Below are 54,378 nucleotides of genomic sequence, written 5' to 3' on the forward strand. Positions count from 1 at the left end.
TATATCCCCGCAAAGATGGCGAACACGGCCCCGAGGCTCATCACATAGTGGAAATGCGCCACAACATAATAGGTGTCATGATAGGCCCGGTCCACGCCGGCCTGTGCGAGCACGATGCCTGTCACGCCGCCCACGGTGAAGAGGAACAAGAACCCGAACGCCCAGAGCATCGGTGTTTTGAACTCGATTGAGCCTTGCCACATGGTCGCGATCCAACTGAACACCTTAACGCCTGTGGGCACCGCGATGACCATCGTCGCTAGCATGAAGTAGGACTGCTGCGTCAGGCTCATCCCCACCGTATACATATGGTGCGCCCAGACGACGAAACCCAGCGCGCCAATGGCGATCAAGGCCCAGACCATCGGCAGATAACCAAAGATCGGTTTACGTGCGAAGGTTGCGATGATGTGGCTGATGATCCCGAAGCCTGGCAGGATGATGATATACACCTCCGGGTGGCCGAAGAACCAAAGGATGTGCTGATAGAGCACCGGATCGCCGCCGCCGGAAGGATCGAAGAACGTCGTGCCGAAATTGCGGTCGGTTAGAAGCATGGTGATCGCACCGGCCAGAACCGGCAGAGCCAGAAGGATCAGCCATGCGGTGACAAAGATCGACCATGCAAAAAGCGGCACCTTGAAGATTGTCATGCCGGGTGCGCGCATGTTGAGGAAGGTGGTGATCATGTTGATCGCACCCAAGATCGAGCTTGCCCCCGAGACGTGCACCGCAAAGATTGCAAGATCCATCGAGATGCCCTGCTCGTTCGTCGAGAGTGGCGGATACATGACCCAGCCCACACCAGAGCCAAGCTGACCACTGCCGCCCGGCGCTAGAAGCGACGCCACACCAAGCGAGGTGCCCGCGACATAGAGCCAATAGCTGAGGTTGTTGAGACGCGGGAACGCCATGTCCGGCGCGCCGATCTGAAGGGGCATGAAGTAGTTACCGAAACCCCCGAAAAGGGCTGGAATCACCACGAAGAACATCATCAAAACGCCATGATACGTGATCAAGACGTTCCACAAATGGCCGTTTGGCGTACATTCTCCCACCGCGGCGGCGGTGAAGCGCGCACCTTCAAGGCACATATACTGAACGCCGGGCTCCATAAGCTCGAGGCGCATGTAAACGGTGAACGCCACCGAGATCAGACCGACGATGGCTGATGTGATCAGGTAGAGAATGCCGATGTCTTTGTGGTTCGTGGACATGAACCAGCGCGTGAAGAAGCTGCGCTCGTCTTGATGATCATGACCATGAATGGCTGCATCTGCCATTAGGTGCCTCCTAAATTTCTGTCTTATGGCCGTGCATAACTCCCATGGAGGGAGGAGGAACGCGGCTTTCCTTCCCTGTTCTAGTGCGCCAATGCATGCTGAGCAATGCCCCAAGGGCCGCAGCGCAGGAAAAAAATTGTCGCAGCATCTTGAAACGACACTGTCCATAACATGGCGTTAAGATGGGCGGTTTTTCCTGAGGAGCACGGTTATTCCGGGGCCCAAAGGGTGCGGTGGGCGCAAAAACCCTCTTGTGGCGCGGGCCTTGAGGCAGGGCATGGTCAGGGCCGGACCTGCGCAGGTGCGCCGAATCGCGCATCAAACGTCTGGCGCAGCGCCACATCAAGATCGTCCATCGTCACCGGCAGGCCCAGATCGACAAGGCTGGTCACGCCATGCTCGGTGATGCCGCAGGGAACGATGCCCGAAAAATGCTCCAGATCGGGCTCCACATTGATCGAAATGCCGTGAAAGCTCACCCATTTCCGCAGGCGGATGCCAATCGCGGCGATCTTGTCTTCCGCCTTGGCCCCTGAGGCGCGCGGCGGTTGGTCGTCGCGCTCGATCCAGACGCCCACACGCCCCGGCCTGATATGGCCGCGCAGGTTGAACGCAGCCAGCGTATCAATCACCCAGCCCTCAAGCTCTTCGACAAAGGCGCGCACATCGCGTCCGCGTTTACCCACATCAAGCATGGTATAGATCACCCGCTGCCCCGGCCCGTGATAGGTATATTGCCCACCACGCCGCGCCTCATGCACCTCGAACCGGTCTGGGTCTGTAAGGTCCTCGGGGCGCGCGGAGGTGCCAGCGGTGTAGAGCGGTGGATGCTCCAGAAGCCAGATCATCTCATCCGCCTCGCCCGCCGCAATGGCATCCACCCGCGCCTCCATAAGGCGCAGAGCGTCCTGATATCCGGTCAAACCGGGAGAGATGAGCCATTCTGTCATGGCTTGCTGATACACTGCGATGGGCCTCAGGAAAAGCGCGTGAAATTACGCCTTCACAAAGCTGCAAAGACCCGCTAAACGCAGCGCACCATCACGGAGCGGTCGTGGCGGAATGGTAGACGCGCAGCGTTGAGGTCGCTGTGGGGTAACACCCGTGAGAGTTCGAGTCTCTCCGACCGCACCAAATTTCTTTCGCTCAGCGAAATGTCACACCAACTCAGAGAATTTTGCTGAGCGGCAGTCGTTTTGAACGAACGATGAGAGCGGCTGATCGCGCGAGGTCGCTGAGTTTGGGTCCGCTGCATGACGGCTGACGTCTCAACCCAAACGCAAAACCTGAATGTTTTATCAACGTCTTCACAGCCTTGCTGAAGACCGCCCGATTGTTTAAAGGTCTCGCGGCCACGGTCCCGTAGCTCAACTGGATAGAGCACCTGACTTCTAAGCCGGAGGTCTGGGGCCGTAAGAAGATGGAACTACAACGGGTTAGGGAAAAAGCGGCAGCTTGCGAACCGTTTTCCGAACCGTTATTAAAGAGCCACGGTCCCGTAGCTCAACTGGATAGAGCACCTGACTTCTAATCAGGTTGTTGGGGGTTCGAGTCCTCCCGGGATCGCCATCACTTGTTGCAGACGGTTGCTTTTTCAGTGTAAGTCTCCACTATATTTGTAGTGGGGACAATGGCTTGGCTGTAGATTTGGCGATTGAAGCATTTGCGGTGCTGAGGGCGGAGTTTTTCGACGCTGAAGGCAAGCCCAAGACTTTTCACCTTAGGGACAAACGCAACACGCAAGACGACCCTTTTGACGAAATGGTCGCTGCCTTGCTCGCAGAAAAGACGCCCGATGAAGTGCGCTGCGACCAAGCGTCGGGGCCGCTTATCACCCCTGACATGGCTCTCTACCGGCCAGCACTATGCGACGGCCTGCCGTCGGATCAACTCCGTTCCGATACATCCCGGATCGTTGGGCTAGAGGTGAAGAAGCTTGAAAGGTCGGCAGGTGGGAGGATCGCGCGCGCATCCGGTCTTGATTACAATTCTACGCCGCCGTGTGGCACGGTGCGCGCCTATAACGCCAATGGCTCCGTGCTTGACCTCAGATGCTTCTACCTTTTCGTTTGCTTGGAATGGGGCAGCGAGCCTGGGACGTGCAGCCTATCGGCGCTGTGCCTTTGCGACGGCAATGCGCTCAACGCTGACTTCGACTACTACCTGTCTGTCGCGGGCCAGCGCAGCAAAGAGATCGGCGTGGGGAGCTATGGTGACGGCGCTAACAGGAACCGTCCGATGGTCATCTTTGCCAACCCACTGGGAACGCCGCAACTTGACCACGCGGTCACTCTGATTCACGGCAAGGCAGGTTTAGCCAGCGGCCACGACAAGGCTCAAGATGCTGGGAAGTTGCGGCGGAAAATGCCGGACGGCACGAGCAACGAGTTTTCGATCTATATGCAGCAGGCACCGGATGGTGGACCATTGCTCCTCAATGACCCCTTCCTAACACCCGCAAATCGCTCTGAAAAGACTACTGGGCGGGGCAAGTTCTTGATTGGAGTTCGTCCCTCAAGCTGACTAGCCTTTCTATGGCAGCGTCTATGAGGTCAGCCCCAAACAACTTGCTTGGCTCCTCAGCAAGCGAGCCCATTGATTCCTGCTTGATGAGTTGCCCCATCAAGATGATCATAATGTCGTTTCTGCTCAGCTTGCGCCCGGACACGGCAAGTCTGCTGACCTGCGCCGATGCCGCCTTTTCTGCATCTTGAGCGCATGGTGTAGCTGAAGGCCGGTCAGCGCCCCGCTTCCGACAGACAACTATGATGTCGAGGTCGATTGGCTCTTTTGCTTGATTCTTCGGTGTCGCGCCCGACATCTCCGCTTTGACCGGCTGGCTGGCTGTAATGACGAAACCGGCTGTTCGAAGTGCGTTCAGCACGCTGCTCCAACCCTCTGTGCGCGAATGATGGTAGGAGAACAGCATGATCCCGTCATCTTTCAGGACGCGGTGGCATTCACGGAAAACGTCGCCCAAGCGGCCCGAAAAGGCTTCCACGTCCTGATGCTGAACCTCCCGGGCAGACCGCGTTGTCTCGCTGCTATTGTCGCCCAGAAGATGCCTCTGCCAAACATGGAAGAAGTCCGCGAGCTGGCTGTAGTTGACGTTGTCGAAGAACGGCGGATCGGTCGCAACGATATCAACGCACCCGTTTTCCAAGTCTGTCTTAGAACTGTCTCCGCATGAGAGGTAGAGGCGCTTAGCCGCTCCAAAGTCAGAGAAATTGTCCGCGACTTCGTGGCCTATCGTTTCGGAAAGGCCAAATACCTTGTCAGATTTGCCACCTGACAGCCGCAGTTCAAATGGATCTTCACAGTATTGGATTGCCCTAAGGAGGCGTGAGCGAAAGAGTGTTGAAAATGCCCCGGAGCTCTTTGGCGTACCCCAAGGGTTCGCTTCAAGGGGTGTCCTCTCCGGTTTCAGGATGTGGTGGTAGAACATGTGTCGAACAGCACCAGTTCCTTCACCTTTGAATGAAGCGAACATGTTGTTAAACTCTAGGGTTCCGCTGAACAGGCACAGCATCGCGTCCCGAATTGCGGGCTCTGGTATCTCCGATACTGCCTTGCCCAAAAGGCCAAGGCAGAGGAGCTGGCGCGAATTGAACATCTGGTGCCAGTGCGAATAGCCATAGTTCATGGCTTGATTGGTGTTGTAACCGGGTGAAAGTGCGACTTGCGGGAACAAGTGCTGGCAAGCCTCAAGCTGCCGTTCTGCCTCGGAGTATAACTCTAAGTCCTCCTCGGATACCGGAAGGTAGCGCTTTGTGCCGTCGCTCTGTAGGACAAGCTTTGCATACATCCGCGAGCTTGGAGGTCCACCAACCTCTCTTGAGCGCCCCGCAATGCCGAAAGTAGTGTGGCATGACGGGCATGTAGCCTTCGTCCCCTTGGCTGGCGCAGCCTGTGGGTCGAACTCACTTTCGCACGCAGAACAAGTGACTGAACTGGCATTATACGCGACTTGGTTGATCTCTCCGCAGCGTGGGCAGAGGCACCTGCTCTCAGGGTGTTTCTTCGGGTATGCGTGACGCGAGAAAATGTAGTTTGAAAACAAGTCCACGTCGCTGCTGCAATTGGGGCAAGAAAGGCTCTTAACCCAGAAGAAGTAGAGAACAGTGGCCTGTTCCCCTTCGGGCGTCGCGGTTGTATAGTATTGCTGTATTTTTGAGCGGACCTTCGCCTCTAGGCCGTCGAACGCTTTTTGTACTGCTGCGCGTGGATGAAACTGCAGCGCATTCTTGACTGCAAAGTGCGCGACCGGATTGATATCTCGCCCTATCGCCTTCGAACCCAACTTTAAGGCTTCGCCTAGAGTTGTTCCGCTCCCCATGAATGGATCAAAAATGGTCGCGCCGGGGAAACGTACAGGAGAGTGGAACAGCTCCCTTACGTCCGCACCTTCTGGTGCTGAAGCGCCGATTAGGGCGGCTCGGAATACGGTTCCAAGGCGCTGCGCCCACCACTTGTGAACATGGTAGGGAGGGCGGTTGACCTCTTTGCGCCAGCTTTCACGCTCCGCAATGTCGCTGATGAACTCTATCGGGAAATCTTCGGACTCAATCGCCCGCTTTTCGTGGGAGGGCAGTTCCATTGTGCTCGGCGGGCTTGACAGGTCGAGTTCATCTTGAATTTTTTCCAACACTTCACCTCTCGTGACTTCGGCGTGCAGCTGGAACAATCCAGGAACATCCCCTATAACTAACTTAGGATTTTGGAAACGTCTATACTTATCCCCGGCAGCACGGGCAAGCACATCATGTTGATTTCGATTATCATCAAACAGGTTGCGGAGCCACCCCGAAAACGCCTCGCCGGATCAGTCCGGCGGGGCTCTTGTTCAGTGGGTTCCGCCATGTCGTTGCGCGCCACCCTGCAAGCTGCCGTTTTCGGGGTCAGTGCATCACGGGGCGCGGCAACCAGAGGTCACGGGAGAACAGACACCAGCCCAAGGCGGTCTGCACCGCGCGGTCGTGCTGCCGGATCAAGTGTGGCGTGGCGGTGGCGGGTTCGCGGATTGCATCTGTCCACACGTCGCGGCGGGTCCCCGGGTGGCGTCGGCAAAGAAGCCCAACGAGGCCCCCGAGCGAGGCACGGGGGACGCGGTACAGGCGCGCGAAGTCCACGACCATCGCGGGGGTGGGCCAGCCGTCTTTGCTCGCCTCCTCCGCGTGGGCCATTAGGGCGAGGTGCGCCAGTTGAAGCCGCCGGGGGAACAGCCGCCCGTAAGCCTCTGCCAGCCGGTCCGCGTCCATCTTCACGCGCCGCGACCCGGGCCGGTGTAGGTTGCGCCCAAGGCATCGCCCTGGAACACGCAAGGCACAAAGCCGCCCGCCGCCGTTGCCGCGACCTGCGTTGTGTCGAAGCCCGCGAACGGGGTGTTCAGGTTTGGCGTGAGGGCGTTGGCAGCGAGGACCGCCGCCGGGCCGTCCGCCGCGTCCACGAGTGCTGAGTGGATGGCGGAAGGGTTCTTGAGGTGGGCAGCGCCCTTGGGGCGGGTGACGAGGTACAGGGCCATATCAGGCCTCCTTCTTGTTGAGTGCGAGCTTCACGCGGTCCAGCGGGCGGACCCGCCCGGTTTCATACTCGCGGTTGCGGTTGATTGCGCGCTGGGTCGCCTGCTTCACGGCGGCGATGGCGGCTTGAACGCCGCGCGTCTCCTCGCCCACCAGCTTGTCGGCAAGGTCCTGCGCGCTGAACGGGCGGGACCGGGCGGGCATCCGGTCAAGGATTGCGACAATGGCCGCGCCCATGACCTTGTTGTCAGTGGCGACGGCAAGCAGCGCGGCGTTGCGCAGGTCCACGATGCCGGAGCCGTCAAGCTGTTGCTGGAAGTTGGAGCGCTCCTGCGTCCCGAGCCCGGCGCGGGCAAGGACGGTAACGGGCGAGGCCCAGAGCTGCGCCGTGGTGGCGAGGCTGTCCGCCGCCGCGTTCAACTCCTTGAGGTGAGCCCAGCGGGCATCCGAGGAGTTGGTGACAACCTCCCGGCGGGCAATGGCAGCGGCCTTGTCGGCGGCGGCCTGTTGATCCTTGGGCTGAAAGCCCGCGCGGGCGAGGCTCTCAGCGGCGTCTGCTGCGCGCTTGTTTACGCCGGACTCAAGTGTGTCGATCAACGTGCCGAACTTTTCAGCGCGCCGGGCCGCGACCTCAGCGAGGCTGACCACCTCAGCGGTGGACAGGATGGGCTTGTCGGGGATTTCAAGGGGGAGTGATGGGGCGGGGTCTGCCATGTCGGGCTCCTCATGCCGTGGGAGGCTCCATTGCCGTCCCTTCGCCCCAACTCTACCCTGAGTTGCGTGGCGGGCAGAGCGCGATTACTTGTTGTCCTAGAGCCACCAAGCGTACTGCGGATCACCGGCCAAGCCCGGCGCGGCGCGCCTCGCTTTGGCGTATGTCTCGGGCAGGTGTGCCTCCGGGTCCTCCGCCACCATCGCCACGGCATAGCCCACGACAACCGGTGGGGCGTCCGTCACGAGGGCGAGGACGGGCAGCGCCTCCCAAGCGACTGAGTGGGCAGGCTCCATCTTCGCGGCGTAGCCCATGCGGGAGAGGAGCCCGGCGGCATTCGCGTACACTGTTGCCCGCGCCTCAGTCACCGCGCCGCGTCTCCGGGTCCGTTACAACGTCCGGCTCGCCGGGGATGCGCTTCACGGCGTCAGGACGGATGGGGCTGTCATACGTCCCCGCCTCCCGCTGCGCCTCTAAGAACTCCTCCATGGTCATCTTGTTCGGCACCACGAGGACGCCCCCGGTATTGACGCTCAGGCTCAGGTTCGCCTCAAGCGCCTCGCCCTCGCGGTACTGGTGGCGGGCCTTCAACAAGAAGATGTTGGCGACGATGTTCCCCTCATCGGCGGCCTCGCGGAGGTTGCTCACCAGCGCGTCATGCTCACGGGCGAGCCCGGCGTGGTAGGCGTCGTCAACCTCGGACTGGCGGTCCCGGCACGAGCGGAAGGCGTCCTTGCTCATTCCGAGGGCTCGGGCAATCGTGGCGACGTGTACGCCGCGCCCGGCCAGCTCCTCCACAAGGCGGAGGCCCAGCTCAGTCACGCGCCAGTGCGAGCGGCCACCAGCCCCGGGTTCGGGCGGGACCAGCCGCGCGGGCAGGTCAGTCTCAGTGCGTTCAGTCATGGCTCAGTCGCCTCCTTGTCAAATTGTGTGCACACCGTCTGGCTCAGGCCCTTGCCGCAGCGCAGCTCGCGGGCGATGCGGTCCATGCCCATCCCCCGGCTGCGCAGGTTGCGGATTGCGGCAATCAGGGCGTCGGACGCCGGGGGCCTGCCCAGCCGCTTGCCCTGCGCGCGGGCGCGGGCGAGGCCCGCCTTGGTCCGCTCAACGATCATTGACCGCTCCATCTCAGCGACCATGCCCCGGACTTGGAACAGCAGCTTGCCGGAGGGCGTCGTGGTGTCCAGCGCCTCCTGATGCAGGTGCAGGTCGATGCGCAGCGCCTCAAGGTCATGCACGAGGTTGAGGAGGTCCCGGAGCGAGCGCCCGAGGCGTGAGGCGTCCCACGACATCAGCACATCGTACCGGCGGCGGGCCGCGTCCGCCCGCGCCCTGTCCAGCTCAGGCCGCGAGGCGATGGCACCGGATGCCGTCTCAACGTACTCCTGCACGACGGTCCAGCCCGCGCGCTCCGCCACCTCCCTGAGGCAGAGGAGCTGGTTTTCGCAGGTCTGCCCCCCGGTGCTGACGCGGGCATAGATCGCGGCGCGGCGGGCGGTCATGCCGACGCCTGCGCGCGCTGGACGTGCGCAAGTGGCGCGGACAGGCCCTTGGGCAGCACGAGGTGGTAGCAGTCGGCGTCCCCGCGCTGGGTCGTGCGGATGCCGTAGCCCTTCACCTTGTTCATGTCCCAGTTGAGGCCCGACTTGACCGTGATCGGCTTCCAAGGCGAGAGGGCGGACAACAGCTCTACCATCGTCGCGCCCTCGCTGCGGCTCAGCATGTCCACGAGGATCGCCTGCTTTGTCCCGGCACGGCACGGCTTGACCTCCGCCTTGGGCGCAAGGTTGACGCCACGGCCCCGGCGCGGCGGTTTCACGGGCAGGTTCTTGGGGGTCGGTCCCTTGCGGACAGTGGCGGACCGGATGGCGGCGTCAACGTCGGTCGGTTGGCGCTGCGACAGGGCCACGAGGTTCTCCCAGATGCGGCGCGCGGCGGTGGTGCGGTCGGGGAAGCGCTTCACGGGCGGGATGCCCAAAGCAGAGGCGGACGCGGCGAACAGGGCCGCTCCCTGCTTCATGGTCAGCTCGGACAGGTCCTCTGCGATCAGGACCAGCAGGTGGTCGTGTCGGTCAGCGGCGGCAGTCGCGGCCTCCTCAGTGCGGTGAATTGCGAAGGTTGCGGCAGTCGGGTCTATGGTTGTGAAGGTCGTCATTGTGGTGCTCCATTTCTGAGAACTTGGAGAGAGCCCAAGTGACGGAACGTATCGTGAACATATCCACCCCGTAAAGGGAAATTACTGGGGTGGCAGTAGGTTGGCGGACGCGGCCCAGTGGGAATGGGCTCCGGCGGAGGCGCTGCGCAGGACGTTTTCGGGGTAGCTGTCACGGGCGCTTGCAGAACTTGTTGCCGGAGCGTCCCGGGGGTGGCAGCAGCGCGCGCGGCGGGAATGGCTGATCCTGCCCACCAACCTTTTACGCCTCCGCACAGGACGTGTTTTGGTGTTTCCTGCACACATGCCCAAGGGATCGTTCCCCCGCCGTACCCGGCCCGTTCCTCAGAGGCGGGAACGCTGCGCCACCACCGTAGCTGGCTCCCCTCTGCCGTTCCTTACCGTTCCCCCCCTATAGGGTAGAGTAGAAAGGAGGCGGAGGGACGGCAGCGCCTTTGGGCGTCGGGCTCCTGCGGCACACCTCCGGGCGGGCGCGCGGAACGGGGAGGTTCGGGGGGAACGGCCAGCATTTCAGCCACAGGGGCAGAGGCTTAGCCGTTCCCCCGTTTTTCCACCGTTCCCCCACTGGGCCTAGAAAGACCGGCCCGGGGCCTCCACCATACCGTCCAGTTCACCCTCGGGATCGAAGCGCGGAACTAGATGAGGCACGTTGCCGTCTCCACGGACATAGCACCATTCCGGGTGTGGCAGGCCAAACCGCCGCTTGGACCTTTCAAAGCCCAGCCGCCGCATGGCGTCCCCGAGGCGCTCATTGTCGTCCTGATTTCGCTGCCCCGGCAGCTTGCCTGCGATGCGCCACGCGTCCTCCGCCTTCACCTTGCAGGGCCGCTCGTCACCCAGAACACTGTAGAGCCGCTCATAGAACGGTTCCTCCACGCGCCTGTCGTCCTGTTCAGCCTCGGCATCGGCCCACAAGTCGGGGTCCAGCCGGATAGCCGCACCGTCCGCCTCACGCGCCGCCGCCTCTGCCCAGAGCTGGTCGCGGTCGCGCCTAAGTGCATCAAGGTCAAAGCCCTCCACCGCCACCGGCCAGAACCGGCGGTTGCCGGTCGTGTCGCGCAGGTAGCGGCTGTCATTGGTTGTGCCGATGATGACGCACTGTCGCGGCACCTCGCGCTCGCGCCGGTCGTAGGCCATGCGCGCCTTGTCGTGAGTCCGGGACAAGAAGCCCTTGAGGTGGTCCGTCCCAGCCTTGCGGTTGCCCTTCAACTCGCCCGCCTCGGCAATCCACTTGCCGGAGAGGGCTTCAATCACGCGCTTGCTCTCCGCATTCAGGGGCAGGTCGTCGGTGAACCATTCCTCACGGCCCGCCAACACCTTCAAAGCGGTGCTCTTGTTCGTCCCCTGCGCAGATTCAAGCACCAGCATCTCGTCAAACTTCACGCCGGGCCTGCGGACCCGGCGGACGGCGGCGACAAGCACCAGCCCCCCGACCGCGCGGGTGAATGCGGTGTCAGCCGCCCCGCCGTAGGTGGCGAGCCAGCCGTCAATGCGCGGCACGCCGTCCCAGCGCAGCGCCGCAAGGTGCTCAAGGACCGGATGGCGCGCGTTGCGGCGGGCATGGTCGCCCAGAACGTCATAGAAGAAGTCCTTGGTGGGCCGGAAGCCGAACCGCTCGTCAATCTCAAGGCGGAGGCGGACGGCGGCGGGATCGTCCAGCGCCGGGCCGTAGCCGTCTAGCCCCTCGATCAACTCACGGTCTGCGAACTGGTCGTGCCAGAGCACCACGCCCAGACGCCTCAGCGCCACGCGAATGTTTTGCTGCGAGCTGGCAACAGGCTTGCCGTCCTTGTCGGTGACAAAGCTGTCTTCAACACTCTCCTGAGCCTCACGGACCTGCCGCCGGGCGTAGCCTTCCGCGCCCTTCTGATCGTGGATGTGTCCGCTGATTGCGAGGTCCCTGTCCAACAAGACGCCCAGCATGTCCTCCTCAGTGCAGCCGGAGCGAACCATTTCACAAACGGCCCAGAACACCACCTTTGAGCGGTCCCCCTGCCAGTTGCCTGCGGCGTCAAACGTGCCGTCCCAGCGGCCCGGGTTGTCGGCGTCGTGTCCCGCAATGAGGATGCGGCGGAGGAAGTCTTCAATGGGCAGTTTTTCAAGTTCCACCCCCTGCGTCGGTGGTGCAATGCCACCGCCCTTCTTGTGAGGGGAGGCCGCGCCAACGGGGCGAGCACTTGGGAAGCCCGCCAAGTCATAGCCGCGCGACCAGTCCGCCCAGAGGACACGCGCGAGGGCGGGGACGCGGCCCTTGGCGACCTTCTTCTTGCCCGGGACGTTGACCGTGCCCACCAGTCGCATGATCCGTTCGGCATTGTGGCAGTTGTCCGCCTGTAGGTCCGTCTCAACTTTGAAGTTGCGTCCCTCCACTGCCTCGAACAGCCGCGCAAGGTGCGCGTCCAAAGCCGCACGTTCGGCATCGCTCAATGCGCCTCGCTCCTTGGGCTCGTCATTCCGCCAAACCAGTCGCGCCATCTCAGCAGAACCACCCACCGAAACTTCCCGGTCTGACAGCCAGAACGCCTGCAAGCCGCCGCCACTGTCGATGATTACGCTCGGGGCCGGTTCATAGGACCGGAGCTGCGTCCACGCGCGCTCTCGCTCCCGTTCAATCGGTTCGCCCGCCCTCGGGTCAACGTCAACGTGTAGCGCCCGCACTGCCGACACCGCGCCCTTGTTGGGCTTGCTCGACACTGGCCCGTAAACCTCATTCACAGTGAAGTAGATGTTCTGGCGACCCTGCCGCTCGTCCATCCACGCCGCCATCTTGTCGCGGTCGTCAGCCGTGAATGTTGCCGTGGTAGTGCGACCGCCGTCTGGCGGGATGGAGGTCAGAACGCGCTGGCCCGAGCCGCACCACTGGTCAAGGAAGTCCAGCGCGGCGGGTGTGTCCGGCAACAAGTCTTTCTGGTCGGTTCCGGCGGCGTCTGCGGGTATAGTCTCAGGGATGATGTTGGAGTGATCGTTTCCATTATCCCTTGTGCCCCCGGTTTGCTGCCCAGCGCCGGGGGTGCGCCCCTTGTCCCCGCCACTCATTCCCCTGCCTCCATCCACGCGCGCACGTCATCGGCGCGGTAGCGGACGCTGTGTCCAACCTTGAGGAACGCGGGACCCTGCCGCTTGGCGCGGTACGCCTCAAGCGACTTGGTTGAGAAGCCCGTCATCTGCGCCACCTGTTCGGCGGTCAGGTACTCCGGGTTCATCGGGAGCCGCCCACGCGGCAATTCTCTCAGAAGGCGTTCTGCGACAGCCTCCGCAACGGCATCAATCGTCTGTTGGTCCATGGTTTTGTCACCAAGTCAGACCGCTAGCGGGCAGTCAGATTGGTGACAGGGCTGGGGTGCATACGATGCACCTACCGGGTTGCCCCGCGCCATTTGCTTTCTGGCGCTCCCCGCGCGCGGCACTTCCCGGCTGGCCGACGCGGTTCCCCATGCTGGCTTGCACCAGCATCCCCTGTTTCAGGGTAGTCATGTGACCCCTGATATACCCTCCGAGCCCCTCCTTGGGAAACCCTAATTCCCCCTTTTCAACCCTCAATCTCTTGTTGTTCGGGCTCCAACAGGGCGAGGATTGCCGCCGTCATGCGTTCCTGTTCCGCCAGTAGGGTGTCGAACAGTGCGCGCTCGTGGATGTAAACGCCATCTATTCCCGGGACGGTGTGGTCCAGAAGCAGGCGCGCGTTCACCCGGTCAATTCCGGTGCGCTGGGCAACGGTGCGGTAGGTGTGGCGGAGGATGTGGCCTGTCTCTGAGGGCAGGGCCTTCTCCTTCCAGACCTGAGTTGCGATAACTTCGCCCGTCTTGCTGGACCGGGAGGCGAACAGCCAAGGCGCGCCGGGGAACAGCAGCTCACTTGCCGCCAGAGCCCGGCGCACGACGTCAACCATATGCCCAGACAGAGGCAGGTCAAAGGAGCGGCCCGACTTCATCCGGGGGATGGAGATTGACTGCCTGTCCAGCCGCACCCATTCGCGGCGGATGCTCACGAGCGTTCCGGGGCGCAGCCCTGATAGCAGCCCGAGCTGGTGCATGTCGCGGCGAAGGGGGTTGGGCAGCGCCTTCACCCGCGCCCACCAGTCCGCGAGGTCCTCGGGCATGATGACCCTGTTGCTGGCCCGCTCCTTGTTGAACGTGACCGCCGCCACTGGGTTGCCCGGCAGGGCGTCGGGATCATCCACCACCTTGAGGGCGAAGTTGTAGGCTGCACGGAAGTCACGCAGGGCCTTGTTCGCAGTGGTCGCGCCGTGGTTCGCTGTGATCCGGCGGTGTTCCTCGCGGGCCGCGCTGCGGCGCACGTCGGTTATGGGAGTGGCGGCCCACTTGGGCAGGTATCGGTCAAGCCGTTCCATCATGTCGGTGATGGAGCGTTCAACGCAGCCACGGGCGCGCATGTCCGCCCCGTACTCCTCGAACATGCGCCGGACCGTCCAAGCGCCCGCGTCCCCCGAGGCGTCCGGTGCCGGGGCGTTCGGGTCAATGCCGCGCTTGATCTGGTCCAGCACCACCAGCGCCCGGCTCCGGGCGTCGTCCAGCGTCATCTCCTCAGTCCCCCCGAGGGTGTGGCGGACGGTCTTGACCAGCACCTTGCGCCCGCGCGGACCCTGCCAGAGGTCGCGCTGAACCTTGTAGGATTTGCCCGTCTTGTTCACGGCCACGAGGAGCCCCGTCACCCGCTCATCTCGCACCGTTGAGGGCTTCCCCGCATACGCCAGCGCCCTGATTCGTGCCTGTGTAAGTCTCTCTGGCATCCCATGCTCCTTTCCGAACCGTGTGGCAGCCCGCCTGCGAACCGTAAACGAACCGGGAGGGGATCGGGCGGGAGCGGGCAGCTTAGGGCGAAGGTAGCTCCAAATGCCTGAGAACGCTAGTGTTTAGGGTGGACTCGCGGGTGGGAAAGGGGTACAGTCCACCGACTTCTAATCAGGATGTTGGGGGTTCGAGTCCTCCCGGGATCGCCAGATCGCCTTTTGTTGAGCGGCAGGCGGCTTTGACCTTTACGTCATGTACTCGGACCAAACGACCCGCCGGATAAAAAGCGGCCTTTCAGCACCAGTAAGCAAGCGGCGGTTTTTTTGGGGGGGAACACAAAGCCAGTTGCCACGATGTGCTGCTGTCTTCAAAAACGCATCCTGAGCATTTTAGCACGACACCCTTTAGGCGCTTTCAGCCAGCTTCTCAGATTAGACCTCCATGCTGTCTTACCTTGCTTTTGCATTGCGCAACATTGCATCAAGCGCACCTTTCGAATTTAGCGCTCTCAGATCACTGTTTCCGCCGACATGAAAATCGCCAATGAAGATTTGTGGCACGGTATGCCGACCCTTGGCCCTGGCCATCATTTCTTTCGCACGCACGGGGTCGTTTGTGATGTCATGATTTGTGAATGAGACACCCTTTTTGGAGAGAAGAGCTTTGGTTGCCTTGCAGTGTGGGCAGTAGCCCTTGGTGTAGATTGTGACGTTGGGCTTCATGGTCATTTTCTCCGGTGGGTGGGGGAGCACCCTAACCTCAAAGGATCAGGGTGCTCTCATTTTCAGCTCTCTTTGGCAATTCGGCGCAGCGCGTCACCCGACAGGAAAATGGCCCCAGCCAACAAAACGATATCTTTCAGCAGAAATTGACCGGGCACAACGGATAGGGCGGGAAAGCCGCCAAGGCTGGGCTCTGTCACCGGAGCAGTCAACAAAAGACTGGATGTGACAAAGAACGTGAGCAGTGCACTCAATGCACCCAGCAGGCCAATCTTGGGGAATTTGAAGCCAAGCAGAAGAAAGACTGCGGTTACAATTTCTGTTGCGCCAATCAGGTTTGAGGCCCCTTGCAAGCTGAACACTTGATACAGCCAGCTTGTAAGAGGGCTGGACGCGACCAAGCCTTCAATCGCCCCGGCCTCATAGGCGGTGAACTTCATGGCCCCGATCCAGCCAAGGACGGTTGCGCTGGTCAAGCGAAGCGCATGTACGCCGACATTTGTGACTGTGTCGCCAAGAGCGGCAATCCGTTCTGCTGCATCTTGGGTCAGTGTGCTGTTTGTTGAAGTTGAGGACATATCGCGTTTCCTTTATTGACCAATCGGTCTTTTATTAAGTAAATGTATGTGGCTGTGTTGCCAGTGAGTGAGATTTAGACATTAAAGACCGAATGGTCAACAATCGTATTTTCACAGATGAGTGAGGAGTATTTCAAATGCAAAACCCCGGACGCCCACGGGAGTTTGACCCTGAAGAAGCGCTATCGAAGATCATGCAATTGTTCTGGGAAAATGGATATGAGGCTACAGGCCTGCGAGACATCATCGCGGTGACTGGTCTTGGAAAAGCGAGCCTTTACGCTGCTTTTGGCAATAAACAGTCGATGTATCTCCAAGGCTTGTCACATTACGAAGGGCTGATGGTTGACGCTGCCGTGTCGGCTCTGAACAGATCTGACCAACCTCCCATGGCGCGCATCGGGATGTTCCTGTCATCGCCCATCATCGCTGTGCGCGACCATAGGGACCAGCGTGGGTGTTTCTTGTGCAATGCCTCTGCTGACCGGGCTTCGATGGATGAGGGTACGAGCAAGATAGTTCAGCGTGGCTATGAAAAAATGCGCCGGGCAATCGAAAATGCGCTGGTTGAGGCGCAACCGGATATCAATCCGTCGCTTGCCGCGGCCCGTGCACAACTTGTTTTAACTGTCTATTCGGGTCTAAATGTCATGGCGCGATCAGGGATCGCGGCGGACGTGCTCTCGCTTGCCACGCAACAAGTCATTCTGGCTATCAAAGCCGATTGAAATGAATATACCGTAGCAGCGCAGTCGGAAAATTGTCCTGACTTCTAAGCCACAGTTTGGTGACCCAAAAACACTCATGCGTGGCACATGCGCAAACCACCTCGGTTTGCGCCGCCACAAACCCCGTGCAAAACCGATGCGTTTGTTGTCGGTCGTAGACGTGATCGTCGTGCGATTTGGTCAGGCATACCTGCTGTGCGGGTCAGAGTCGCTTGGCGCAAAAGAAGCGTAAATTCAGACACATGACCTGCACCGCGCCAAAGTTGAGTGATGTTCGGCAGGCCCTTCTTTGTTTCGGATAGGCCTGTGCCCGTCTTCGGGGGCGGGTCATTGGCTGAGCGCAAACATCAGGTCTCGGCATGCGCTTCCAAGATATTGAGGGGCACGATGTCCAGCGCACGTTTGTGGGTCGCGGTGAGGCGCACTTTGGGCGCGCAGCCCTCGTCATGGGCCTGCAGGAAGCGCGCGGCGCATAGACACCACTGATCACCGGGCTTGAGGCCCGCAAAGCCGAATTCCGGGCGCGGGGTCGACAGGTCGTTGCCGACATACTTGGAAAAGGCCAGAAATTCGGGTGTCATCAAGGCGCAAACCGTGTGGCTGCCGCGATCCTCCACGCAGGTGTTGCAATGGCCATCGCGGAAAAACCCGGTGACGGGATCGGTCTCGGAGCAGGGTGCCAGCGCCTGGCCCAGCACGTTTATTGCCTCGTCTTTGCGGATCATGGTCGGTCCTTTCCTTGCTTAAGTGAGATTAGCGCACTTGGCCTGCCGGGCAAATCACATGCGACAGCGTTTCGCGAAACGCTCTAGGCGTCACTTGAACCTATCGAGCAGTTTTTGCATGGCGCTGCGGGTATCCTCTTCGGGCGCGCGCTCTGCTGCCGGTGCGGGCGTCTTCGCGGCGCTCTTGGACGAGCGTGGCGGTGCGGTGCGTTGGGCCACGGCGTTCTGGAAGCGCCCGCCATCGCCCTCGGCCAGATAGGCGGCCCCGTCGCTGACACCGCGGATCACATCATCGAGCCAGCCTTCATCGGCCTTGGCGAAGTCATGCAGCACGTACCCCGGCACCGCCTCCTTACGGCCCGGGTGGCCCACGCCGAGGCGTACACGGGCATATTCCGGCCCGATATGCTGGTGGATGGAACGCAACCCATTGTGGCCCGCATGGCCGCCGCCTTGTTTAACGCGCACCTTGCCGGGGGCGAGGTCGATCTCGTCATGCAGGACGGTCACATCACCGGGGTCGGCCTTGTAAAAGCGCATCGCTTCGCCCACCGCCTGCCCCGAAAGGTTCATGAATGTATCGGGCTTGAGGAGCAGCACTTTCTCCTGCCCCAAACGGCCCTCTGAGACGCGGCCCTGAAACCGGGCCTTCCACGGGCCAAAGCCGTGATCCTCGGCGATCCTGTCCACGCACATGAAGCCGATATTGTGCCGGTTGCGGGCATATTTCGGCCCCGGATTTCCAAGTCCTGCAAAGATCAGCATCGGGCCCTCATTTCTGCGCTTTGTATCGCCTTGGCCCCTTTTGCCCGCAAAGCCGCGCGGATTCCAGCCCGGTCTGCGGGAGAGGCCCCCACGAAAAAAACGCGGCCCCTGTTGCCGGGGGCCGCGTTTGAAAACCTGCCGCAAGGATGCGCGGCGTGTTTGAAGACTTACTCTTCTGTGGCGTCGGCTTCTGAAGCCTCTTCCACTGCCTCATCCTCATCCTCGTCATCGCCGTCCGATTTCAGGGCCGATGGCGCGGAGACGTTGCAGATCACGAAATCGCGGTCATTGATGACCAGCTTTGCGCCTTCTGGAAGGACAATGTCCGAAATCGTTACCGTGTCGCCGACATTCTCGACCTTGCTCAGATCCACGACCAGCGCGTCGGGGATATCCCCGGCTGTCACGACCATTTCCACCTCGTTGCGGATTGTCGTCATCGTGCCACCCTTGCGGATCGCGGGGCAGTCTTCTTCGTTCTCGAACGAGATCGGGATGAAGAGCTTGATCTTGGTTGTGCGGCGCAGGCGCATCAGGTCGAGATGGGTGGGCAGATCCTTCACCACATCGCGCTGCACATCGCGGCAGATCACGCGCACATCATCATGGCCCTCGACCTTGAGGTTGAAAAGCGTGGACTTGAACCGCCCTTGCTTGAGCCGTTTGAACAAGACGTTGAAGGGAATGTTGATAGGCAGCGGATCAGTGTCGCCCCCAAATACGATACCCGGAACCATGCCGTCGCGGCGTGCAGCACGAGCGGCGCCCTTGCCCGTCCCCGTGCGTTCCTGGGCGTGAAGATCAGGAATTTCTCCAGCCATTGATAGTCTCCAAATGTAAGGGCGGGGCTCCTCCAAGGCTGTGGCCCCGCGTGAAGCCGCCCGCATAGGCCAAAAGGGCGCGCTTGGAAAGGGGATTCGGGGTTTGCCTTGTGCCACTCCGTTTTATCGCGGCCACGCATCCCCAGTTTATGTTGATAATTTGATCAAAAGATGCGAGTGTGCCACTGAACGTTGATTCAATGGCACGCCATGGGAGACCACATATGACCCGTATCTCACGCCGCAGCGCATTGGCCAGGGGGGCAGCACTTCTGGCTGCTCCGCTTTTTGCCGGGCGCGCCTATGCCGCCCAAACGGATGTTGTGGTGATTGGCGCAGGTGCCGCAGGAATTGCCGCCGCGCGGGATCTGCGCCGCGCAGGTCTTGATGTGACGGTCATCGAGGCGGGGCCGCGCATCGGCGGGCGGGTTGTGACGGATACCACCACCTTCGGGGTGCCCTATGATGTAGGGGCCCATTGGCTCCATACCGAAACGGCCAATCCCTTCGTGGCTTACGGTCGCGCCAACGGGTTCGACGTCTACCGCGCGCCGGATGATGAGGTGCTCTATGTCGGGGACCGCCCCGCGACCGATGCGGAGCAGGCAGCCTATTCCTCCGCCCATGCTCAGGCCAACCGCGCGATCGAGCGGGCCGGGGCCGCGGGTCAGGATGTCTCGCCCGCCTCCGTCATCCCGGATCTGGGCGAATGGGAGCCGACGGCGAATGTCCTCATCGGCGGGTATGAGATGGCCAAGGACCTCAGCAATTTCTCCTGCACCGATTGGTACACGGGCGCAGGCGGCGACGATGCGTATTGCCGCGAAGGCTTCGGCACGCTCTTTGCCCACAGCGCGCGCGATGTGGAGGTCAATCTCGGCGTGGCGGCGCGCGCCGTGCGCTTTGGCGGCACGGGCGTGGAGGTCGAGACAAACGAGGGCACGATCACCGCGCGGGCCTGTGTCTGCACCGTGTCGATGGGGGTCTTGAAGGCTGAGCGGATCGTGTTCGACCCGCCCCTGCCCGACGACAAGCAGGAGGCGATCCAGATGCTGACGATGGGGCATTACAACCACGTGGCCCTGCAGTTTGACGAGAACTTCTTCGGCGTGGGGTCGGACGGGTATTACACCTACAAGATCGACAAGAGCGTCGATGGCGTCCCGCACGGGTTTGCGGCCCTGGTCGATGCGTCGGGCAGCGGGCTGACCTATTGCGATCTGGGCGGCGATTTCGCCCGGCAGATGGCGGATGCAGGCAAGGAAGCGGCGCTGGACTTCACTATATCCGAGCTGACGAAAGCCTTTGGCAGCAAGGCACGCGCCGCATTGGTCAAATCCTCGGTTACCGATTGGTCCAACGATCCGCTCACGCTTGGCGGCTATGCCTCGGCAGAGCCGGGGGGCGCGTGGACCCGCGATGCGATGCGCCTGCCTGTGGCGGACCGACTCTGGTTCGCGGGTGAGGCAATGTCGGAGGGCATGTGGGCCACGGTCGCGGGCGCGCATCTGTCCGGGCAAGCTGTGGCGAGCCAGGTGCGAGCAGCACTAGGCTAAGGCGTTACTGCCAATCGCCTGAGAAATCCTTGGGGATCATCAGGATATCGCGCGTCACATCTGCGATATCGCGGTGGCCGCAGAGGCCCATGGAGACGTCCAGCTCCTTTTGAATCACCTCCAGTGCCTTCGTCACCCCCGCCTCGCCCATAGCACCCAGCCCGTAGACAAAGGCGCGCCCGATATAGGTGCCCTTGGCCCCCATCGCGACGGCCTTGAGCACGTCTTGCCCCGAGCGGATGCCGCTATCGAGATGTACCTCGATCTTGTCGCCCACTGCGTCCATGATCGCGGGCAATGCGCGGATCGCACTGAGCGCGCCATCCAATTGCCGCCCGCCATGGTTGCTCACGATGATCGCATCGGCCCCCACATTGAGCGCCTCGCGGGCATCGCGCGCGTCGATGATCCCCTTGATGATCAGCGGCCCGTCCCACATCTTGCGGAATTGCCGGATGCGGTCCCAATCGAGCTTTTCGTCAAACGCCTCCGCGGTCCATGAGCTGAGCGAGCTGGGATCGCTCACGCCCTTCGCATGACCCACGATATTGCCGAAAAACCGCCGTTTCGTGCCCAGCATCCCAAGGCCCCATTGCACCTTGGTCATCATGTTGGCCACGGATTGCGGGGTGAGTTTTGGCGGGGCAGACAGGCCGTTTTTAAGGTCCTTGTGCCGCTGGCCCAGAACTTGCAAATCCACGGTGATCACAGCCGCCGACACGTTGGCGGCCTTGGCGCGATCAAAGAGACGCTGCATGAAATCATCGTCCTTGAGGGTGTAGACCTGAAACCAGAAGGGCTTGCTCGTATGCGCGGCCACATCCTCGATCGAGCAGATAGACATGGTGCTGAGCGTGAAGGGCACGCCGAATTTCTCGGCTGCGCGGGCCGCTTTGATCTCACCATCCGCATGTTGCATCCCCGTCAGGCCCACGGGCGCGAGGGCCACGGGCATCGAGACATCCTGCCCGATCATCTGTGATGCGGTCGTGCGGTTCGACATATCCATCGCGATCCGCTGGCGCAGCAGGATGTCGGCGAAATCCGATGTGTTGGCGCGGAATGTCTGTTCGGTCCAGCTGCCTGATTCGGCATAATCGTAGAACATCTTGGGCACCCGGCGCTGATAGATGCGACGCAGGTCTTCAATATTGGTGATCACGGGCATAGGCGGGGCTTTCACAAGATTGGTCATGTTTGGTTACCAATCGTGACCGAGGCCCGCAATGGGTTTGGCCCTAGCTGCCGCCCTCAGCCAGAAGGGCGCGCAGCATGGCCTTGGCGCTGTCGCTGCTCCAATGGGCGTCGCCCTGCATGCGGGCAATCTCTTGGCCCTCGGGGCTCAAAATCACCGTGATGGGCAGGCCGATGACGGCCATTTCGCGCGCCACACGCTGCTTGGGGTCACGGTGCAGCGGCAGGTTGTCGACACCGATTTCGTCAAAGAACGCCTTCATCGCAGGCGGCGCGTTGCGGCCCGTGGCGAGCGTCAGCACCTCGAAATCCGGCCCGCCAAACTCCGTCTGTAATTCTGATAACATCGGCATTTCCTTGCGGCAGGGCGCACACCATGTGGCCCAGAAGTTCAGCAGAACATAGCGGCCCTGATGATCGGCCAGCGTCGCCGTGCCGCCATCAATCGTATCATATTCCTGTGTGCTGACGTCCCGCGGCTCGGAATGAAAGCGCAGCTTCTTCATGTCACCCTCCAGCATGTCTTGATAGGCGCTGTAATCGGATGCGTTTGCGGTGCCGTAGGTTGTCTGGATGCCAAGGCCGAGACCCACTGCAATTGCGCCCAGACCGGCGGCGATATAAAGGACAAGGGAACGAGACAGACGCATAATTCCTCCGAAAGGTCAGGCCATGGCAGACAAATCCTCAAACGCAATGTGGGGCGGACGCTTTGCCGATGGTCCCGATGCGATCATGGAGGCAATTAACGCCTCAATCGGGTTTGACAAGCGCATGGCCGCTCAGGACATCGCGGGATCGAGGGCCCATGCCGCCATGTTGGCGAGCACCGGCATCGTCAGTGATAAAGACGCAGACGCGATGAGGGAAGGCCTGCTCACGGTCTTGTCAGAGATCGATGGGGGGACTTTTGAATTTTCCGCCGCTTTGGAAGACATCCACATGAATGTGGAGGCCCGGTTGAAAGAGATCATCGGCGCCCCCGCAGGGCGTTTGCATACAGGCCGTTCGCGCAATGATCAGGTGGCCACGGATTTCCGGCTCTGGGTGCGCGATCAGTTGGATGCAGCTGAAGGCGCGCTTGTCGCTTTGATGCGGGCGCTGGTGACACAAGCCGAGGCTGGTGCGGGATGGGTCATGCCGGGGTTCACGCATTTGCAGGTGGCGCAGCCGGTGACATGGGGCCATCACATGATGGCTTATGTAGAGATGTTCGCGCGCGACCTGAGCCGGATGCGCGACGCGCGGGCGCGGATGAACGAATGTCCCTTGGGGGCCGCCGCCTTGGCGGGAACCAGCTTTCCCATCGATCGGGATATGACGGCCAAGGCGCTGGGCTTTGACCGCCCGGCGGCCAATTCGCTCGATGCGGTCAGCGACCGGGATTTTGCTTTGGAGTATCTGGGGGCGGCGTCGATTTGCGCCATGCACCTCAGCCGGTTCGCGGAAGAGCTGGTGATCTGGTCCTCCGCGCAGTTCCGCTTCGTGACCCTGTCGGACAGGTTTTCGACCGGCTCAAGCATCATGCCGCAGAAGAAGAACCCCGATGCAGCCGAGCTGATCCGTGCCAAGATCGGTCGGATATTCGGGGCCAATGTCGCGCTGACGCTGGTGATGAAGGGGCTGCCGCTGGCCTATTCCAAGGACATGCAGGAAGACAAGGAGCAGGTGTTTGACGCCGCCGACAACCTGATGCTGGCGCTGGCCGCGATGGAAGGCATGGTGCGGGATATGAGCGCGAATGTGGATGTTCTGGAGGCGGCGGCCGCCACCGGGTTCTCCACCGCCACTGATCTCGCCGATTGGTTGGTGCGGGTCCTCGACATGCCGTTTCGCGAGGCGCATCATGTGACGGGTGCGCTTGTGGCAATGGCGGAGGCGCGGGGCGTGGACCTGCCGGATCTGAGCCTTGAGGACATGAGATCGGTGCACAAACACATCCACGAGGGCGTGTTCGGCGTATTGGGAGTACATAATTCAGTGGCCAGCCGCACGAGCTATGGCGGCACGGCGCCCGAAATGGTGCGTGCGCAGGTGGCACGGTGGAAGGAGATATTGGCATGAGACTGGCAATTGCACTCGGCGTGGTTTTGGCGCTGTCGGCTTGCGGCGTGGATGGCGCGCCGATCCGGCCCGCGGTCACGACCACTTTTGGCACAAGCACGGGCAACACGACCGCTCGCGTCACGACAGATTGGGTCAACGTGCGCACAAGCACGCATGTGGGAGTGTCGCTGTGAAGTGGATTTTTCTGGCGCTTGCCGTCTGGGGCTCTATTCATCCGATGTATTATTTCATCAGCTGGTTCAACGCCAACGGCTATGACCTGATGGCGATGGTAGATGCGTGGCACGTGAATGCGGCCACCAGCGGGTTGGTTTGGGATCTGACGATTGCAGCGGTAGCGCTCACGCTTTGGGTGATTGTCGAGGCCGTGCGCAGCCGCGACTGGCTGCGGCTCATTGCTGTGCCTGCGACGTTTTGCATTGGGGTGAGCTGCGGCTTGCCGCTTTATCTCTACTTGCGGATGCGTCGGGGCTAAGCCTTCGTTTTTTGAGTATTTTTGCTAAGAAGAAGGCGGGGGCCGGGTTTGGACCATTTTCTCTATAAAGGCGGCGTGCTGCATGCCGAGGATGTGCCCGTGGCGGAGATCGCCGCGCAGGTGGGCACGCCGTTTTATCTTTATTCCACGGCCACGCTGGAGCGGCATTTCAAGCTTCTGGATGAGGCGTTGTGCGGGATGGAGCATCTTGTCTGCTATGCCATGAAGGCCGCGAGCAATCAGGCGATCCTGAAGACTTTGGCGGCGCTTGGCGCGGGCATGGATGTTGTGTCGGGCGGGGAATATCTGCGGGCAAAGGCTGCGGGTGTGCCGGGCGACAAGATTGTGTTTTCGGGCGTGGGCAAGACGGAAGGCGAGATGCGGCTCGCACTTGAGGGCGGCGTGCGGCAATTCAACGTTGAGAGCGAACCGGAAATGGAGGTGCTGAGCGCTGTGGCCGTGTCCATGGGGCTGCGTGCGCCCATTACCGTGCGGGTGAACCCGGATGTGGATGCCAAGACCCATGCCAAGATCGCGACGGGCAAATCCGAGAACAAGTTCGGCATTCCGATTGCGCGCGCGCGCGATGTTTATGCGCAGGCGGCGGCTCTTCCTGGTTTGGAAGTTATCGGGATCGATGTGCATATCGGCAGCCAGCTGACCGATCTGGAGCCGTTCAGGCAAGCTTACCGCAAGGTGGCGGAGCTGACCGAGATACTGCGCGCGGATGGGCATGATATCCGCCGTCTCGATCTTGGGGGTGGATTGGGCATTCCTTATACGCAGTCCAATGAGGCGCCGCCTTTGCCAACTGACTACGGCGCGATGATCAGCGAGGAGCTGGGCCATCTGGGCTGTGAGGTTGAGATTGAGCCGGGCCGGTTGATCGCTGGCAATGCCGGGATCATGGTGAGCCAGGTGATTTATGTGAAATCCGGTGAGGGGCGCGACTTTCTCATCCTTGATGGGGCGATGAACGATCTGATCCGCCCCGCCATGTATGACGCGCATCACGATATTGTCCCCGTCGTGCAGCCCGCGCCGGGCACAGAACAGCAGCCCTATGATATTGTTGGTCCGGTCTGCGAAAGTGGCGACACCTTCGCCAAGCAGCGCATGATGCCGCCCTTGAAGGCCGGGGATCTGGTGGCGTTTCGCGGGGCGGGGGCTTACGGCGCGGTGATGTCGAGCGAGTACAATACGCGGGCTCTCATCCCCGAGGTTTTGGTGCATCAGCATCAATTCGCCGTCATCCGCGCGCGTCCGACCTTTGACGAGATGATAAATCGAGATACCATTCCTGAATGGCTCTAGGCGCTATCACGCGCGGGGCAGGCAATCGGAGAGATGCATGGCGCCGCGCGCATCGCTGAGCAAACCCTTGATGGCGCGGTTGCGCCGGCCCCTGACCCTGACATGGGCCGGACTTCTGGCGGAGCGTCTGGTGCGGGCGTTCTGGCCGCTTTGGACGTTGATCGCGGGGCTTGCGGCGGCGCTCATGCTGGGGTTTCACGAATGGGCGATGGTCGAGCTTGTCGGCGGCGCCTTGATTGGCGCGGTGCTTGGCGGTGTGGTGCTTTTGGTGCATGGCGCGCGGCGGTTCCGTTGGCCCACACGAGGCGAGGCGCTGGCGCGGATGGATGCGGCCATGCCCGGCCGCCCACTGGCCGCTCTGGCCGATGCGCAGGCCATTGGGCGCGGTGATGCGGCCTCCGAAGCGATCTGGCACGCACATCAGAAACGGATGCTGAGTGCCGCCGAGGGCGCGCGCCCGGTAGAGCCGGATTTGCGCGTCTCAAAGGCGGACCCTTACGGATTGCGTTATATTGCATTGCTTGGCCTCGTTGTGGCGCTTTGCTTTGGGTCTGTCTGGCGGGCCGGGACGATCACACAGATAGGCGCGGGCAGCGCGCAGGCCGCACTGGGCCCCACATGGGAAGGGTGGGTTGAGCCGCCCGCCTATACGGGATTGCCGAGCCTTTACCTTGCGGATTTGGGCGATAGGGTCGAAGCCCCTGAGGGCAGCCGCATCACCTTGCGCCTTTATGGCGAGGTCGGCGCGCTTTCGGTGAGCGAGACCGTTTCGGCGCGCGTAGAGGATGTAGGGGCCGCGACCGACCCTGATCACCGCTTTGAGATACGTCAGGATGGGATGCTTATGATCGAAGGGCCGGGCGGGCACAGCTGGGAGGTGGTTGCACTGGCTGATCTGCCGCCATCCGTGAGCATCCTTGAGGACGGCGCGCGCACCACGTTTGACGGGCAGATGAGCCAACCTTTCGAGGCGCGTGACGATCACGGCGTGATCTCCGGCACCGCGACCATCCGGCTGGATCTGAGCCGGATGGAGCGCCGCTATGGCCTGAGCGTGGAGCCTGAGCCACGCGAGGCCGTGGAGCTGGAACTGCCCATGCCGATCACCGGGAACCGCATGGAATTTACCGAAACGCTGGTCGAGAACCTGTCGCAGCATCCATGGGCGCATCTGCCCGTGACGCTGCAATTTGCCGTTGTGGACGCGGCGGGCAATGTGGGGGCTTCAGTGCCTGCGCCGATGGATTTGCCCGCGCGGCGGTTCTTTGACCCGCTTGCGGCGGCGGTCATTGAAAACCGGCGTGATCTTTTGTGGTCCATGGAAAATGCGCCGCGCGTGGTGCAGGTACTGCGCGCGATATCCTTTGAGCCTGAAGAGCGGCTCTTCCGGGACAAGGCGGCGTATCTTCGGTTTCGGGTCATCCTGCGGCGGTTGGGCGTAATGGTGCAGGAAGCCTCGCTTGATGGTGAGGCGCGTGATGAGATTGCAGAGGCGCTCTGGGATCTGGCGATCCTGATCGAGGACGGTGATATCGGAGATGCGCTTGAGCGGATGCGCGAGGCGCAAGAACGCCTCAGCGAGGCAATGCGCAATGATGCAAGCGACGATGAGATCGCCCGTCTGATGCAGGAGCTGCGCGACGCCACCCAAGATTATCTGCGCCAGAAATCACAGCAGGCCGAGCGTGATGGCGATACCGACCAGCCGGACCGACAGGATGGCGAGAGCCAGCAACTGACCCAGCAGGACCTGCAAGACATGATGGACCGTATCCAAGAGCTGATGGAGCAAGGCCGCATGGCCGAGGCGCAGCAGGCGTTGGAAGAGTTTCAGCAGATGATGGAAAACCTGCGCGTGACCGAAGGCCAACAGGGCCAACAGGGCGACAGCCCCGGTGAGCAGGCCATGGAAGGCCTCGCCGATACGCTGCGCGAGCAGCAGGGCCTCTCGGATCAGGCGTTCCGCGATTTGCAGGAGCAGTTCAACCCTAACGCCCAAGCGGGTGAGAGCGGCGAGAATGAAGGCCGCAATGGCGGTCAGGGCGCGGGCCAGAGCCACGAGGGCCAAGACGGCCAAGGGCAGGGCAGCGGCGCGCAGCCCGGTCAGGGCGGCGAGGATCAGGCCAACCGCAATGGTGGCGACGGCGGACTTGCCGACCGGCAGGAGGCCCTGCGTCAAGAGCTTCAGCGCCAGCGCGAGAACCTTCCCGGCATGGGCGGCGAGGCGGGCGAGAATGCTGCCGACGCTCTGGACCGTGCGGGCCGCGCGATGGACGGGGCCGAGGAGGCGCTGCGTGGTGGTGACCTTCCCGAGGCGATTGACCGGCAGTCCGAGGCGATGGACGCCCTGCGCGAAGGGATGCGCAGCCTTGGCGAGGCGATGGCCGAGCAGCAACAGCAAAACCAGCCCGGCGGGCAGGGGCAGGCACGTGGCGGTGACGGAGCGCAGCAATCCGACCCGCTGGGCCGCACCCCCGGTCAGGGCGATCAGGCGGGCACCAATGATAGCTTGCTTCAGGGCACGGATGTTTACCGCCGTGCGCGGGAGTTGCTGGATGAGATCCGCCGCCGCTCGGGCGAGGGCGCGCGCCCGGACGTGGAGCGCGATTATCTGGAGCGTCTGCTGGACCGGTTCTGACGCGGGGGCGGCTAAAGCGTTTCGAGAAAACCCTGAGGCACAGCTTTTCTCGAAACGCTCGCAACATATAAGATCAGCGCGCGTTTCAAATTATCTTCGTACCTCAAGTATAATTTGAAACGCTTTAGGCCGAGGGGGCGTGTTTCGGCGCAGGCCGGAGCGCTGTCACCGCTTCAACCACTGCTGCGCCAACGATCAGCGTGCAGCCCATGATCTGCATCACACCGAAAGGTTCATCCAGCAACCATGCGCCCGACGACACGCCCGCGACGATCTCCAGTGTGAACAAAAACGTGATAAGCCCCGGCGGCAGGCGTTGCGCGCTCCACATAGTGATGAACAAAACCGGGGTCAGATAGATCAGGCCCAACGCCAAGGATTGCACCGTCTTTGGGTCGATGGCCAGCAGCGGGAGCGCCTCCCCGAAGGACCAGCCAAAGAGGATCGCCCAAACCATCCCGCTGCCTGCCGTGACAAGTGTAATACTGGCCGCCTCTGCCTTTCCCCCGGAAAAGACCAATGCCGCCCCGACAGACCACGCAACGCCCGACATGATGGCAATGAGATCGCCCAAGCCTACGGTGCTCAGCGACAGATCACCGCCCAGCACGAAGAACGCGCCCAACAGCGATGCGCCCAAGGTGAGCGTCGCGCTATGGCGCCACGGCTGGCCAAAGAAAGCCCATTCGATGATTTTGCTCCATGCCGGTGCAAGGTAAAACAGCAAGATCACGCGGACCACATCAGACAGGGTGAGCGCCACAGAATAGGCCGAGAAAGCCAGCCCGATAAGGGCGGCCCCGATGAACATCTTTGCGGATATCTGCGGGCGCACCCGCATGATCAGAATGTAGATTACAAGCGTCAGGGTCGCGCCAGCGGATGTTAGGATACCGGCCTGCGCCCCGGTCTGGCCCAACCCTTCGAGATATCGGATCGGTATCCACCACAGCCCCCACAAGATGGCCGACATGAAGGTCAGGAGAACGGGCGTCAGCGAAGTTCCGGTGGGCGCGCGCAACTCAGAGCGGCCTTAGCCGTCTGCGGCGGTGCCAGAGGCCTCGCCGGTCTGGACCGCGTCCGGTGTGGCATCGGGCGTGGCATCAGCTGGCGCATCTGGTGTGGCCTCGCTCGTCATTCCGTCAAGCATCGCCATGACCGCTCCGATCTGCCCATCCAGCCAGAGCCGCAAACCATCCACCCAACTCGCGTAATCGGTCAGCACCCCGGCAACGGCAGGCACCATCCGTGAAATCGCAGGCGCGAAGACATAAAGCAGCAAACCGATGGTGGCGATCAAGAGCACCGTCGAGAAGCCACGCCGAAACCCTCCGCTGGCGCGGACCGAGGCCTCGGGGTAGGGGTCGTCCAGATCCAGATCGGCCTGCGGATCGACGCCCGGTTCCAGCGACGAGTTGATCTCTTCGATGTCAGGAAACAGGCTGCGGCGCGATGTCGGGTCAATATCGCCGACCTCATCGTCCCCCTCGCCACCACGCAGACGCGCCATGCGGGCGCGTGCCTCGCGGGCGCGGCGATCCTCTTCGCCCTCATCAAGGCCAAGATCGGGCTGGGTTTCAATCCCGTTGGTTTCAGCGGCACGCGCACGGGCCTCGCGCTCGGCCTCCTCACGCAGCACGTTTGTGACCTCTGGGTCCATCTTGCGGCGTTGCGGGGCGTCTACCGGGGAGGGGCCGCCCTTGGGCGGCTCGGTCTGGGCCCTCTCTGACGTAGACCCGTCGCTTGTGCCTTGTGAACTATCCTGAGGCTCGGCCTCCTCATGTGCTGCATCTGTGGGCACATCCTCCCATGGCTGCGCCTCGGCAGGGTCTTTTTCGGGCACATGATCCGCGTGATGCTGAAACCATGTGTCGCCGCAATTGGAGCATTGCACATCCCGACCTGTCTCCGGAATGACATCATCCGGAACTTCGTATTGCGCGCCACAATTTGGGCAAGTCAACCGCATCGAAACACCTGTTCATTCGCCCGGACGTGCCGGGCTTCTGCCTTTGGTCATGAACGTATTATGTTTCAGGGCGGCGGAAAAGAGCAAAGGAATTGCGCCTTTGATTGCAACGCCCGCGCCTCTGGGGCATTTAGGACGCAAAATGGCGTGAGGGGCAGGCGTGATAGATCTGGAAAATGTGGCCTATTCCTATGGGGGGGGCGAACTTTTGAGTGACATCTCGCTCAAACTGTCGCCGGGCTCGTTCCATTTTTTGACAGGCCCGTCCGGGTCCGGAAAGACCACATTGCTCAAGCTGTGCTACGGCGCTTTGATCCCCACGGCGGGCTACGTGCATCTTTTTGAGGCAGATGTGCGGTCGATGGAGCGTGATGACATCGCTCTGGCACGCCGCAGGATTGGTGTTGTGCACCAAGATTGCGCCTTCCTTGATCATCTCACTGTGGCCGACAACATCGCGCTCCCGCTCACCGTGTCGGGGCGCGACACGCTGGAGGAGGTGGCGAACCTGCGCGAGTTGATCGGTTGGGTTGGCCTCACGCAGCGTGCCGATGCCTTGCCGCCGGAACTGTCGGGCGGGGAGCGGCAACGCGCGGCGCTGGCTCGTGCGCTCATCATGTCGCCCGATGTGATCCTCGCGGATGAGCCGACGGGCAATGTGGATTGGGAAATGTCCCAGCGCCTGTTGCGCCTGCTGATCGAGTTGAACAAGATGGGCAAGACGATCATGATCGCCACCCACGACCTCGCCCTCATCCGCGCGGCCAAGGCCCATGTGCAGGCGCGCGTTCTGCGCATCTCCAACCGGCGGCTGCAACTTGCGGGAGCGGATCTGTGAAGCTCTCATTTGATCCTGACCGGCTGCGCGGCCTTCTGGCCGGCGATGCACAGGCCGACCGCGTCGTCCCGCCCACAGGCTTCACTGCTTGGCTCACGCTTTTCAGCGCCGGGGCCATGGCGTTTCTTGCGGTTTTCGCGCTGGCGCTGTCGCTGGCCACATCGCGCCTCGCGGATCGCTGGGGGGACGAGCTTGCGCGCAGCTCGACCATCCGCATCTCCGCCCCCGAGGGTCAAAGCATCGCCCAGACCGAGGCGGCCTTGCGCATGTTGGAGACGACCCCCGGTGTGGCCTCCGCCCGCGCGTTGACCAAAGCCGAGCAGCAGGCCCTTCTGGAGCCGTGGTTCGGCCCGGACTTGCCGGTGGACAGCCTGCCCATTCCACAGCTGATCGAGGTGATCGAGGAGGGCAGCGGCTTTGACGCCGCGGGCCTGCGCTTGCGCCTGTCTGCCGAGGTGCCGGGCGCGGTTCTGGACGATCACACCCGCTGGCGTGAGCCTTTGGTGCGGGCGGCCAATCGGCTGCGCCTCTTGGGCTGGGTGTCGCTCATGCTGATCGCGGGCACGGTGGCCGCGATGATCACGCTGGCGGCCAATGCGGCCCTCTCGGCCAACGCGCAAGTGATTGGCGTGCTGCGCCTCGTGGGGGCGCGCGACGATTATATCTCGGGCGCGTTTGAGCGGCGCTTCACGCTGCGCGCCTTGACCGGCGCGGGCTGCGGTATGCTCGCAGGCGTCATCGCGATCCTGTTTCTACCCACGGCGGAGGTGGGCGGCGGCTTTCTCACCGGGCTTGGCTTTCAGGGCTGGCACTGGATCTGGCCTTTGATCATTCCGCCGCTGACCGCTCTCGTGGCCTTCTTCGCGACCCGTGCTGCGGCCCGGCGCACCCTTGGCGGTATGTCATGAGGGACGCGGTGCAATGGCTGCGCTCGCTGATCTTCGTGGGGCAAATCTACGTGATGCTCCCGGTGATCGGGCTGCTCTACTTTCCGTATGCGCTGGTTAGCCGCAAGGGGGCGACTGCGGGCTGCAAGGCCTACACCCGCTGGGTCACATGGAGTGCGGCATGGATGGTGGGCCTCAAGACCGAAGTGCGCGGCACGCCACCGACTGGCGAGGTGATCGTCGCGGCCAAGCATCAGTCCTTCCTCGATATCATGCTGATTTTCACGGCGCTTCCATCGGCCAAATTCATCATGAAACGCGAGATTCTGAGGACCCCGGTGATTGGCCTCTACGCGATGCGGCTGGGCTGTATCGCGGTGGATCGCGGCAAGCGGAGTCAGGCCATCAAGAAGATGGTGGCCGATGTGGCGCGCGGGACGGCGCATCCCGGACAATTGATCATCTATCCTCAAGGCACGCGAATCAAACCGGGCGTGCAGGCGCCCTATAAGGTCGGTACCGCCGTGCTCTATGAAGAGCTTGGGCAGGATTGCGTGCCGGTGGCGACCAATGTCGGCGTCTTTTGGCCGCGCAAGGGGATCATCCGGCGGCCCGGCACGGCGGTGGTGGAATTCTTGCCCGTGATCGAGGCAGGGCTGGACAAGGCTGTTTTTATGGCGAGGCTTGAGAATGAGGTGGAGAGCGCCTCAAACGATCTGATGCGGGAAGCGGGGTTTGATCCGGATGGACTACGTTGAAGACATAGCCGAGTTGGAAGCGCTTTACGGCACGCCGAGTGCGCCTGCGTTGCGCAAAGTGGCCCCACACCTGACGCCGCTCTACCGCAAATGGATCATGGCCTCGCGGTTTTGCATCCTCACCACCGTGGGCCCCGGCGGTACCGATGGCAGCCCTCGTGGCGAGGACGGGCCGGTTGTGACCGAGCTGGATCCGCAGACGCTGGCCATGCCCGATTGGCGCGGTAACAACCGCATGGATTCACTGCGTAATATCGTGGCTGATGGGCGGGTGTCGCTGATGTTCATGGTGCCGGGATCGGACACGGTTGTGCGGGTGAACGGTGAGGCGCGTGTGACGGTGGATGGCGCCCTTCGGGCGCGGTTTGAGGTGTCGGGCAAGCAGCCACGCTCGGTCATTGTGATACGCATCGGTGAGGTCTACACCCAATGCGCCCGCGCGCCGATGCGGGCAGGGCTCTGGAGCCGCGATGACAGCGCGGGCCTGCCTACGGTGGGCGAGATCCTTGCCGAAGCCTCAAACGGGGATGAGGGCGGTGCGGCCTATGATGATGCGTGGGCCGCGCGGGCAGCGGGCACGATGTGGTAGCTGCTCAGGTCAGGTAATTGGCCATGAACGCGTAAAAAGGCCGTGCCTTGCCGTCCTTTGTATAGGCCGCGTTCAGCGCGGATTTTGCGCGGAACATGGCGCAGGCGGCGTCTGCGTGATCAGATGGGATGCGGGTTTTGCCAGCTGTGATATCAGCGATATACGCCTCATAAGCGGCGGCAACGCGGGCTGAAAAATCGCCCGTGGCGGTCTCGCTGCTGCCCGACACATGCAGATTATAGGCCGCATCACCCAACGGGGCCGTGCTACCCACCAGCGCCAGCACCTCCGCCGTGTGCAGCACGTCCTGCGACGGCATATTGACGAACGGCCCCGCAAGATCACGGCGCAGAACGGGGTGAAAGCTTGCACCTGTGCGCCCGAGATCATGGAGCGATAGCTCCGATTGTCCCGCGCCCGGCAGGGTGAGTATGGGGGCACCATCCACCATGATGCACGTCCGCCCGAAGGCCGCGCCATGGCCCTCGGCCAGCGGTAAAAGCGCGCTCAGATATCCCGCCCCCCACGTATCATCCGCATCGAGGAAAGCGACAAATCTGCCCCGCGCCGCCGCCAGAGCGCGGTTGCGGGTGGGCCCGGCGCCTGTTGCCATGAAGCTGCCGGGACAGATCGTGAGGGCCATGCCATGGGCCTCAAGCCCGCTGTAATCGTGGCCATCATCGGGGGCGATTACCACCTCCAACGCGCCCGGCTCAAGCCCCGACAGCGCGACAGAGGCAAGCGCGGCAGGCAGGCTGCGCGCCGCGCGGTAAGCCGGGATAACAACGGAGACCAGCGGCTTGGGGCCCACGCTCACGCGTGGATTGCGCCGTCTCCGCAGGCCAGAGCGGCCTCGCGCACCGCCTCGGAATAGGTCGGGTGGGCGTGGCATGTGAGGGCCAGATCCTGCGCGGATGCGCCAAACTCCATTGCCACGCAGATCTCGTGGATCAGATCGCCCGCCATGGGGCCGATGATATGCGCACCCAGAATGCGGTCGCTGTCTTTATCCGCGAGGATTTTAACAAACCCGTCGGCGGCAAAGTTCGCCTTGGCGCGGCCATTGCCCATGAAGGAGAACTTGCCGACCTTGTAGGCGCGGCCGTCTTTCTTCAGCTCCTCCTCGGTCGCGCCCAGATTGGCGACCTCGGGGTGGGTATAGATCACGCCGGGGATCACGCCGTAGTTCACATGGCCATGTTTGCCCGCCAGAACCTCGGCGCAGGCCATGCCCTCATCCTCGGCTTTGTGGGCCAGCATGGGGCCTGCGATCGCATCCCCAATGGCGTAGATGCCCTTGATATTGGTCTGCCACTGCGCATCGGTCTTGATCTGTCCGCGCTCGGATATCTCGACGCCCAGATCGCCGAGGCCCAGCCCATCGGTGTAGGGCTTGCGGCCCGTGGCCAAGAGAACCGTGTCGGCGTCGAGCACATGCTCGCTGTCATCCTTACGCAGCTTGTAATGCACTTTGGCCTTGGACTTGGTGGTTTCCGTTTTCTGCACCGCCGCACCCATGATGAACTTGAGGCCCTGTTTGGTCAGGATCTTCTGGAAGGAGCGCTGCACCTCGGCATCCATGCCGGGGGTGATGGCGTCGAGATATTCCACGACCGTCACCTCCGAGCCGAGGCGGGCATAAACGCTGCCCATTTCCAGCCCGATCACGCCTGCGCCGATCACGACCATCTTCTTGGGGATCTTGCCCAGTTCCAGCGCGCCTGTGGAGGTCACGACGATTTTCTCGTCCACCTCCACGCCGGGAAGTGAGGCAGGCTCGGACCCGCTGGCGACGATGATATTTTTGGCCTCGTGGACGTCATCGCCCACCTTGACGCGGCCCGCCTCGGGTATGGAGGCCCAGCCCTTGATCCAGTCGATCTTGTTCTTCTTGAAGAGAAACTCGATGCCTTTGGTGTTGGCGCCGATGGTTTCGGCCTTGTAGGCCTGCATCTGCTTCCAATCGACCGAAGGCGACTTGCCCTTGAGGCCCATGGCCGCAAAATTATGCTCGGCCTCGTGCAGCATATGCGTGGCGTGCAAAAGCGCTTTGGACGGGATGCAGCCCACGTTGAGGCAGGTGCCGCCCAGCGTCTCGCGCCCCTCGACGCAGGCCGTCTTGAGGCCAAGCTGCGCGCAGCGGATGGCGGCGACATAGCCGCCGGGGCCGGAGCCGATTACGATCACGTCATAGGAGGCCATTTTCGAGAATCCCTTGAGTTTTGGATGGTGGTATTTTGGACGGTGGTATCACGTCAGTATCGCCTTGATGCGGTGTGTTCGGGCCCATGCTGCCTTTGATGGCGGGCGGGGTCAACCAAACGGGGGTGCCCCTCTGTGATGCGGGCGTGGGTTTGAGTATTTGGGCTAAGAAGAAAGCGCTAGGGGCTTTTGGCAAGGTGGGTGGAAGTTTACGCAGGGTCATTGGGGTGGAGTGCGGCCTCGATCACCTTTTGGACCTGTGCTGCGGTGAGTGATCGGGGGTTTGTCCCGGCAGCGCTGTCTCTGAGGGCTTTTTTGGCAATGCGCGCGGCGCAATCATCGGGCACGCCGATCTCCGTGAGTGTGGCGGGGATGGCAATCTGGCGGAGCATCGCGTCGATATGGGCGTGGAAGCTTTCGAAATCCGTTGTGGTCAGCCCCATCGCCTGAGACATGGGGGTGATCTTGTGGGCGATATCCGGCGCGTTAAAGCGCAGCACCTCGGGCAGCAGCACGGCGTTGGTCAGCCCATGCTGCGTGTCGTATTCCGCGCCGATCATATGCGATATGGCATGGACCAGCCCCAGCCCTTTGAGAAATGCGATCCCCGCGAGGCAAGACCCGGCCAGCATGGCCCCTCTGGCCTCTATATTGTCCGGCTCGGCCACGGCGATGTGCAGCCAGTGGGCCACGAGGCGCAGGCCCTCAAGGGCGGCGCCATCGCAAAGGGGGTGAAAGCCCGGCACGCAGTAGGCCTCGATCGCGTGGACCATGGCATCGGCCCCGGTCCAGGCGGTGAGGTGCGGGGGTAAGCCCAGCGTCAGCTCGGGGTCCAGAAGGGCGCAGGCGGGTTTGAGGGCGGGATGCCAGACGCACCATTTCACGCCCTGAACGGTGTCGGTGATCATCGCGGTGCTTTCCGTCTCGGCCCCGGTGCCGGCGGTGGTGGGGATGCAGATCAGCGGCGGGAAGCGCGCATGTTTGGGTGGGGTTTGCTCGAACTCGAAATCCCAAAGGGGCAGATCGTTCAGAGCCATGAGGGCCACGGCCTTGCCCCCGTCCATGCCGCTGCCGCCGCCAATGGCGATCACGCCGTCATGGTTGCCATCGGCAAAGGCTTTGCAGCCTGCCGCAATCTCGTCGTCGCGGGGATTGGGGGAGATGCCGGAATAAACAGCACTTGTCAGCCCGCCTTTGGCCAGATGCGCGGTGAGCGCGTCCATGAATGGCAGGGGTGCGCTGCCCCGGTCGGTCACAATTAGGGGGCGGGACATGCCTGCGCCCTCGCAAAGGGTCGCAATCTCGGCCAGCCGTCCGGGGCCATAGGCGATGGGGACAGGGAAGGTCCAATCTTGCGGGTCGAGAAAGCTCATTTTGTGACGTCCTTTGATTATTGGGCAGGTTATCCTGCCAGGGCGCGGTCGCGGTAGGCACGGCTGCTGAGGATCAGATCCGAGAGATGCTCCATCTTGGCGCGGGCGGCGGTGATATCGGCGTCGCACACGCCTGCGGGCAAGAGCATTCTGCGAGCGGCGAAATCTACCTCGTCGACGCCGCGTGTGCCGGGCATCGGCTCGGGCTGAAAACTTGCGCGCAACCACAGCCCGTCCATCACGGTGCGCAGCTGAAACGCCGCGCGGGTGCAATCCTCAGGTGAGAGAAGCGGGCGCAGCGCGCTGAGGAGGTTGGAGCGCATTCTTGCGTGCACGGCGGTCTGAATGCGCTGGCTCTGGCTGTTATGCGGCACGTCGGAGCACAGGCTGATCCATGCGTGGCAGATTTCTTGCTGAAACACAGGTGCTGCAAAATTGCCCGCGATGATGGCGTAGAGCCTTTCAAGCGGGGTGTCGGCATGGCGCAAAAGCTCGACCACGCAATCGCGCAGCAGTGTGTTGGCCTGCCGCTGCACCCCTTCAAAAAGCGCGTCTTTATCAAGGAAATGGTGCAGAACGACGCCTTTGGAGACGCCTGCGATCTTGGCCACACGGTCCAGCGTCGTGCCACGAATCCCGTATTGCACCAGCGCGCTCCACGCGGCTTGGCTGAGCTCTGCCCGCCTGACGTCTCCGATGCTGCGCCGTGCCATATCGCCTCCTGATTTGAGTAGTCTATAGCGCCGGGTGGGGCGTCACAATATCGGGCTTTGACATAAAAACTGACCATTGGTAAGTAAGTGCGCAATTTGGTCAGGAGAGCATCCATGCAGGCGGATTATGTGATCATCGGGTCAGGCTCTGCCGGGTCGACCATGGCGTATCGGCTGAGCGAGGATGGCAAACATTCTGTGCTGGTGCTGGAATATGGCGGCACCGATGCAGGGCCGTTCATTCAGATGCCTGCCGCGCTCAGCTATCCGATGAATATGTCCATGTATGACTGGGGCTTTTCCAGCGAGCCTGAGCCGCATCTGGGCGGTCGCCGCCTTGCCACACCGCGCGGCAAGGTGATGGGCGGGTCCTCGTCGATCAACGGGATGGTCTATGTGCGCGGCCATGCGGGCGATTTCGATCATTGGGAAGACAGCGGCGCCGAGGGCTGGGGCTTTCGCCATGTGCTGCCCTATTACAAGCGGATGGAGAATTGGGACGATGCGGGCCATGGCGGTGATCCCACATGGCGCGGCACCGATGGGCCGCTCCACGTCACACGCGGGCCGTGCAGCAACCCTTTGTTCAAGGCCTTCGTGGAGGCAGGCGCGCAGGCAGGGTTCGAGCTTACCTCCGACTATAACGGCGAGAAACAAGAGGGCTTTGGCCCGATGGAGCAGACGATTTACAAGGGCCGCCGCTGGTCTGCGGCCAATGCCTATCTGCGGCCCGCGTTGAAGCGACCCAATTGCGATATGATCCGGTGCTATGTGCGGCGCGTGATCATCGAAGAGGGGCGCGCCACCGGGGTGGAGATCGATCGGGGTGGCCAGATTGAGGTGGTGCGCGCCAATGCCGAGGTGATCGTCGCGGCCTCCTCCATCAACTCGCCCAAGATCCTGATGTTGTCGGGCATTGGCCCCGCCGCGCACCTGGCTGAGCATGGCGTAGGCGTGGTGGCAGACCGGCCCGGCGTCGGTGGCAATCTTCAGGACCATCTGGAGCTTTATATTCAACAAAAAAGCCTCCAGCCGATCACGCTCTACAAATACTGGAACCTCCTTTCCAAAGGCGTCATTGGCGCGCGGTGGCTTTTCACAAAGACGGGGCTTGGCGCGTCCAACCAGTTTGAAAGCGCGGCTTTCCTGCGCTCGGCCCCCGGTGTGGAGTATCCTGATATTCAGTATCACTTCCTGCCTATCGCCATGCGCTATGACGGCAAGGTGGCCGCCGAAGGGCATGGGTATCAGGCGCATGTGGGGCCGATGCGGTCGGCCTCGCGCGGGCGGATCAGCCTTGCTTCCGCCGATCCTGCCGCGGCCCCCAAGATCGTGTTCAACTACATGTCGCACGAGAGCGACTGGCGCGATTTTCGCCACTGCATCCGCCTCACGCGCGAGATTTTTGGTCAATCTGCGTTCGATCCTTACCGTGGCGAGGAGATTCAGCCGGGCGCGGATGTCCAAAGCGACGCGCAGCTGGACGCCTTTATCTCGGACCATGCCGAGAGCGCCTATCATCCTTGCGGGACCTGCAAGATGGGAGCGGCGGATGACAAGACCGCCGTCGTGGACCCTGAATGTCGGGTGATTGGCGTCACGGGCCTGCGCGTGGCCGACAGCTCGATCTTTCCGCGCATCCTCAACGGCAACCTCAACGCGCCGTCGATCATGACCGGAGAAAAGGCCTCGGATCACATCCTTGGGCGCGGCATGTTGCCTGCATCGAACCAAAAGCCATGGGTCAATCCGGACTGGAAAAGCACCGACCGGGCCGCCGCCATACACTGACTCTGGTCAGTTCGCGACATGGCGATGTTGGATAGTGTATAAGTTTGAAATTTGATCGTTGTATTGCTTTGTCAGATACCAGCGTGCCGAAGCAAGCACCTGCAAAACGGTCGATCCGCCCCGCCGCCAAGGGCGCAAGGGCCACGTGATTGAATGCCACCGAGAACTGAGCGAGCTTATGCACTGAGCCACGTACCGCGTGGCAAGGTTTGATATGTGCGCCGGGATGCGCCAAGGATAAGGTGCGCAACCCGCGCCAATCCCGGAGCCACGCCATAAGCCATGTCTTTCCCGGTCACTGCGCCTCTGATCTGCCCGTGGCCGTGATCTCCGAGATGTTGGAGCGGACCTGATCCCCCAAGTCCGCAGCCGGGGCGCGTATTTCGAGATGCAACTGCGTGCGCGCTTTGGCCAGAACCCGCATGTGGGCGATATCCGGGGGCGTGGCCTCTTTTGGGGGCTGGAATTGGTGCCGAACGGCGAGAGCAAGGCACCGTTCGAGGCCAGGCTCGGCCTTGCGGGCAAGCTCAAGACGGCGGCCTTTGCAGAGGGCTTGATCTGCTATCCCATGCCCGGCACGCGCGGTGGCAAGACAGGCGATCATGTCCTGCTGGCCCCCCCTTTCATTGCGTCCGAGGCCGAGCTGGCGGCGCGCTTGATGTGCTGTCGCGGGCGCTCGACGGTCTGTTGGCCGCCGCGTGAGAGGGAACCCAGCCGCGTGATCCTGCGTTCGTCTCTGGTAAGCCGGGCAAAACCGCCCCGCGACAGCCAAAAAAAGGAGATCATCATGGAATATGCAGGTTTAGGCGGCTTGATTGTCTTGGTCCTCAACATTTGGGCCATCGTGTCGATCATTGGCTCAGGGGTCCCGACGGGATCAAAAGTCCTCTGGACGCTTCTGGTGCTTGTGCTGCCCATCATCGGCTTCGTCATCTGGATCCTTGCCGGACCCCGCTCAACCACGCGGACTGTCTGACGCATGGCGTGGACCGGGCCCGGGATCAAAGGTATCCCACTTTGGGGTGCTGGCGCGGGCATCATTCAGCGGATTAACGACAAGCGGCTGAGCTTGATTGCCGCGGGGATTGCCTTTTACGGCATCCTCGCGCTTTTTCCGGCCCTTGCCGCGATCATAGCGCTTTGGGGCCTTGTCGGGGATCCGGAGGCGATCCTGCCCCAGATCGAGCATTTTCGCGGCGTCATGCCCGAGGGCGTGTTTGATCTGTTGTCGCGCCAGATCAACGCCCTGACCGGGGCGGATCAAGGCTCGCTCGGGTGGGCCACGCTGGTTTCGCTGGGGCTGGCCATTTGGTCCTCGCGCGCGGGGGTGGCCGCTTTGATCAATGGGCTGAACGCGGTGTATGATGCGCCCAATCGTGGCGGTATTCGGCATTACGCAACGGCGCTCGTCCTGACGATGGCGCTTATTTTTGTTGCGCTTTGCGCGGTGGCTGCGGTCCTGATCGTGCCGCTGATCCTCGCCTTTGCCCCCTTGGGGCCGGCCACGGGCATTGCATTGGAAGTGGCGCGCTGGGCCTTGGCGATCACGGTGTTGATGGCGGGCGCGGGGCTTGTCTATCGCTATGGCCCCAACCGCGGGGGCAGGCGCCTGCCATGGGTCACGCCTGGTGCCGTTCTGGCGGTGCTTTTATGGGCGGGGGTCTCGGCAAGCTTCTCGGTCTATCTGTCGAATTTCGGGAATTACAACGAGGTCTACGGCTCCATCGGGGCGGTGATTGCGCTGCTTATGTGGCTCTATTTTAGCGGGCTTTTGCTTTTGGTCGGGGCCGCGCTCAACGCCGAGATCGAAGCCCGCGCGGCAGAGCCATCCTGATCTTTGCGGGAACCAAACCGCGCTCCGGCGTGTTGTTTTAATGAACAACGAAAGGAGATCAAAATGACAGACGCACTCAAAGTCGTTCCCGAAACCAGCAACGTGAGCACCGGGGTCCGCGATACATCCGCCGTGGCCAAAGGGCTGGCGGACGTGCTGGCAGACACCTATCGCCTCGTGTTCAAGACGCATGCCTACCACTGGAACGTGGAGGGGCCGCTGTTTTACGCGATCCACAACCTCACTGAGGAGCAATACGAGGATATGTTCGCCGCCGCCGATGAGCTGGCCGAGCGCATCCGCGCCTTGGGCCATATGGCGCCGTCCACGCTGCAAGCCATCACCGACAATTCGGTGATCACAGATGCAGACAGTCTGCCCTCTGCCGGCAAGATGTGCGAGGATCTCGCTGCCGATCACGAGCGTGTGGCACACCGGATGCACGCCCTCATTGAGATTTGCGATGAGGCCAAGGACCCGGTGACCGAGGATTTGGCCACTGGTCGGTCGGCCTTCCACGAGCAGGCGGCATGGATGCTCCGCGCGATCAGCAAAAGCTAAGCAATTTCGCATAGTCGAAAACAACCCCCCCGCATCTTCGCGATGTGGGGGGTTTTTAAGTCTGGATCAGGTGACTGATTCAGGCGCGGAGTGTCTCGGTCGAGGCAAAGAACATCGCCTGGCTCACGGCGGAGCGTACGCTTTCTTGCTGGTAGGGTTTCGAGATCAAAAACGCAGGTTCTGGCCGGTCGCCGGTCAACAGCCGCTCAGGATATGCGGTGATGAAAATCACCGGGCATGTGCCGAACTGCCCCAAAATATCGTTCACAGCGTCGATCCCGGAAGAGTTATCGGCAAGGCGGATATCAGCGAGGATAAGATCGGGCATCTCGGCCCGGCCCAGCTTGACCGCCTCATCGCGGGTGCGGGCATTGCCCGTGATGCGGTGGCCAAGATCGGCGACGATCCCTTCAAGGTCCATCGCAATCAGCGGCTCATCCTCAATGATCAGAACCCGGCCAGAGATGCTATCGGCCATTTCGCGCTGGGCGGTCTGGACCAGATGCTCAGCCTCGGATTGGTCGATATCCATGATCGCGGCCACCTGCCCAAAGGGGAACCCTTCGATCGTGTGCAACAGCAGCGCCTCGCGCGTGTTCTCGGTTAGCTTTGCCATATGCTTTTGCGCCGCGCCGAAGAGCGCATCGTCGCTGTCGAAAATCACATCCGTCTTGCCGGATTTCCAAACGCTGTGAAGCACCCGAAAGAGTGCAGGCTTCACGCCGAGCCCCGCCATCATGACCGACCTGTCGGCCAAAATCGTCTCAAGCGTGGCGGCTGCATAGCGATCTCCGCGCTCCTGTGAGCCGGTCAGCGCGCGGGCATAGCGCCTCAGGTAGGGTAGATTTTCCCCGATTTGCGTGCTCAGGTCCTGTTCAGCGTCGGATTGCGTCATGGTTTTCCCCCCGGATATCTAACTTTTCTCGGAACCAAACGCAGGTGAAGGCGTTTGGTTCCAACGAAACTGCGACTGAGACGTAAATAACAGGCGGCCCATTGATGACAAAACGGCAAACCACCCCAAGCGCACAGGCGCAGATCGACGAAAACCTGCGCAGGGTTTTTCAGGAAACACTGGAGGAGGATGTGCCGGACCGGTTCACCGACCTTCTGGCGCAATTGCGCGCGCAGGATGAGGGCAAAGGGGGCAAGAACCCAAAATGAGCGAGCCTGATCCAAGAGACACGCTGGTAGATCACCTGCCAGCTTTGCGCGCGTTCTCCATGAGCCTCACACGCAACAGCGCCACCGCCGATGACATGGTGCAAGACACCCTCGTGAAGGCATGGACCAATATCGACAAGTTTCAGGCGGGCACCAATATGCGCGCTTGGCTCTTCACGATTCTGCGCAATACTTATTATTCCAACCGCCGCAAGGCCAAGCGCGAAGTGGCGGATGTGGATGGCATTTTCACCGAAAGCATGGCCGAGAAACCTGCCCATGACGGGCGTTTGCATATGACAGATTTTCGCGCCGCCTTCGCACAGCTGAGCGATGAGCAGCGCGAGACGCTGATCCTCGTGGGGGCCTCGGGCTTTTCCTATGAGGAGGCGGCGGAGATGTGCAGTGTGGCCGTGGGCACGATCAAAAGCCGCGCCAACCGCGCGCGCCTGCGGCTGGCCGAGCTGATGCATCTGGACGATGACGAGGCGATGGAGCTGACCGATAAGGCCACGAGCGGCGTGCTGTCGGCCAACGGGACCGCCGCGTTCTGATGTGGCCCGAGACGGGCGCGGAGCGCGAGACCTCGCTCACGGGTGGTCTGCGGTTTCGCATCGCGGCGTTTCTGGCCTTGGCGCTCTTGCCCATTGGGGCGCTGGGGATCGTGCAGACCCGCGATCTGGCCCATGAGGTTGAAAGCCGCTCCGCGCTGACTTTGCTCGCGCTCACGGGCAGCGCCGCTTTTGGCGAGCGGCAAGTGTTTGAGCGCGCGTTCGGTGCCGCCGAAGGCCTCAGCGCCGTGCTTGATCTCTTGCGTGATGATCCGGAGGCCTGCCGCACGTACCTGCGCGACTACATCCAAAGCACCGAACGCTATTCCTTTGTGGGGTTCATTGATCTGAATGGCATCATGGAGTGTTCCTCTGCTGCGGGCATCGTGGATATGTCGGGGCATGAGCGCTTGGCCGCGCGCATCGCGGCACCGGGGCAGTGGATTGAGCGTCTGGACACGCCCTTGATCAGCCGCGAGCCGATTATCTCCATCCTTCATCCCGTGCAACGCGCTGGTAGTTTTGCGGGATACATTGCCATTTCCATTCCGATGACGCAGGTGGTTGAGCACCCTGACGCAGATGCCGCGCGGCGCCCCGTTAGCCTCACGACATTCAACAGCGCAGGCGATATCCTGACGCATGACAGCACCGACAGCTCGGTGGATGTGCAGGCTACGCTGCCCGCTGATCGCGCGCTGGCTGCGCTGGCCGGTTCACAGGATGAGACGTTCACGGCCACCGATCGCGCCGGGCGCGAGCGTAGCTTCGCCCTCGTGCCGATCATCCCCGATCTCACCTACGCGCTGGGCAGTTGGCCCCCGGACCTGCGCCAAACAAGCTTTTGGGGCATGGCGGTGGCGCCTGCGGTCTTCCCGCTTTTGATGTTTTTGGCCAGCCTCGCGGTGGCGTATTTCGCCATGGACCGGCTTGTGGTGCAGCAGGTGGCGGACCTGCGCCGCCGGATGCGCGGCTTTGCCCGCACGCGCGAATTTGACCCTGACGCCCGCGCGTTCGGCATGTCGGATGAGCTGCGCGATCTGGACGAGACCTTCACCGACATGGCGCTTGATCTGATGGATGATGAGGCGAAAATGGAGGACGCATTGCGCGAGAAGAACGTCCTTCTCAAGGAGGTGCATCACCGGGTGAAGAACAATCTGCAACTCATCTCGTCAATCATGAACATGCAGATCCGCAAGGCCCAAAGCCCCGAGACCGAAGTTGTGTTGCGCCGCCTGCAAGAGCGGATCATGGGGCTGAGCACGGTGCATCAAAACCTCTATCAGACCGAAAATCTCAGCCGCACGCAGGCTGATACGCTCTTGGCGGAGCTCTTTGATCAACTGGCGGTCACGGGGATCAAGCCCGGCAGTAATGTGGATGTCAGCCGCACATTCGCCCCGCTCATTCTGGTGCCTGATCAGGCCGTCCCGCTCTCGCTTTTGGCGTCCGAGGCGGTGACGAATGCGCTCAAATACATCGGCGCTGTCGAGGGCGCGCGCCCCTACCTGCGCGCGGCTCTCACGCGCCCCGGCCCGGATCAGGCGGAGTTCACATGCGAAAATTCCCTTGCGGCAGCAGTGCCGGATGAGGCCGAGGGCACAGGTCTCGGTGCGCAGCTTGTCCGCGTCTTCGCCGCACAGCTGGGTGGGGAGGCCGTGGTCGAGACAGGGGGGGATTTCTACCGCATTACCGTCCGCTTCGCGGTTGATGAGACCGAGCCCAGCCCCGCCGATCATTGAGCGCAGGCACGGCAACGGAACCCCCGTTGGGGGCTGCGTGTTGAGGGGGCATGTACACAGAAACGCAACAGGGTTTGGCATGACATTCGACCTTCTTTTCGCAGGCTTGGTGTCGCTTTTGGTGATCACCGCACTCATTGTGGCGATCACGGGTCCGCGCCAACGTGGACGCAAACGCGCGTCCCCCCGCATGCGCAAGGACGATCCCAAGCGCTGATCCCACACACAAAAACCCAGCACCCGGCGATTGCGCAGCCCCTGCAACTGGTGTAGCAATCTGGCATCCGTCGGGGGGCCCATATGAGGGCTGAGAGGTGCGTTGCGCCGACCCGTCGAACCTGATCCGGGCAATTCCGGCGTAGGGAACGGAGATATGGCCCAGGCGCCATCCTTCCCCTCGTTCTGCCCTAACCTGAATGAGGAGCTTATGGTCGAGATTGCCGCCACGCCCATCGCCCTGACCATCGCTGGCTCTGACAGCGGCGGCGGCGCGGGCATTCAGGCCGACCTCAAGGCGATGTCGGCCCTCGGTGTCTATGGCGCGAGCGTGATCACCGCCGTCACCGCGCAAAACACCCAAGCTGTTACCGCCGTCCATGCGGTGCCCGCCGATGTGGTGCGCGCGCAGACGGACGCGGTTCTGGCGGATATGGGCGTAGGGGCGATCAAAATCGGCATGCTCTTCTCACCGGAGATTATCGAGGCTGTAGGCGTGGGCCTTGCGGAGTATTCCGGCCCCGTGGTGCTCGACCCGGTGATGATTGCCAAATCGGGTGATGCCCTGCTTCAGGACGCCGCGATTGCAGCCTTGGGCCGCGTGCTCCTGCCCCGCGCCGACCTGCTGACACCCAACCTGCCCGAGGCCGCACGCCTTTTGGGCACAACCCATGCCGAGTGCGAAGACGAGGTCGAGGCGCAGGGCCGCGCCCTTCTGGCGCTTGGGCCGCGCGCGGTTTTGATGAAGGGCGGCCATGCAGGTGGGGCGGACTGCGTTGATCTGCTGATCACCGCCCAAGGCACCACCCGCTTCACCGCGCTGCGCGTGGCCACGGCCAATACCCATGGCACCGGCTGCACCTATTCCGCCGCCATCGCCGCGCATTTGGCGCGGGGGCTGGAGATGGAGGAGGCCGTGCGCGCGGCCCACGCCTATCTCGCGGGGGCGATCCGGGCGGCGGATACGCTGCGCATCGGCTCGGGCCACGGTCCGGTGCATCATTTCTTTGGTCAGTGGGGCTAGCCCGCGTGGAGATCACCATCATTGGCGCAGGCGTGACCGGGCTGGCCGTGGCGCGGGCCTTACGCGATCGCGGCGCTGATCTGCGCATCGTTGAGCGTGGTGACGGGGCGGCCCCCGGCCCGCAGGCCTGCTCATGGTGGGCGGGCGGGATGCTGGCCCCGCATTGTGAGGGCGAAAGTGCCGAGGAGCCTGTCGTGCGCTTGGGCCAAGAGGCCGCCGGATGGTGGGAGGCCGCCACGGGCTGCGTCACGCGCGCAGGCTCGCTCGTGGTCTCGCCCGCCCGTGACCAGGCGGATCTGCGCAGGTTTTCGCAACGCACTTCGGGGTTTGAGCCGGTGGACGAAGCCCAGATCGCCGCTTTGGAGCCAGACCTTGAGGGCCGCTTCACCAAAGGCCTCTACTTCCCAAGCGAGGCGCATTTGGACCCCCGTGCGGCGCTGACAACCCTACGGACCCGTCTGGAAGCGGAGGGCGTCGCGTTTGAGACCCGAGAGGCCGACCCCACGCAGGAAGCCAAGCGCGCGCTCACCATCGATTGTCGCGGTCTGAGTGCACGCGCCGCGATGGATGGCTTGCGCGGTGTGAAGGGCGAGATGCTGGTTCTGCGCTGCCCCGATGTGGCTCTCACGCGCCCTATTCGTCTTTTGCACCCGCGCATCCCGCTCTATATCGTGCCGCGCGGTGAGGGGCTTTATATGCTCGGTGCCACCATGATCGAGGCGGGTGCGGGCAAACATCCCAGCGCCCGCGCTTTGCTGGAATTGCTGAGCGGGGCCTACGCGCTCAACCCCGCCTTTGGCGAGGCGGAGGTGCTGGAAATCGGCGTTGATGCCCGCCCCGCCTTTGCCGATAACCTGCCCCGGATCAGCCGCAAAGGGCGGCTTATCTCGGTTAATGGTCTCTATCGCCATGGCTTCCTTCTGGCCCCCGCCATGGCGCGGATGGTGGCCGCGATGTTATATGATGAGACAACACCGGAGGTGCTTCATGAAGATCGAGTTAAACGGCGCACCGCGTGAGACATCCGCCACCACGCTGGACGTTTTGCTCAGCGAGGCGGGCTATGACGGCGCGGTCGTGGCCACCGCGCGCAACGGCGATTTCGTGCCGCGCAGCGTGCGCGCGGACGAGGCTCTGAGCGAGGGCGACAGGATCGAAATCCTCGCCCCCATGAAAGGCGGATGATGCGCAGCTTTTACGGAACCGACCTGCCCAATGGGCTGATGCTGGGCACGGCGCTATACCCGTCGCCCGCCATTCTGGCCGAGGCGTTTCGCCGCTCGGGTGCATCCGTGGCTACGGTCTCGTTGCGCCGCGAAAGCGGGCAGGATCGTGCGGGACAGGATTTCTGGGCGATGATCCAAGGGCTGGGCGTGCATGTGCTGCCCAACACGGCCGGGTGCCATTCGGTCAAGGAGGCGGTGACGACTGCCCATATGGCGCGCGAGGTGTTCGGCACCAAATGGATCAAGCTGGAGGTGATCGGCGAGGAGGATACGCTGCAACCGGATGTGTTCGCGCTGGTTGAGGCTGCGCGGATACTCTCCGAGGATGGATTTCAGGTCTTCCCCTATTGCACCGAGGACCTTGTTGTCGCGGATCGTCTCCTGCGCGCGGGATGCGAGGTGTTGATGCCATGGGGCGCGCCGATTGGGTCCGGCCAAGGGCTCAACAACATCTTCGGGCTGCGCGCCATGCGGGCGCATTTCCCGGACGTACCTTTGGTGATCGACGCAGGGCTGGGCCTGCCCAGCCAAGGAGCCCAGGCGATGGAAATGGGCTATGATGCCGTGCTTTTGAACACGGCGGTGGCAAAGGCGGGCGATCCTGCGGCTATGGCCGAGGCGTTCGCGCTGGCCATCCGCGCCGGGCAACTGGCGGCAGGGGCGAGCCCGATGGAGCCGCGCGATATGGCCGCTCCTTCCACGCCTGTCATTGGTCAGGCATTTCTCACATGAGCCTGCCGCGTTTCTATCCCATCTTCGACAGCGTCGATTGGCTGGCGCGCCTTTTGCCCCTCGGTATCCGTCTTGTGCAACTCCGTGTGAAAGACCTTGAGGGCGCAGACTTGCGCGCCGAGATCATCCGGGGGCAGGCCATCGCGCGCAAAGCCAACTGCGCCATGGTGGTCAATGATTTCTGGCAGATCGCCATCGACGAGGGTTGTGATTGGGTTCATCTGGGCCAAGAAGATCTGGACAGTGCTGACATTCCCGCCATCCGCCGCGCCGGGATCAAGCTTGGGATCAGCACCCATGACCGCGCGGAGCTGGACCGCGCTATGGCGCTCAAACCTGATTATGTCGCTCTCGGACCCGTCTACCCGACCATCCTCAAGAAGATGAAATGGCACCAACAAGGCGTGGAAAAGCTGAGCGAATGGAAAGCGCTGATCGGCGACACCCCCCTTATCGCCATCGGTGGGATGAGTGTCGAGCGTAGTGCCGGGGCCTTTGCCGCCGGGGCCGATTGTGTGAGCGCCGTGACAGACATATCCCTCAACCCGGACCCAGAGGCGCGCGTGCGCGCGTGGCTCAAGGCTTGCGGCTAGCCGCGCACCCGCGCTAGCGTTGCCAGACCCGTTTCGAGGACACCAAAGATGCAAACCGGCTGGACCAATACGCCCGCGCACACCCATTACGATGTGATCATCATCGGTGGTGCCATCATGGGCGCATCTACCGCGTGGTGGCTTTCCCAAATGCCGGATTTCCAAGGCCGCGTTCTGGTGATTGAGAAGGACCCGAGCTACGCCAACTGCTCCACGTCCCACACCAATTCCTGTATGCGCCAGCAATTCTCGACCGACCTCAATGTCCGCATCAGCCTCTTTGCCGCTGATTTCGTCAAAAACATACGCATACGTATGGGCGGTGACCCCCGCATCCCCGATCTGAGCATCCAATCCTTCGGCTATATGTATCTTGCGGATACCCCGGCCTTTGCGCAGACCCTGCGCGCCAATCACGCGGTGCAACGTGCCGCCGGGGCCGCGACGCAGCTTATGACCCCGGATGAGATCGCCGCCGCCTATCCGTTCTACGCGCTTGATGACATCCTCCTCGGCTCCATCAACACCGTGGATGAGGGTTATTTCGACGGCGCGGCCCTGTTCGATTGGTTGCTGCGCAAATCGCGTGAGGCGGGAGTAGAATACCTTGCAGGGGAAGTAATGGGGCTCACGCTCAACCCCGCCCAGACCCGCATCGACGCTCTGACGCTCAAGGACGGCACACGCCTGAGCGCGGGCCAAGTGGTCAACGCCGCAGGACCCCGCGCCGCGCGTATTGCCGCCATGGCGGGCATTGATATGCCGGTGGAGCCGCGCAAACGTTTCACGTGGATGTTCAAGGCCGAGCGTCCGCTGGACCGGCCCCTCCCGCTCACCGTTGACCCCTCCGGCGTGCATGTGCGCGAAATCGGTGGTGGCATCTATCAGGCGGGTGGGCACAGCGATTATGACCCGGCGGTGGACCCGGATGATTTCGTCATGGACCCCGCCCTCTGGCAGGACAAGATCTGGCCCGCCATCGCCACTCGCATCCCGCAGTTTGAAGCGATCCGCGTCACAACCGAGTGGGCCGGGCATTACGCCTATAACATCCTTGATCAAAACGCGATCACGGGGCCGCATGACCGGATGGAGAACCTCATTTTCCTCAATGGCTTTTCCGGCCATGGGCTTCAGCAGGCCCCGGCCATGGGGCGCGGCACCGCTGAATGGATCACGCATGGCAGCTACAAAACGCTCGACCTCAGCCCGTTTCACTGGGGCCGGATCGTGACGGGCCAACCCATTTTGGAGTGCGCCATAATTTAGGCCGCAGCGTCGCGTCTGTGAATTCTGCCTCATCCGTTCCGATGAATATGTGAATCAAGTTGAACGCGACGCGCTTTAGTGCAGTACCCGCTCGGCCTTTGGCGCGCGGGCCCGCATCTCGCTGGGGGCGCTTAGCTGCATCCGGCTGAGCGCGAGACCAAATTGTGTGGCCATTGCGGTCAGCACAGGGGCCACGTCAGGCCGCACAATCAGCATCGCCATCATCAACGCATCCTCGCGCGGCCCGCATGCCGCCGATGCGATGAAATTGGCAAAACACGCCTCATCCGCGCCAAGGCATGTGCAGGTCAGCCCGTGCCGCATCAAAGGCCTGCGCCCGTGTCGCGCGCAAAGCTCCAGCATATCCCCAAGGGCTGTCAGCGCGCTTTTGCCGTGAACCGGGCCCAGAAGGGCGCAGAAATCATCCTCGACCTGGCTGCGGGACGGCGCTCCATCACACCAGAGCCTGAAATAGATCACCGCCGCCGCCTCAACGGCATCCAGATCCGCGATCCGTCCTACAGGCGCGCCTCCACGGGCCTTTTGTGCCGCGTTCATTTTGTGAGGATCAGCTTGCCCGCGCGGGTGATGCGCAGGGTGTAGATTTTGTCTTCGAGTACGAATTGCGCTTGATCGGCTGCACCACACAGCGTGCGGGCGTCATAGGTTGGCAGCTTGAGATCGGGTGCTGCGTCCAGAGGTTTGGGCTGCATCGTCATAGCGCACCCCCCTGCAAACGGCCCGGTGCTGCGCGGTAGCGATCAAGCATCCATTCCAGGCTGAGCCCATCGGCCTCGCCCCCGTCCTGCGCCAGACGGTGCAGATCGTATTCCGGATCATAGAGGGCCGGGCGTGGGGGACTGTTCTGGGTGTGTGTTGGGCGCGTTTTGGTCATGCCGGAATTCCTCTTATCGATTCGGGGACTCGGGCTGACCGTGGCTTCGGCTGGCTAGATTTCTTAATTCTGAGTAATTTACTCTGAATTGTCAAGCGGGCTGGAAAGACTGGTTTCTGCGCCGTTTTTTCCCGGCATATGTTTGCCAATGGGACTGTGCTATGGTGATGCTGTGGGGGAGGGCGCGCGCGGCCCAAGATCAAATTCTTGCCCAAAATCATTGAAGGAGCCACTGAAATGCCCCTCACCTATCTCGTTGTCGGTGCAAGCTCTGGCCTTGGGGCGGCGGCTGCCGCGCATCTTGCGCCGCGCGCTACGCTCTACTCGGCGTCGCGCCGCCCTGCCGCCCATGGCACATGGATCGCGGCGGATATCAGCGTGGATGCAGGCATTGATGCTTGCGCAGCGGCGCTTGGGGATGCCTCGCTCGACGGGCTTCTCTACATGGGCGGCGTGTGGGAGGACGGGGCCTTCACCGATGCCTATGACTTCCACAAAAGCCCGCGCGCCGAGACGCGCAATGTCATCGCCGTGAACCTCACCGCGCCGATCCTTCTGGCGCAGGCGCTTGCCCCCAATCTGGCCCGCGCGCCCGATCCACGCATTGTGCTCATCGGCTCTACCTCGGGCCTTGATCAGTTCGCGCCTTACGAGGTTGCCAACACGGCGTCGAAGTTTGGTCTGCGCGGTGCGGCCCTGTCGCTGCACCACGCGATGCGGCCCCAGAAGGTCGGTGTGACCCTGATCAACCCGTGCAATATCGATACACCCGAGGTGCAGGCGGATATCGCGCAAGGGGACTTCGCGCCACAAGTGCCGATCCCCATGGCCGATATCTTGCACACACTGGATTATGTGCTCGGTTGTTCGGCGGCGTCCGTGCCGCAGGAGATCAACCTGATGCAGCGCGATCCAGGTTCATAACACAGATAGCTATTTCCCGAACAATCGCGCCGCGTCAAAAATCTCGTCCAGCCGCTCAAACCGGGCGCGGGTCTCTGGCCAATCACCCTCCTGCGTGGCAGCAATCAGCGCCTCCAGAAGCATCATGGTCGAGATGTTGCTGTCCCATGCCGAGGGGATTTCGGTCCTGCACAAAAACGTATGGCGCGCATGGGCGGCAACGGGGCTTGCCCATTGATCGGTGATCAGGATCACGGCCACACCCCGCTCTGTCGCAAGCTGCGCAAGCCGCAAAAGGTTCTTCTCGTAGCGCCGCACATCGAACATCAAGAGCGTGTCGCCCGCCGCCATATCCAGCACGTAATGCGGCCATGTCGCCGAGGAGGACGTCATATGCGTGACCCGTGGCCGGATAGCCTGAAAATGCGTGAAGGCATAATCGGCCAGCGCGCGGGTGATGCGCCCGCCCACCACGTAAAGCCGCCCGGATGTGTCCGCGAGACGTGTGGCCGCACTGTCGAACGCGGCGCTATCCATATTGGCCAGCGTCTGCTCCAGATTGGAAGTAATCGCCTTGGAAAACCTGTTCAGAAGGTGCGATTCGGGTGCCTCGCGGACCCAGTTTTCACGCCGTCGCAGCGGGCCGGAGGCTTTTGCTTCTAGCTCGGCCAGAAGCGCTTGGTGGAATTGCGGAAACCCGGTGAATCCCAGCTTTTGCACCAGCCGCGCGACCGTGGGTGTAGACACGCCCGCATTGGCCGCCACCACGGTGATCGAGGCCAGACCCGCGCCGGGGTAGTTCTCCAAAAGCATGGCCGCGAATTTACGCTCAGACATGGTCAGTGTGCCATAGCTGCTCAACAGCGTCTCGCGAACGGTTGGCGCGGGTTTTGACATGGGCGGGCTTCTTTCGCTTGAATCGCACGGGTTGGGTTGAAAAGATATTGACGTAAATTGGTCGCTATGAAAACATCTTTTCAGATAGCGGTATCAGGGGGTGCCAGTGACCGAGTCGCAAACAGCAAGCGTGGAGATGGTTGGGGACGCAATGTCCGGCCCTGCGCTTGTGCTGTGCGAACATGCCTCGAACCATATCCCGCCCGAATATGACGGTCTCGGCCTCGCTGTGGAGGCGGCGCAGAGCCATGCGGCTTGGGACCCCGGAGCACGGGCGCTGGCTGTGCATATTGCGCGCGCCCTGCGTGCGCCCATGATCGCGGGCGCGGTCTCGCGCCTCGTTTATGATTGCAACCGCCCGCCCGAGGCACAATCGGCCATGCCCGCGCGGTCCGAGGTGATCGACATTCCCGGCAATGCAAACCTCTCTGCCAAGCAGCGTGCCGCCCGGACCGAGGCCATCTACCGACCCTTCATCGACGCAGTGGGCGGGCTTCTGGACCGCCGCCGCGCGAACGCCGTCCCCACGGCTTTGATCACCGTGCACAGTTTCACGCCCGTCTATCACGGGGTAGAGCGCAGCACCGAGATCGGGCTGCTGCATGACAGTGATGCCACGCTGACGGACGCAATGCTGCGCTGCACTTTGAAGCTGCCCCATCGCCAGATTGATCGGAACCAACCCTACGGCCCCGAGGACGGTGTCACCCATTCCTTGCAAATCCACGGCATTGCGCGCGACCTGCCCAATGTGATGATCGAAGTGCGCAACGATCTTTTGCAAAGCGAGGCTCAGATTGCTCAGATCGGCGGCGAGCTTTTGACGCTCTTGCGGCCCGCTCTCATCCATCTGGGTCTGATGATGCAGGGGCGCGCCCATGGCTGATGCCCTCCCATTGGCCATTCCGGCCGGGCTGCCCCGGCCTATCCGGGGCTATATCCGTGGCATTGATGCGATGAACCGCTTCATCGGGCGTATCGCGATGTATGGGATTTTCGTGCTGATCGGTATCCTCCTGTGGTCGTCTTTCTCCAAGACCTTCCTGACACCCACCTTGTGGACGCTGGAAATGGCGCAATTCGTGATGGTCGCCTATTACATTCTCGGTGGGCCCTACTCGATCCAGCTTGGCTCGAATGTGCGGATGGACCTCTTTTATGGCGGCTGGTCCGTGCGGCAAAAGGCGTGGTTCGACAGCATCACGGTGTTTTTCCTGATGTTCTACCTCGGCGTGCTTCTCTATGGCGGGCTCGGATCGCTTAGCTTTTCTCTGGGCTATTTCGGAATGGAGCCGCTGGAGTTCTTCTGGCAACTGGCCGTGGCTTTCGTCACTGGCGGGACCGAGGCGGCAGGCGAGGTTCTGGGATTTCTTGAGCGCAGTTCCACCGCATGGCGGCCCTATCTCTGGCCGATCAAAACCCTGCTGGTGCTGGGGGTTCTCTTGATGCTTCTCCAGGCACTGGCCGAGCTTTTCCGCGACATCGGTCGCATTCGCGAAGGCGCCCGCTGATGCCCTATGAAATGATCGCCCTGCTGATGTTCAGCTCAATGATGCTGATGCTTTTGACCGGGCAGCGGGTGTTTGGCGCGATTGGCTTTGTTGGGGCCGCTGCGGGGATGCTTCTG

The 54,378-nt window shown here is 62.1% G+C and carries 60 protein-coding genes, 2 tRNA genes and 1 riboswitch (2 of these 63 cut by a window edge); of the genes, 32 read left to right on the forward strand and 30 right to left on the reverse strand.

The genetic code is table 11. The annotated features are described in order from the left end of the window. Positions 1-1,283 carry the 5' portion of a cytochrome c oxidase subunit I gene (gene ctaD / locus KUD11_RS06350; protein WP_109385603.1) on the reverse strand. 391 nt of this gene lie to the left of the window's left edge, so the window shows 1,283 of its 1,674 coding nt (coding positions 1-1,283); it begins with the start codon at positions 1,281-1,283; the stop codon falls past the left edge of the window. Between the two features lie 281 nt (positions 1,284-1,564). Next, a complete protein-coding gene (lipB, locus tag KUD11_RS06355) occupies positions 1,565-2,233 on the reverse strand; it encodes a lipoyl(octanoyl) transferase LipB (protein WP_109388139.1) in 669 nt (222 codons plus the stop codon). Between the two features lie 98 nt (positions 2,234-2,331). Between lipB and KUD11_RS06360 the strand changes: the two genes are divergently transcribed. From KUD11_RS06360 to KUD11_RS06370, 3 genes are all read left to right on the forward strand, one after another. Continuing rightward, positions 2,332-2,417 (forward strand) — tRNA-Leu (locus KUD11_RS06360). A gap of 358 nt (positions 2,418-2,775) precedes the next feature. Then, positions 2,776-2,852: transfer RNA gene (locus tag KUD11_RS06365), tRNA-Arg, on the forward strand. Positions 2,853-2,918: 66 nt separating this feature from the next. Next, entirely contained in the window at positions 2,919-3,806 is an 888-nt protein-coding gene (locus KUD11_RS06370) for a hypothetical protein (protein WP_109385601.1), read from the forward strand. Here the strand turns inward: KUD11_RS06370 and KUD11_RS06375 are convergent. The 12 genes from KUD11_RS06375 to KUD11_RS06430 form a co-directional block, all read right to left on the reverse strand. Beyond that, on the reverse strand, positions 3,760-5,967 hold the full coding sequence (locus KUD11_RS06375; RefSeq protein ID WP_109385599.1) for a DNA methyltransferase: 2,208 nt from the start codon (positions 5,965-5,967) through the stop codon (positions 3,760-3,762). The genes KUD11_RS06370 and KUD11_RS06375 overlap by 47 nt on opposite strands. A 576-nt stretch (positions 5,968-6,543) precedes the next feature. Next, positions 6,544-6,804 carry a hypothetical protein gene (locus KUD11_RS06380; RefSeq protein WP_109385595.1) on the reverse strand — a complete coding sequence of 87 codons (261 nt, stop codon included), beginning with the start codon at positions 6,802-6,804 and terminating at the stop codon, positions 6,544-6,546. 1 nt (position 6,805) lies between these two features. Continuing rightward, on the reverse strand, positions 6,806-7,516 hold the full coding sequence (locus KUD11_RS06385) for a hypothetical protein (RefSeq protein WP_109385593.1): 711 nt from the start codon (positions 7,514-7,516) through the stop codon (positions 6,806-6,808). A gap of 96 nt (positions 7,517-7,612) precedes the next feature. Continuing rightward, positions 7,613-7,828: a hypothetical protein gene (locus tag KUD11_RS06390; RefSeq protein ID WP_109385591.1), complete on the reverse strand. Its 216-nt coding sequence runs from the start codon at positions 7,826-7,828 to the stop codon at positions 7,613-7,615. A gap of 46 nt (positions 7,829-7,874) precedes the next feature. Continuing rightward, the gene (locus KUD11_RS06395; protein ID WP_109385589.1) at positions 7,875-8,417 is read right to left on the reverse strand and encodes a hypothetical protein; all 543 of its coding nucleotides are present in this window, start codon (positions 8,415-8,417) and stop codon (positions 7,875-7,877) included. Further along, entirely contained in the window at positions 8,414-9,016 is a 603-nt protein-coding gene (locus KUD11_RS06400) for a recombinase family protein (protein WP_109385587.1), read from the reverse strand. The genes KUD11_RS06395 and KUD11_RS06400 overlap by 4 nt, the downstream gene beginning before the upstream one ends. After that, complete coding sequence (locus tag KUD11_RS06405) at positions 9,013-9,669, reverse strand: DUF3489 domain-containing protein (protein WP_109385585.1); 657 nt, start codon at positions 9,667-9,669, stop codon at positions 9,013-9,015. The genes KUD11_RS06400 and KUD11_RS06405 overlap by 4 nt, the downstream gene beginning before the upstream one ends. Before the next feature lie 588 nt (positions 9,670-10,257). Continuing rightward, entirely contained in the window at positions 10,258-12,723 is a 2,466-nt protein-coding gene (locus KUD11_RS06410) for a virulence-associated E family protein (protein WP_109385583.1), read from the reverse strand. After that, on the reverse strand, positions 12,720-12,971 hold the full coding sequence (locus KUD11_RS06415) for a helix-turn-helix transcriptional regulator (protein ID WP_109385581.1): 252 nt from the start codon (positions 12,969-12,971) through the stop codon (positions 12,720-12,722). The genes KUD11_RS06410 and KUD11_RS06415 overlap by 4 nt, the downstream gene beginning before the upstream one ends. Before the next feature lie 245 nt (positions 12,972-13,216). Beyond that, complete coding sequence (locus KUD11_RS06420) at positions 13,217-14,437, reverse strand: tyrosine-type recombinase/integrase (RefSeq protein ID WP_109385580.1); 1,221 nt, start codon at positions 14,435-14,437, stop codon at positions 13,217-13,219. A 450-nt stretch (positions 14,438-14,887) separates the two neighbouring features. Further along, positions 14,888-15,166 carry a glutaredoxin 3 gene (gene grxC, locus KUD11_RS06425; RefSeq protein ID WP_397545203.1) on the reverse strand — a complete coding sequence of 93 codons (279 nt, stop codon included), beginning with the start codon at positions 15,164-15,166 and terminating at the stop codon, positions 14,888-14,890. Positions 15,167-15,222: 56 nt separating this feature from the next. Beyond that, the gene (locus tag KUD11_RS06430) at positions 15,223-15,738 is read right to left on the reverse strand and encodes a YkgB family protein (protein WP_109385578.1); all 516 of its coding nucleotides are present in this window, start codon (positions 15,736-15,738) and stop codon (positions 15,223-15,225) included. A gap of 137 nt (positions 15,739-15,875) precedes the next feature. On the opposite strand from KUD11_RS06430, the gene KUD11_RS06435 reads away from it, so the two are divergent. Next, complete coding sequence (locus tag KUD11_RS06435; RefSeq protein ID WP_109385576.1) at positions 15,876-16,466, forward strand: TetR/AcrR family transcriptional regulator; 591 nt, start codon at positions 15,876-15,878, stop codon at positions 16,464-16,466. A 347-nt stretch (positions 16,467-16,813) separates the two neighbouring features. Here the strand turns inward: KUD11_RS06435 and KUD11_RS06440 are convergent, their stop codons facing one another. From KUD11_RS06440 to KUD11_RS06450, 3 genes are all read right to left on the reverse strand, one after another. Next, a complete protein-coding gene (locus KUD11_RS06440; RefSeq protein WP_109385574.1) occupies positions 16,814-17,191 on the reverse strand; it encodes a DUF2237 family protein in 378 nt (125 codons plus the stop codon). Between the two features lie 90 nt (positions 17,192-17,281). After that, positions 17,282-17,956: an aminoacyl-tRNA hydrolase gene (gene pth, locus KUD11_RS06445; RefSeq protein ID WP_109385572.1), complete on the reverse strand. Its 675-nt coding sequence runs from the start codon at positions 17,954-17,956 to the stop codon at positions 17,282-17,284. A gap of 167 nt (positions 17,957-18,123) precedes the next feature. Continuing rightward, positions 18,124-18,777, reverse strand: coding sequence for a 50S ribosomal protein L25/general stress protein Ctc (locus tag KUD11_RS06450; RefSeq protein WP_109385570.1), 654 nt, complete (start codon positions 18,775-18,777; stop codon positions 18,124-18,126). A gap of 224 nt (positions 18,778-19,001) precedes the next feature. Between KUD11_RS06450 and KUD11_RS06455 the strand changes: the two genes are divergently transcribed. Further along, a complete protein-coding gene (locus KUD11_RS06455) occupies positions 19,002-20,333 on the forward strand; it encodes a flavin monoamine oxidase family protein (RefSeq protein WP_109385568.1) in 1,332 nt (443 codons plus the stop codon). Between the two features lie 4 nt (positions 20,334-20,337). Here KUD11_RS06455 and KUD11_RS06460 read toward each other — a convergent pair whose 3' ends face one another. Then, positions 20,338-21,501, reverse strand: a complete 1,164-nt coding sequence (locus tag KUD11_RS06460) for an alpha-hydroxy acid oxidase (RefSeq protein WP_109388135.1) — start codon at positions 21,499-21,501, stop codon at positions 20,338-20,340. 70 nt (positions 21,502-21,571) lie between these two features. After that, on the reverse strand, positions 21,572-22,177 hold the full coding sequence (locus tag KUD11_RS06465; protein ID WP_109385566.1) for a TlpA disulfide reductase family protein: 606 nt from the start codon (positions 22,175-22,177) through the stop codon (positions 21,572-21,574). 22 nt (positions 22,178-22,199) lie between these two features. Between KUD11_RS06465 and argH the strand changes: the two genes are divergently transcribed. From argH to KUD11_RS06490, 5 genes are read left to right on the forward strand one after another with little or no spacing between them, the layout of a single operon-like run. Beyond that, positions 22,200-23,591, forward strand: coding sequence for an argininosuccinate lyase (gene argH, locus KUD11_RS06470; protein WP_109385564.1), 1,392 nt, complete (start codon positions 22,200-22,202; stop codon positions 23,589-23,591). Further along, the gene (locus KUD11_RS06475) at positions 23,588-23,767 is read left to right on the forward strand and encodes a hypothetical protein (protein ID WP_109385562.1); all 180 of its coding nucleotides are present in this window, start codon (positions 23,588-23,590) and stop codon (positions 23,765-23,767) included. Before argH ends, KUD11_RS06475 begins: the two co-directional genes overlap by 4 nt. Continuing rightward, on the forward strand, positions 23,764-24,069 hold the full coding sequence (locus KUD11_RS06480) for a DUF2834 domain-containing protein (RefSeq protein ID WP_109385560.1): 306 nt from the start codon (positions 23,764-23,766) through the stop codon (positions 24,067-24,069). The genes KUD11_RS06475 and KUD11_RS06480 overlap by 4 nt, the downstream gene beginning before the upstream one ends. A 48-nt stretch (positions 24,070-24,117) precedes the next feature. Next, the gene (gene lysA, locus KUD11_RS06485; RefSeq protein WP_109385558.1) at positions 24,118-25,383 is read left to right on the forward strand and encodes a diaminopimelate decarboxylase; all 1,266 of its coding nucleotides are present in this window, start codon (positions 24,118-24,120) and stop codon (positions 25,381-25,383) included. Positions 25,384-25,420: 37 nt separating this feature from the next. Then, complete coding sequence (locus KUD11_RS06490; RefSeq protein ID WP_109385556.1) at positions 25,421-28,021, forward strand: TIGR02302 family protein; 2,601 nt, start codon at positions 25,421-25,423, stop codon at positions 28,019-28,021. 124 nt (positions 28,022-28,145) lie between these two features. Here KUD11_RS06490 and KUD11_RS06495 read toward each other — a convergent pair whose 3' ends face one another. Both KUD11_RS06495 and KUD11_RS06500 read right to left on the reverse strand, forming a co-directional pair. Next, the gene (locus KUD11_RS06495; RefSeq protein ID WP_146190848.1) at positions 28,146-29,042 is read right to left on the reverse strand and encodes a DMT family transporter; all 897 of its coding nucleotides are present in this window, start codon (positions 29,040-29,042) and stop codon (positions 28,146-28,148) included. Between the two features lie 12 nt (positions 29,043-29,054). Beyond that, positions 29,055-29,990, reverse strand: coding sequence for a zinc-ribbon domain-containing protein (locus tag KUD11_RS06500; RefSeq protein WP_109385552.1), 936 nt, complete (start codon positions 29,988-29,990; stop codon positions 29,055-29,057). 160 nt (positions 29,991-30,150) lie between these two features. On the opposite strand from KUD11_RS06500, the gene KUD11_RS06505 reads away from it, so the two are divergent. From KUD11_RS06505 to KUD11_RS06520, 4 genes are read left to right on the forward strand one after another with little or no spacing between them, the layout of a single operon-like run. Continuing rightward, entirely contained in the window at positions 30,151-30,828 is a 678-nt protein-coding gene (locus KUD11_RS06505; RefSeq protein WP_109385550.1) for a cell division ATP-binding protein FtsE, read from the forward strand. Next, a complete protein-coding gene (locus KUD11_RS06510; protein WP_109385548.1) occupies positions 30,825-31,736 on the forward strand; it encodes a cell division protein FtsX in 912 nt (303 codons plus the stop codon). The genes KUD11_RS06505 and KUD11_RS06510 overlap by 4 nt, the downstream gene beginning before the upstream one ends. Then, positions 31,733-32,473, forward strand: coding sequence for a lysophospholipid acyltransferase family protein (locus KUD11_RS06515; protein ID WP_109385546.1), 741 nt, complete (start codon positions 31,733-31,735; stop codon positions 32,471-32,473). Before KUD11_RS06510 ends, KUD11_RS06515 begins: the two co-directional genes overlap by 4 nt. Continuing rightward, entirely contained in the window at positions 32,460-33,062 is a 603-nt protein-coding gene (locus KUD11_RS06520; RefSeq protein ID WP_109385540.1) for a pyridoxamine 5'-phosphate oxidase family protein, read from the forward strand. Before KUD11_RS06515 ends, KUD11_RS06520 begins: the two co-directional genes overlap by 14 nt. A 4-nt stretch (positions 33,063-33,066) precedes the next feature. On the opposite strand, the gene KUD11_RS06525 is transcribed toward KUD11_RS06520, so the two are convergent. The 4 genes from KUD11_RS06525 to betI all read right to left on the reverse strand — a co-directional run bounded on the left by KUD11_RS06525 (position 33,067) and on the right by betI (position 37,350). Continuing rightward, the gene (locus KUD11_RS06525) at positions 33,067-33,879 is read right to left on the reverse strand and encodes a glycosyltransferase family 2 protein (RefSeq protein ID WP_181375295.1); all 813 of its coding nucleotides are present in this window, start codon (positions 33,877-33,879) and stop codon (positions 33,067-33,069) included. Continuing rightward, entirely contained in the window at positions 33,876-35,264 is a 1,389-nt protein-coding gene (gene lpdA, locus KUD11_RS06530; protein WP_109385536.1) for a dihydrolipoyl dehydrogenase, read from the reverse strand. The genes KUD11_RS06525 and lpdA overlap by 4 nt, the downstream gene beginning before the upstream one ends. A 209-nt stretch (positions 35,265-35,473) precedes the next feature. Further along, positions 35,474-36,637: an iron-containing alcohol dehydrogenase gene (locus KUD11_RS06535; protein ID WP_109385534.1), complete on the reverse strand. Its 1,164-nt coding sequence runs from the start codon at positions 36,635-36,637 to the stop codon at positions 35,474-35,476. A 29-nt stretch (positions 36,638-36,666) separates the two neighbouring features. Next, complete coding sequence (gene betI / locus KUD11_RS06540; RefSeq protein ID WP_109385532.1) at positions 36,667-37,350, reverse strand: transcriptional regulator BetI; 684 nt, start codon at positions 37,348-37,350, stop codon at positions 36,667-36,669. Positions 37,351-37,464: 114 nt separating this feature from the next. Between betI and betA the strand changes: the two genes are divergently transcribed. From betA to KUD11_RS06560, 4 genes are all read left to right on the forward strand, one after another. Further along, positions 37,465-39,141 carry a choline dehydrogenase gene (gene betA, locus KUD11_RS06545; protein ID WP_109385530.1) on the forward strand — a complete coding sequence of 559 codons (1,677 nt, stop codon included), beginning with the start codon at positions 37,465-37,467 and terminating at the stop codon, positions 39,139-39,141. Between the two features lie 787 nt (positions 39,142-39,928). Beyond that, the gene (locus KUD11_RS06550; protein WP_219930193.1) at positions 39,929-40,117 is read left to right on the forward strand and encodes a PLDc N-terminal domain-containing protein; all 189 of its coding nucleotides are present in this window, start codon (positions 39,929-39,931) and stop codon (positions 40,115-40,117) included. A gap of 3 nt (positions 40,118-40,120) precedes the next feature. After that, positions 40,121-40,975, forward strand: a complete 855-nt coding sequence (locus KUD11_RS06555) for a YihY/virulence factor BrkB family protein (RefSeq protein WP_224380161.1) — start codon at positions 40,121-40,123, stop codon at positions 40,973-40,975. A gap of 63 nt (positions 40,976-41,038) precedes the next feature. After that, positions 41,039-41,536: a Dps family protein gene (locus KUD11_RS06560; protein WP_109385526.1), complete on the forward strand. Its 498-nt coding sequence runs from the start codon at positions 41,039-41,041 to the stop codon at positions 41,534-41,536. Between the two features lie 79 nt (positions 41,537-41,615). On the opposite strand, the gene KUD11_RS06565 is transcribed toward KUD11_RS06560, so the two are convergent. Next, positions 41,616-42,431 (reverse strand): response regulator, encoded by an 816-nt coding sequence (locus KUD11_RS06565; protein WP_109385524.1) that lies wholly within the window; start codon positions 42,429-42,431, stop codon positions 41,616-41,618. A 104-nt stretch (positions 42,432-42,535) separates the two neighbouring features. Here KUD11_RS06565 and KUD11_RS06570 point away from each other — a divergent pair, with 104 nt between their 5' ends. The 10 genes from KUD11_RS06570 to KUD11_RS06615 all read left to right on the forward strand — a co-directional run bounded on the left by KUD11_RS06570 (position 42,536) and on the right by KUD11_RS06615 (position 50,056). Then, positions 42,536-42,700, forward strand: a complete 165-nt coding sequence (locus KUD11_RS06570; protein ID WP_109385522.1) for a NepR family anti-sigma factor — start codon at positions 42,536-42,538, stop codon at positions 42,698-42,700. Then, positions 42,697-43,254, forward strand: coding sequence for an RNA polymerase sigma factor (locus KUD11_RS06575; protein ID WP_109385520.1), 558 nt, complete (start codon positions 42,697-42,699; stop codon positions 43,252-43,254). Before KUD11_RS06570 ends, KUD11_RS06575 begins: the two co-directional genes overlap by 4 nt. Further along, positions 43,254-44,996 (forward strand): sensor histidine kinase, encoded by a 1,743-nt coding sequence (locus KUD11_RS06580; RefSeq protein ID WP_109385518.1) that lies wholly within the window; start codon positions 43,254-43,256, stop codon positions 44,994-44,996. Before KUD11_RS06575 ends, KUD11_RS06580 begins: the two co-directional genes overlap by 1 nt. A gap of 79 nt (positions 44,997-45,075) precedes the next feature. Beyond that, positions 45,076-45,213 (forward strand): hypothetical protein, encoded by a 138-nt coding sequence (locus KUD11_RS06585; RefSeq protein WP_181375293.1) that lies wholly within the window; start codon positions 45,076-45,078, stop codon positions 45,211-45,213. Positions 45,214-45,274: 61 nt separating this feature from the next. Next, positions 45,275-45,378, forward strand: a riboswitch (TPP riboswitch). A 45-nt stretch (positions 45,379-45,423) separates the two neighbouring features. After that, on the forward strand, positions 45,424-46,236 hold the full coding sequence (gene thiD / locus KUD11_RS06590) for a bifunctional hydroxymethylpyrimidine kinase/phosphomethylpyrimidine kinase (RefSeq protein ID WP_109385516.1): 813 nt from the start codon (positions 45,424-45,426) through the stop codon (positions 46,234-46,236). Positions 46,237-46,241: 5 nt separating this feature from the next. Continuing rightward, positions 46,242-47,255 carry a glycine oxidase ThiO gene (gene thiO / locus KUD11_RS06595; RefSeq protein ID WP_109385514.1) on the forward strand — a complete coding sequence of 338 codons (1,014 nt, stop codon included), beginning with the start codon at positions 46,242-46,244 and terminating at the stop codon, positions 47,253-47,255. Next, positions 47,224-47,421: a sulfur carrier protein ThiS gene (gene thiS, locus KUD11_RS06600; RefSeq protein ID WP_109385512.1), complete on the forward strand. Its 198-nt coding sequence runs from the start codon at positions 47,224-47,226 to the stop codon at positions 47,419-47,421. The genes thiO and thiS overlap by 32 nt, the downstream gene beginning before the upstream one ends. Further along, positions 47,421-48,194, forward strand: coding sequence for a thiazole synthase (locus KUD11_RS06605; RefSeq protein WP_109388131.1), 774 nt, complete (start codon positions 47,421-47,423; stop codon positions 48,192-48,194). Before thiS ends, KUD11_RS06605 begins: the two co-directional genes overlap by 1 nt. Then, positions 48,191-48,787: a thiamine phosphate synthase gene (locus KUD11_RS06610; protein WP_109385510.1), complete on the forward strand. Its 597-nt coding sequence runs from the start codon at positions 48,191-48,193 to the stop codon at positions 48,785-48,787. The genes KUD11_RS06605 and KUD11_RS06610 overlap by 4 nt, the downstream gene beginning before the upstream one ends. A 48-nt stretch (positions 48,788-48,835) precedes the next feature. Then, complete coding sequence (locus KUD11_RS06615) at positions 48,836-50,056, forward strand: NAD(P)/FAD-dependent oxidoreductase (RefSeq protein WP_109385508.1); 1,221 nt, start codon at positions 48,836-48,838, stop codon at positions 50,054-50,056. Positions 50,057-50,131: 75 nt separating this feature from the next. Here the strand turns inward: KUD11_RS06615 and KUD11_RS06620 are convergent, their stop codons facing one another. The 3 genes from KUD11_RS06620 to KUD11_RS06630 are packed head-to-tail and all read right to left on the reverse strand — an operon-like array spanning position 50,132 to position 50,951. Beyond that, a complete protein-coding gene (locus KUD11_RS06620; RefSeq protein WP_109385506.1) occupies positions 50,132-50,614 on the reverse strand; it encodes a hypothetical protein in 483 nt (160 codons plus the stop codon). Next, a complete protein-coding gene (gene hemP / locus KUD11_RS06625; RefSeq protein ID WP_397545204.1) occupies positions 50,611-50,775 on the reverse strand; it encodes a hemin uptake protein HemP in 165 nt (54 codons plus the stop codon). The genes KUD11_RS06620 and hemP overlap by 4 nt, the downstream gene beginning before the upstream one ends. Continuing rightward, positions 50,772-50,951 (reverse strand): hypothetical protein, encoded by a 180-nt coding sequence (locus tag KUD11_RS06630; protein WP_109385502.1) that lies wholly within the window; start codon positions 50,949-50,951, stop codon positions 50,772-50,774. The genes hemP and KUD11_RS06630 overlap by 4 nt, the downstream gene beginning before the upstream one ends. 237 nt (positions 50,952-51,188) lie before the next feature. On the opposite strand from KUD11_RS06630, the gene KUD11_RS06635 reads away from it, so the two are divergent. Further along, positions 51,189-51,875, forward strand: a complete 687-nt coding sequence (locus KUD11_RS06635) for an SDR family NAD(P)-dependent oxidoreductase (RefSeq protein ID WP_109385500.1) — start codon at positions 51,189-51,191, stop codon at positions 51,873-51,875. A gap of 9 nt (positions 51,876-51,884) precedes the next feature. On the opposite strand, the gene KUD11_RS06640 is transcribed toward KUD11_RS06635, so the two are convergent. Then, positions 51,885-52,751, reverse strand: coding sequence for a MurR/RpiR family transcriptional regulator (locus KUD11_RS06640; RefSeq protein ID WP_109385498.1), 867 nt, complete (start codon positions 52,749-52,751; stop codon positions 51,885-51,887). 136 nt (positions 52,752-52,887) lie between these two features. On the opposite strand from KUD11_RS06640, the gene KUD11_RS06645 reads away from it, so the two are divergent. The 3 genes in view from KUD11_RS06645 to KUD11_RS06655 are tightly spaced (at most 28 nt apart) and all read left to right on the forward strand, a layout consistent with a single transcriptional unit that may run on beyond the window. Then, positions 52,888-53,637: an N-formylglutamate amidohydrolase gene (locus KUD11_RS06645; RefSeq protein WP_109388129.1), complete on the forward strand. Its 750-nt coding sequence runs from the start codon at positions 52,888-52,890 to the stop codon at positions 53,635-53,637. A gap of 28 nt (positions 53,638-53,665) precedes the next feature. After that, complete coding sequence (locus KUD11_RS06650; RefSeq protein WP_109388127.1) at positions 53,666-54,262, forward strand: TRAP transporter small permease subunit; 597 nt, start codon at positions 53,666-53,668, stop codon at positions 54,260-54,262. Next, on the forward strand, positions 54,262-54,378 hold the 5' portion of the coding sequence (locus KUD11_RS06655; RefSeq protein ID WP_109385496.1) for a TRAP transporter large permease. 1,206 nt of this gene lie beyond the right edge of the window; only the first 117 of its 1,323 coding nucleotides appear in the window; the start codon lies at positions 54,262-54,264; its stop codon lies off the right edge, out of view. The genes KUD11_RS06650 and KUD11_RS06655 overlap by 1 nt, the downstream gene beginning before the upstream one ends.

This window comes from Roseovarius carneus, from assembly GCF_020141465.1.
Lineage (GTDB): Bacteria > Pseudomonadota > Alphaproteobacteria > Rhodobacterales > Rhodobacteraceae > Roseovarius > Roseovarius carneus.

Bases quoted from the DNA above. Each gene is read 5' to 3' on its own strand.
- KUD11_RS06475 (WP_109385562.1), top strand. From the start codon at position 23,588: ATGAGACTGGCAATTGCACTCGGCGTGGTTTTGGCGCTGTCGGCTTGC.
- thiS (WP_109385512.1), top strand. From the start codon at position 47,224: ATGAAGATCGAGTTAAACGGCGCACCGCGTGAGACATCCGCCACCACG.
- KUD11_RS06640 (WP_109385498.1), bottom strand. From the start codon at position 52,751: ATGTCAAAACCCGCGCCAACCGTTCGCGAGACGCTGTTGAGCAGCTAT.
- KUD11_RS06580 (WP_109385518.1), top strand. From the start codon at position 43,254: ATGTGGCCCGAGACGGGCGCGGAGCGCGAGACCTCGCTCACGGGTGGT.
- KUD11_RS06430 (WP_109385578.1), bottom strand. From the start codon at position 15,738: ATGTCCTCAACTTCAACAAACAGCACACTGACCCAAGATGCAGCAGAA.
- KUD11_RS06460 (WP_109388135.1), bottom strand. From the start codon at position 21,501: ATGCCCGTGATCACCAATATTGAAGACCTGCGTCGCATCTATCAGCGC.
- KUD11_RS06390 (WP_109385591.1), bottom strand. From the start codon at position 7,828: ATGGGCTACGCCGCGAAGATGGAGCCTGCCCACTCAGTCGCTTGGGAG.
- KUD11_RS06550 (WP_219930193.1), top strand. From the start codon at position 39,929: ATGGAATATGCAGGTTTAGGCGGCTTGATTGTCTTGGTCCTCAACATT.
- KUD11_RS06635 (WP_109385500.1), top strand. From the start codon at position 51,189: ATGCCCCTCACCTATCTCGTTGTCGGTGCAAGCTCTGGCCTTGGGGCG.
- hemP (WP_397545204.1), bottom strand. From the start codon at position 50,775: ATGACGATGCAGCCCAAACCTCTGGACGCAGCACCCGATCTCAAGCTG.
- KUD11_RS06610 (WP_109385510.1), top strand. From the start codon at position 48,191: ATGAGCCTGCCGCGTTTCTATCCCATCTTCGACAGCGTCGATTGGCTG.
- lpdA (WP_109385536.1), bottom strand. From the start codon at position 35,264: ATGGCCTCCTATGACGTGATCGTAATCGGCTCCGGCCCCGGCGGCTAT.
- KUD11_RS06620 (WP_109385506.1), bottom strand. From the start codon at position 50,614: ATGAACGCGGCACAAAAGGCCCGTGGAGGCGCGCCTGTAGGACGGATC.
- KUD11_RS06565 (WP_109385524.1), bottom strand. From the start codon at position 42,431: ATGACGCAATCCGACGCTGAACAGGACCTGAGCACGCAAATCGGGGAA.
- grxC (WP_397545203.1), bottom strand. From the start codon at position 15,166: ATGACCATGAAGCCCAACGTCACAATCTACACCAAGGGCTACTGCCCA.
- KUD11_RS06490 (WP_109385556.1), top strand. From the start codon at position 25,421: ATGGCGCCGCGCGCATCGCTGAGCAAACCCTTGATGGCGCGGTTGCGC.
- KUD11_RS06500 (WP_109385552.1), bottom strand. From the start codon at position 29,990: ATGCGGTTGACTTGCCCAAATTGTGGCGCGCAATACGAAGTTCCGGAT.
- KUD11_RS06575 (WP_109385520.1), top strand. From the start codon at position 42,697: ATGAGCGAGCCTGATCCAAGAGACACGCTGGTAGATCACCTGCCAGCT.
- KUD11_RS06560 (WP_109385526.1), top strand. From the start codon at position 41,039: ATGACAGACGCACTCAAAGTCGTTCCCGAAACCAGCAACGTGAGCACC.
- thiD (WP_109385516.1), top strand. From the start codon at position 45,424: ATGGTCGAGATTGCCGCCACGCCCATCGCCCTGACCATCGCTGGCTCT.
- KUD11_RS06465 (WP_109385566.1), bottom strand. From the start codon at position 22,177: ATGCGTCTGTCTCGTTCCCTTGTCCTTTATATCGCCGCCGGTCTGGGC.
- KUD11_RS06400 (WP_109385587.1), bottom strand. From the start codon at position 9,016: ATGACCGCCCGCCGCGCCGCGATCTATGCCCGCGTCAGCACCGGGGGG.
- KUD11_RS06515 (WP_109385546.1), top strand. From the start codon at position 31,733: ATGAGGGACGCGGTGCAATGGCTGCGCTCGCTGATCTTCGTGGGGCAA.
- KUD11_RS06615 (WP_109385508.1), top strand. From the start codon at position 48,836: ATGCAAACCGGCTGGACCAATACGCCCGCGCACACCCATTACGATGTG.
- KUD11_RS06570 (WP_109385522.1), top strand. From the start codon at position 42,536: ATGACAAAACGGCAAACCACCCCAAGCGCACAGGCGCAGATCGACGAA.
- lipB (WP_109388139.1), bottom strand. From the start codon at position 2,233: ATGACAGAATGGCTCATCTCTCCCGGTTTGACCGGATATCAGGACGCT.
- KUD11_RS06645 (WP_109388129.1), top strand. From the start codon at position 52,888: ATGGTTGGGGACGCAATGTCCGGCCCTGCGCTTGTGCTGTGCGAACAT.
- KUD11_RS06385 (WP_109385593.1), bottom strand. From the start codon at position 7,516: ATGGCAGACCCCGCCCCATCACTCCCCCTTGAAATCCCCGACAAGCCC.
- betI (WP_109385532.1), bottom strand. From the start codon at position 37,350: ATGGCACGGCGCAGCATCGGAGACGTCAGGCGGGCAGAGCTCAGCCAA.
- KUD11_RS06420 (WP_109385580.1), bottom strand. From the start codon at position 14,437: ATGCCAGAGAGACTTACACAGGCACGAATCAGGGCGCTGGCGTATGCG.
- KUD11_RS06630 (WP_109385502.1), bottom strand. From the start codon at position 50,951: ATGACCAAAACGCGCCCAACACACACCCAGAACAGTCCCCCACGCCCG.
- KUD11_RS06585 (WP_181375293.1), top strand. From the start codon at position 45,076: ATGACATTCGACCTTCTTTTCGCAGGCTTGGTGTCGCTTTTGGTGATC.
- KUD11_RS06555 (WP_224380161.1), top strand. From the start codon at position 40,121: ATGGCGTGGACCGGGCCCGGGATCAAAGGTATCCCACTTTGGGGTGCT.
- argH (WP_109385564.1), top strand. From the start codon at position 22,200: ATGGCAGACAAATCCTCAAACGCAATGTGGGGCGGACGCTTTGCCGAT.
- KUD11_RS06455 (WP_109385568.1), top strand. From the start codon at position 19,002: ATGACCCGTATCTCACGCCGCAGCGCATTGGCCAGGGGGGCAGCACTT.
- KUD11_RS06395 (WP_109385589.1), bottom strand. From the start codon at position 8,417: ATGACTGAACGCACTGAGACTGACCTGCCCGCGCGGCTGGTCCCGCCC.
- KUD11_RS06520 (WP_109385540.1), top strand. From the start codon at position 32,460: ATGGACTACGTTGAAGACATAGCCGAGTTGGAAGCGCTTTACGGCACG.
- pth (WP_109385572.1), bottom strand. From the start codon at position 17,956: ATGCTGATCTTTGCAGGACTTGGAAATCCGGGGCCGAAATATGCCCGC.
- KUD11_RS06405 (WP_109385585.1), bottom strand. From the start codon at position 9,669: ATGACGACCTTCACAACCATAGACCCGACTGCCGCAACCTTCGCAATT.
- KUD11_RS06380 (WP_109385595.1), bottom strand. From the start codon at position 6,804: ATGGCCCTGTACCTCGTCACCCGCCCCAAGGGCGCTGCCCACCTCAAG.
- KUD11_RS06415 (WP_109385581.1), bottom strand. From the start codon at position 12,971: ATGGACCAACAGACGATTGATGCCGTTGCGGAGGCTGTCGCAGAACGC.
- betA (WP_109385530.1), top strand. From the start codon at position 37,465: ATGCAGGCGGATTATGTGATCATCGGGTCAGGCTCTGCCGGGTCGACC.
- KUD11_RS06410 (WP_109385583.1), bottom strand. From the start codon at position 12,723: ATGAGTGGCGGGGACAAGGGGCGCACCCCCGGCGCTGGGCAGCAAACC.
- KUD11_RS06450 (WP_109385570.1), bottom strand. From the start codon at position 18,777: ATGGCTGGAGAAATTCCTGATCTTCACGCCCAGGAACGCACGGGGACG.
- KUD11_RS06440 (WP_109385574.1), bottom strand. From the start codon at position 17,191: ATGATCCGCAAAGACGAGGCAATAAACGTGCTGGGCCAGGCGCTGGCA.
- KUD11_RS06605 (WP_109388131.1), top strand. From the start codon at position 47,421: ATGCGCAGCTTTTACGGAACCGACCTGCCCAATGGGCTGATGCTGGGC.
- KUD11_RS06435 (WP_109385576.1), top strand. From the start codon at position 15,876: ATGCAAAACCCCGGACGCCCACGGGAGTTTGACCCTGAAGAAGCGCTA.
- KUD11_RS06535 (WP_109385534.1), bottom strand. From the start codon at position 36,637: ATGAGCTTTCTCGACCCGCAAGATTGGACCTTCCCTGTCCCCATCGCC.